This window comes from Pseudoalteromonas sp. SR45-6 (assembly GCF_014163545.1).
GTDB classification, from domain to species: Bacteria; Pseudomonadota; Gammaproteobacteria; order Enterobacterales; family Alteromonadaceae; genus Pseudoalteromonas; species Pseudoalteromonas rhizosphaerae.
The window spans coordinates 1-52900 of sequence record NZ_JACJDM010000033.1; the positions used below are offsets into that span (position 1 = coordinate 1).

Below are 52900 nucleotides of genomic sequence, written 5' to 3' on the forward strand. Positions count from 1 at the left end.
CAGTTTTTTTTAAAAGGTGGCCATTCGGCTACTTTCTTAACGCTATAGTAGGTCACTCATTTAATGCAATGGATATAACACTAAAAACCGTCGCTTTTGATTTGTGGTTAAATGCTCATCAAGTAGCTGGGTAATTTTTTGCTCTGCTTGTTGTGGCTCATAGTGTTGCTTTAACTGTTTAATTTGTTGTGTGAGTTGCTCACTCAATGTTTGCCATTGCCGGCGCTGTTGCTCTAGAGCGATTAACCTTGTTGCCGCAGCATCGCCAAATTCCGCTGCTAGTTGATTGTAGTCTTGTTGTTGCAGGGCATCTTTTAGCTCAGTGTTTAAAGCTTTTAGATCGTTACTAGGTTTAAGTGCCTGGGTAATACGCTCAGGTTGCTCGCCCTCTAAATTAGATAACAATTGTTGCTTTAATTCATCACTAATATGGTTGTTCTGATTAATTTCAAGCTTGGCAATTGTATAGTGCTGCCACTCATTATCATCGTTAAATAAAAGAGTAATTTCAGCTGCATTGAAGTAGCGTTGTTGAAAAGCGATCATTGCAATTAATTGTTCGCTTAGCGGCAAATGAGCGAGTTGTTGCTGCAGCTCTGCCAGCGCTATTTTAAAGCTGAGGTAGCGATTAAATAACTCACTATTGATTTCGCATGCAGCTAACTTTTCGCACTGTTCTAGAGCCTGCGAAGCACTAAACTCACCGGACTCTTGGCTAGCTAAAATAACGTGTTCAAAAATGCTATCGATTGCCATCGGTTGATCGATATGTGGTGGCGTTGCACTTGTAAGCTTATCGTCGCTGAGTAAAAAAATCATAGCTGTGCTAGTGATAGATATCACTAGCACTAAAATGAGCAACCGCTTCATTGTTTATAAGCCTAATTTTTTTAAGCGATTAGCATGTTGACGGTAGACTGTCAGTGGATCGGTTGTAAATAAATGATGAAAGCCAATCAGTTGATTCACTTCATCAAGGTGATTCATGCGGTAATTATCTTTTAATACATAACCTAAATGGCTACTACAACGAGAGACTAAGCCATCGTCATCGCCTGGGATCAGTATTGCAGTGATCGCCAGTGCTGCATCTGATGGGTCAAATATATTTGTTAAAGTTCGAGTGCCACTCCAAGAAAAGTAATATACGCCATTACTGGCATACATAGGTCCTTGCTGGCATTGCTCAGCAGGTAGGCCTTCTGGATATTTTTGATTAAAGGCCAGCGCGCCCTCAGTGGTTAAGCTCTCCAGTGCACCAAGCGCATCTTGTGGTAACTGACTATTGTCAGAGAGTAATGCGATTAACCCGCCAAATGCATCAAAAGCTGTTTTAGCTATACCTTCTAGCTTAGATCCAGGAGTCAGTCCTTGGCGCACCACATCAGCAACAGGGCTACCAAAATTAACACCGCCAACACTGGTCGCAGAGGCAACTAAGTCGGGGCGTAGTGAGGCAACATAGCGAATACTTTGCGCGCCTTGACTATGACCAATGAGATTTACTTTTGTTGTACCAGTTAGCGCAATAATCTGTTCAACTTGCTGTAGTAACTGCTCGCCTCGTTGTTCAGAGCTATTCAGCGAGGATACGGCCGTGACGAAAACCTGTGCGCCATCACGACTGAGGCTTGCTGGTACCCGATAAAAATAATCGACACCTAATACATCGTCAAAACCCATCAAACCATGTGCTAATACAATTGGGTATTTAGTTTGGGTATAGCCTGCATTAGCGCTATTACTGAAGATAAACAGCAGGCAGCATAAGTATAGAGTGGTTATTTTTTTCATGATCAGTGCTCTTTTATTGTGTGTGTTTGATCACGCTTTGAACTGCTGTTTACAGACAAAGTGTGTGGATTTTTTATTCTAATTAGTTAATAGAGCAAATTTTGAGCTGAAATTCAATGTTAATATTAAGTTAAATTAACATGCAATTTGTAGTATTAGTTATATGTTTATCAATTCGACTAGTTAGTACCTGTATTTAGTTTATTTATCATGGTTAGTTTGGTAAAGTCCGCGTCGTCCTCATCCTGTAGGACATCCTGTTGATGATGCACTCGAAAGGGTGCTCGTATTGATAGCTTCTCCCCAGTTTGCTATACCGGCCCAGCATTAATTTGTTGGGTCGTTTTTTTGTCTCTGTTATTTATTATGCTATTGATTGCACTTCATAGAACAAGTGATACCATTGAATCTCATTTTCATTTTGAAAGGAATGCGTGATGGTTAAATCAATTGCGATATTAGGTCTTTCGTTATCAAGCCTATTAGTCTCTGGTGTTGCCTGTGCTGACTGGCAGGTTAACAATGATCAAAGCAAAGTAAGTTTTGTGTCTATTAAGTCAAATAGTATTGCTGAAGTGCATCACTTCAAAAATGTGTCAGGTAGTTTAGCTGAAAATGGCTCTTTATCAGTCGATATTGATCTGAGCTCAGTTGAAACGATGATCCCTATTCGTAATGAACGCATGACCAAGTTGTTATTTGAAACAGCGAAGTTTCCAACCGCAACCATAACAGCTAATTTAAGCAAGCAATTAAAAGCGCTTAAGCCTGGCCAACATGTATTTAAAGGTATTAGTGCTGAACTTGATTTTCATGGTGCTAAGAAAGAGATTACACTGGATGTTATCGCCAACTTGTCATCGCAAGGGGATATCAGCGTTTCATCAATGAGCCCAATTATCATTAATGGCGCAGACTTTGCTGTCATTGATGGCATTATGCAATTGCAAAAGTTAGCAGGTTTACCATCGATAGCAACGGCAGTACCGGTTAGTTTTTCATTAACGATGAACAAGCTTAAATAATGCACTCTTTGAATGAGCTTGCCACTGCACTTGAGCAGCCAAGCAAGCCATTTTCTCAATGGCAGCCGCAGCATTGTGGCGAGCTGCCAATTATCATCAATCAGCAAGGTGAGTGGTTATACGGTGGCAGTAAAATTACTCGTATCGCTATGGTTAAGCTGTTTGCCTCAGTTCTTTGCAAAGAGCAGGATACTTTTTACTTAAAAACACCAATCGAAAAAATAGCTATTACTGTCCATGATGCTCCCTTTATAATCGTTAATTGGCGCTTTGAAATGACAGAGCAAGGGCAAGTGTTATGTTGTGTGGATAATTTACAGCGAACTTGGCTAGTAACCTGCGAACAACCTTTAGTAGTACAAGATTATCAGGGCAATGATGTGCCGTATTTACAGTTACCGTATGGCTGTAGTGCTCGAGTATCAAGAAGTGTGTTTTATCAGTGGGCAGAAATAGCACAAGCTGATAAGCAAGGCTATTTCATTCAATCTGCGGGTCAGCGTTTTTACTTAAACGTGTGATTAAGCATCTGATTCAGGCGTTTGTTCAATATCAGTAGGTGGTATTGCAACAATTGGCCCTAGGAACCATTCATCTAATTTCTTAGCAACTTCAGGTAATCCTGTGCCTTTTAAAGATGAAAACGCATGAACGGTAATATCACCTTCTAAGCTGCTTAACTCACGACGAACTTGCAGCACCTGTGCTTTACGTGCACCTTGCTTTAGTTTGTCGGCTTTAGTTAACAGTGCCAATACTGGAATTTCACTACCAATTGCCCAATTAATTAAATCGCGGTCTAAATCTTTAAGAGGATGACGAATATCCATTAAGATCACGATACCTTTTAAACTTTGACGTTTTTGCAGGTACTCACCTAATGACTTTTGCCATTTCTTTTTCATTTCGATCGGTACCTTAGCAAAACCATAGCCAGGTAAATCGATTAGGCGCATATCATCAACATCGGCTAATTCAAATGTGTTGATCAGTTGCGTACGACCAGGGGTTTTACTAGTACGTGCCAGCTTTTGGTCAGTTAATGCATTAAGAGCACTAGACTTACCGGCGTTGGAGCGGCCAGCAAAGGCAACTTCAATTCCCGTATCAGCAGGCAATTTAGTGATATCTGGAGCGCTGGTAACGAACGACGCAGTGTTATATTTGATACGAGATTTGAGCACAGGCTCTCCTAGAAACTTAATTAAGTATTACAGCGAGTAAACTTTACTTAATTAAAGTTCACTTAAGGTGCGCATTTTATACTATTACTACACTATTAAAAAGCGGATTTAGACTAAGATAGCAGCCTAAAATCAACTAAAATGATACGGCCAAAGCTTAATCTAGGTCAAAACCCTATAATTTATAAGTTTAATATGAGTAGAAAACGTGCCAGAGAATTTATTATCGTGTAGAATATGTAAATCACAACATCCATATTGTAGATGATACAGGGTCGGAAACAGAGAATTCACCATGAAAAAAATAGCACTATCTTTAACTATATTGCTTGGTGCGTTGTCAGCAAGCAACGCAACAGCATTTGATGGCGATGTAAACGCAGGTAAAGAAAAATCAGCAACGTGTGCGGCTTGTCACGGCCCAGACGGTAACGCGCCGGTTAATATCTACCCAAAACTTGCAGGCCAACACGCGGATTATATTTATAAGCAACTTACTGAATTGAAGTTAGGTATGACTTCAGGTGGTAAAGAGGGTCGTATGGATCCAGTCATGAGCGCGATGGCAATGCCATTGAACGATCAAGACATGAAAGATTTGGCTGCTTATTTTTCGTCACTTAACATGTCAGAGGGTGCAACACCTAAAGATATCGTTGACGTTGGCGCCATGCTTTATAAAGCAGGTGACGCAGAACGTGGTATTCCAGCATGCGCAGCATGTCATGGCCCACGTGGTAATGGCTCATCATTAGCTAAGTTTCCAAAAATTTCTTTTCAACATCCAGAATACATCAAGTCACAACTTGAGAAATTCCGTGATGGTGTGCGTCATAATGATTTAAATGGCATGATGCAAGATATTGCCACCAAGCTAACAGACAAAGATATCGAAGTGCTTTCTAAGTACTTAGGTGGACTACACTAAAGTAGTATAGATTAGTTTTATTATTAATCCTAAAATCTATAGTGGTTACAAAAAGCAGCGTAAGCTGCTTTTTTTGTATTTGTGTTTTGTCGATATTACCTCTTTCCTTGTAAGACATTGACCATGCCTTGCTGTAAGCTAAATCCTATTTTTATTTTTGTTTTTATCATAACTTATTGTAATTTAATGTTTTGGTTATGTTGCAATTTGTATTGCGTAAGAAAAATTATATAAATTAGTTGTAACAAAATTATTAATGCGTAAATTAACCCTTGTCGCTGAAACAATAAGAACAAAATGGACTAAACTACACGGAAAGTAGTGTGACGTGATTATCGGGGATAAGACATCGGTTGATGTCACCGAAGGAATATTAAAAAAGAGTCAATGAAGACCGAGAATAATAAAATCTCACGGAAGTTTAAAATAAAAACAAAATGGAATGCTACACGGAAGGTAAAAATAATAACAACATGGAACAACAAAAATAATAACAATAATAAAGACTAAAAAGTCGAAGGGAGAAGTGTCCAGTTAAATGGCGCTCAGATTAGCAGGCGGTAGAGATGTTTTCTCTACCGCCTTTTTATTTGTCCTGTTACAATAGCCATCGTTTATACTTAAATGTATAGAAAGTGCGCAAGTAGTCGAGTTACCCAACCTCAATCCGCACAAACCGAATTCTTCTGGCAAGGCCAGCATCGCAACGCCAAAATGCGCGTTGCTCAAAACCTCTTAAGTGAGATGATCAAGATATGAGTAGAACTAAAAAGTCACGTAAAATCCCGTCTAACGGTCCTGTTCGTTTAAGCAAAGATAAGCTTAAAGAAATGCGTGCATTGAAAGAACAACGCGTTAAAAAGACCAAAGGTGCAAAGCCAGGTTCACGTAATTCGATAGACGCTTTACAGCCTGAGAGTAATAGTAATCAGCAACATAAAGACAAACGTGTTGGTAGTAAAAAACCAATCCCTTTAATTGCCGTTGCAGCTGAACCAGTTATTGAGCTTAAACGTAACTTGAAGCCACAAGTTGAACTGAAAAAAGTAGTTCAGCCTGAGCTTTCACCAGAGCAAGAATTAGAAGCGCTAGAAAATGACGAGCGCTTATTGAAGCTGGTTGAGTTACATGAAAGTGGCCAGTTATTAACAGGTAAAGATGCAAAATACTTCAACAGCCGTATTGCACGTCATCAAGTGTTATGTGAATTGCTTGGTATTGAAGACGAAGCTGATGATTTTGATGATGAAGAGTTTAGCGAAGAAGCTAATAGTGACTTTGATCATTACTTGTCGAATGATTTAGCCAATGAATGGTTAGATGACGAGGACGATAAATAATGAACATAATGATCTTGGCTCTGTGTGTTGGCGCTGTGATCATTGCGGGGCTGGCATTTTATGCTGGCCAATTACTGTATAAACTCAGTGCGCAAAAAAAACTGATCGCGAAAGAGCAGGTAAAGCAGCAAGCTAAGTTAGCTAAGTCGCGCTTAGAGCGTAATGCCAAGCTCGCAGACAGCATTCATTTAATCGCCCGTGCTATGCACCAAGAGCAATGTGAGTTCTCAGAAGGGTGTTTGCGTATTTGGGTGCTAATGTCGCAATACAGCTTTGAGGATGACGAAGACCTTCCAGGGCGTTATCCAGGCATATTTGCGATGTATGAAGTGGTAAAAGAAATGCCAACTCATGACGCTCGTAAAAAATATTCGAAAAAAGAAATATTTAAACAAGACAGCGCTCGCTGGCGTGCTGAAGAAACTCATGCAGAGCAAATTAAAGCTGACTGTGAGAAAATCATTGAAGAGTTTAAAGCAGCCCCTGGTAGCGAAAACGTGGTGTTTAACTAATTTTACAGTATCAATAAAAAAGCAGACCTCGGTCTGCTTTTTTTATGCTTGTGCACTCAGATTAAATTACCCGAGAGAACCGAGTCGCGTTAATCTGTTTTTGTAAATGAGCATCAAAACACATACAAATGATACGAATAAACAAATTGCCGCGTGCTGTGACGGTTATTAAGTCTGCATCGATAGTCACCATGCCATCTGCTATTAGTGGCTCAAGAGCTTGCAGTGAGCTGGCAAAGTAATCTTTAAAGTCGAGTTGATAGGTATTAGCAATACTTTGCATATTCAGTTCAAAGTGGCAAATAAGCTGTTTGATCACATCAGCGCGAATAACGTCATCATTATCAAGTTTCATACCTTTGCTGATTGCACTGCCAAGCTGATTATCAATCGCGTGATAGTAATGCTTTAACTCTTTTTGATTTTGCAAAATAGCAGTGCCAATTTGTGAAATTGATGACACCCCTAAACCCAGTAAATCACAGTCACCATGAGTGGTGTAGCCTTGAAAATTACGATGTAATTGCTGACTATTTTGTGCAATAGCTAACTCATTACTGGTTTTTGCAAAGTGATCCATACCAATAAACTGATAACCTGCGTTACTCATTTGTTCTAAGGTATTCTTAAACATGGTGAGCTTATCGTGAGCGCTAGGTAAATCTGCATCCTTAATTTTTCGCTGAGCGGCAAAGCGATCCGGTAAGTGCGCGTAATTAAATACCGATACACGATCAGGACTAAGGGCAATTAATTGCTCAATAGTCTCTTTAAAGCTCTCAGGGGTTTGCAGTGGTAAGCCATAAATCATATCTGCATTAATTGATTTGAAGCCGAGTTCACGGGCTTCACCAATCAAACTTTTTACTGCATCAGCACTTTGTGGACGGTTAACGGCAAGCTGTACATCATCATTAAAGTCTTGAATGCCAAATGATACACGGTTAAAGCCAAGGCTACGCAAGTGGCTGAGCATGTCAGTTGCCAGTGAGCGAGGGTCTATTTCAATACCACGCTCTGCATCGGGAGCAAACTTAAAGTGCAGCTCAAGTAGCGCGATTAAACGGCTCATTTGGCTGGTTGTTAAAAAAGTGGGCGTGCCACCGCCTAAATGCAGTTGCTGTACTTGATAGCTATCAAATAGCAGCGCTTGAGCGATGATTTCTTTTTCAAGATAATCTAGGTATAAGTCAGCTTTTGATTGATGGCGGGTTATTACTTTGTTACAGCCACAGTAATAGCAAAGCTGACTGCAAAACGGAATGTGGATATATAAAGATAAGCTGCGACTGTTTGATGAGTTAATTGCACTGATCAAGTCTTGTTGTTGATAGCCATCATTAAACGACAATGCTGTGGGGTAGGAGGTGTATCTTGGTCCAGACACATTGTACTTATTTATTAAGCTTTGATCCCATTTGGGTAAATTAATCATCACGCGCACCTTTTATATCATTTTCGTTAGTATAAAAAGGATGCGTCGAGGGAATATTGATCTACAACAAAAAAGAGTGCCGGAGCACTCTTTTGCTTATCAATATTGGCTTACTTAAGCTTAAACTGATTAACTGTTTTATTTAGTAAGCTGGCAAGCTCGTTAAGGTCCCTGGCTTCATCAGCAAGCTCAAGGGCATGATCTGCAGTGCTGTTCACTAAGTGATTAATTGCCGCTAAACTATTATTTATATCTTCGGCAACCACCGTTTGTTGCTCGGTTGAGGTGGCAATGTGATGACTTTGATCTTGTACTTTAGTCACTGAGTCAGCAATGTTTTGCAATGCATCTAGTACTTCTTGAGTTTGCGTAACCGAGCTTTGCGCGCGCTCTTGTCCTTGTTGCATCATAGTTGAAGCTTGCTGTGCAATTTGCTGTAAGCGTGAGATCATGTTGCGAATATCATCAGTTGACTCTTGTGTGCGACTGGCCAACGAGCGAACTTCATCGGCTACGACCGCAAAGCCACGGCCTTGCTCACCAGCACGGGCGGCTTCAATTGCAGCGTTCAGCGCCAGCAAATTGGTTTGCTCTGCAATGGAATTGATCACATCAACTACGGCGCCGATGTTACCACTTTCTTGCTCTAGGCCTGCGACCACTTTAGCAGCTTCGCCAATATGCTCAGCTAAGGCGGTCATCACGCTTTGTGCATTTTGCGAGCGAGTGGCGCCATCTGCGGTGATCTGTTGGACTTCCTCAGCTGCATTGTTGGTGTGTTGTGCATTACGCGAGATCTCCATAACCGTGGTCGCCATTTCGGTTACTGCAGCGCTAACACTATCAACCTGCTGTTTTTCTTGTTGAATTTCGTCATTAGTTTGTTGCGAAACCGATTTTAATTGTGCCGCCGCATCGGTAAGTTGTTCAGCCTGTGCTGCGGTATTAAGCATCATAACGTGCAACTTATCAATAAAGGTATTCATATGATGAGCTAACTGGCCAACTTCATCTTTGCTATCAATAGTAATTTTTTGGGTTAAATCGCCATCCCCAGAAGCAATATCGCGCATAATATGGGTTAAGGTGATGATCGGTTGTGAGATCATCTGTGTGGCCCACAAAATCATTGCGATGATGATTAATAAAATAATAACGACCGAGCTGGTGGTGGTCATGACCGCGTCATTTACTGGCTCATCAATCATAGTGTGTGGCACTAAAATACCCACGTACCAGTTTAGATAAGGATGCTCTAATTGTAAGCGGTTATAAACCACAAAGTACTCTTGCCCTTGCAAGGTTACTTTGGCATCACCAGCGACGTTATTTTTCATTTGCTGGTTGAGCGCACTGAAGCCTTGCGTGTCGCTAAATTGTTTTTCAAGTACTTCTAAGCCTTCTTTACCGTTAGGGCCTTCATCGGTGATTGAAAGTTTATGGTTGGTACGTTTTGAGAAATGCACCACTTTTTGGTCGCCATCGAGTAAAAAGCCAAAACCTTGACCGTTAAAACGAATATCTTCGACCATTTTATTGATTTTATTCAGTTGTAAATCTACGCCACCAAAACCAATTAGTTCGCGTTGCTTATTATAAACAGGCTGTTGCACAACCGCAGAGGCATTACCTGTGGTTAAATCAACTGAAATGGGCCCGACATATAAACGGTTAATTTTTAATGCATCTTGCCACCAACCACGTTTATAAGCGTAATACGGCTGGCCATTATAGTGGGTAGTACGTTCATGCTCTTTAAAATATTCACCGGTTTTGGCGGAGGCAAAAAATGCCGAGAGAATATTTTCATCATTGCCACTAATGCGTATAAAGTCTTGATTTACTTCGTCGTAGCCTAGCGCACCTTGGAGTGTTTGGTCGCGTTTATCCCATGCGTCAAACCAGTTAACGAGATGAGGATTATTCACAAAAGTTTCTACAACTTTGCCATATTGAGCAAAATAGCTCTGCATTGACAGCTGTTCACTTTGTAAGTAGCTGTATGCTTCGCGTTCAATACTTTGACGAGACAAGGCGGCTATATGGTTCACAAAGTAAGCCGAGGCAATAAGTAACAGCACACTGATAGTGCCACCAATTAATAACAGGATTTTTTTTCGTAATGATAGATTTCGTAACATAAGTGCACACATTCTTATTATTTAGTAGAGTAAGCACTCTTATCTAATCATATCTTTATCTTAATCGCTATTGTGTGCGATGAGAGAAGTGAACAAATTTCTATTTAATTGTAAGAGGAATGTTGCGTGGCGGGTACAAATAAAGACCAATTAATAGTATTGGGCGCAGGTTGGTTGGGTCGGCCATTGTGCTTACAACAGCTTGCAAAAGGCTGGGATGTTCAAGGCACTCATCGTAGCGCTGAGCATCAACATGCTTTTCAGCGCCAGTTAGTATTTGCAGATCAGCAATTAGTTCATCAACTAGATTTATATAATGCGTGGTGGGTGTGTGCTATACCACCACGTAGTCGCCACGCTGATAGCCATTATTTAGCCACGTTAAAATTAGCCATTGAACTGGCAGGCACCATGAATGCAAAAGGTTTTTTGTTGTGTTCATCAACGGCTGTTTATGATCAAGATAATCTAACCTATACAGAGCAAAGTGAGATTAAAGTAAGTACTGCACGCCAACAGCCATTAATTGATGCTGAGCAACTGGTATTAAATGCGGGTGGAAAAGTACTTAGACTCGGTGGTTTAATTGGGCCAGAGCGAGAGCCTGGGCGTTTTGTGGCAGGCAAAGAACTACAAAGTTCGAGCAACCAAACCGTTAATATGGTGCAGCAACAAGATGTTATTAATGCGATTGTTAGTGTGTTGGAGAATTGGCAAGTTGCAGCGCCAATTTACAATGTCGTCAATCCAGCTCATCCAAGCAAAGCAGATTACTATCAGCAAAAATGCCAGCAATACGGAACAACCCCCCCTACATTTACGAGTGACGAAAGCGCCGAACGCATCATTGATGGTTCGGCTATTGAATCACTTGGTTTTAACTATCAGTTTGCTATTTAAAACGACGGTAATACGCCTTTAGGTAATAAATTACACAACTCACCTTGCTGTAATAATAAATTAGCTGCTTCGATATCTGGGCCAAAATAACGGTCTTTATCGTAGTAGCTCACTTTTGTGCGCAGTGTTGCTTTAGCTTGTTCAACTTTGGCTGATGCCTGCAATGGCTTTCTAAATTCTAACCCTTGCGCAGATGCCAACCATTCAATTGCCAGTACGCCTTGCGTGTTATCAGCCATTTCTTGCAGACGACGTGCTGCAAAAGTTGCCATAGAAACATGGTCTTCTTGGTTCGCTGAAGTTGGTAAGCTATCCACAGAAGCAGGGTGCGCCAATGATTTATTTTCAGACGCTAATGCTGCTGCGGTTACTTGTGCAATCATAAAGCCTGAATTAACGCCGCCGTTTTCAACTAAGAAAGGTGGCAACTTTGATAAGTTTGAATCAATCAGTAACGCAATACGACGCTCAGCTAGTGCACCAATTTCGGCAATCGCTAATGCTAAATTGTCGGCTGCCATAGCCACAGGCTCGGCGTGGAAGTTACCTCCCGAAATAATATCGCCTACATCAGCAAATACTAATGGGTTGTCGGTTACACCATTAGATTCACACAACAACACTTCGGCTGCTTGGCGAATTTGCGTTAAACACGCACCAAGTACTTGTGGCTGACAGCGAAGGCAATACGGGTCTTGTACTTTTTCACAATCCACATGAGCTTCGCTGATCTGTGAATGTTCACCGAGCATATCGCGAAACATTGCCGCGGTATCGATTTGACCAAGTTGGCCACGAATTTCATGAATACGTGCATCAAATGGCGAACGACTTCCCATTGCAGCTTCAATACTAATTGAGCCAATCGCGCAGCTTTGTGCATATAAATCTTCGGCCCGAAATAGCCCTTGAAGCGCAAATGCGGTAGAGGCTTGAGTGCCATTTAACAAAGCCAAGCCTTCTTTAGCGGCCAGTGTTAATGGCTCAAGACCGGCTATTTTAAGACCTTCATTGGCGCTAATGAGTTTACCTTGATAGCGCATTTCGCCTTCGCCGAGCAGTGGTAAACACATATGTGAAAGTGGCGCTAAATCGCCAGATGCACCTACCGAGCCTTTTTTTGGCACGCATGGATAGACTTGTGCAGCAAGTAACTGCATAAAGAATTCGATCACTTTTAGGCGAATGCCAGAAAAGCCACGTGATAATGAATTAATTTTCAATACCATCATCAATCGTACTGTGCTGTCATCCATATAAGCACCGATGCCCGCAGCATGGGAAAGTACAATGGATCGCTGGAGTAACTCTAATTCATGTTCAGCAATTTTAGTATTGGCGAGTAAGCCAAAACCGGTATTAATGCCATATACCGTTCTGTGTTGGTCAATCACGTCTTGCACGGTTTGTGCACTGGCTGCAATTTTTATCTCGCTATCTTTGGCGAGCGTTAACGTCACTGGTGATAAATTAATTTGGCGCAGTGTTGCTAAATCGAGCTTTCCAGGTGTTAGGGTGAGTTTAAACATGATTATTCCTTATTTAACATTGGCAGGTCGAGGCCTTGCTCGGTCGCACAATTAATTGCAATATCGTAACCTGCATCCGCGTGGCGCATAACGCCCGTTGCAGGATCATTCCATAATACGCGGCCAACCCGCGCAGCTGCTTCGTCGGTGCCATCAGCAACAATGACTACGCCAGAATGTTGGCTAAAGCCCATACCTACACCACCACCATGATGAAGTGACACCCATGTTGCACCTCCTGCGGTATTCAGTAATGCATTAAGTAATGGCCAATCTGATACTGCATCTGAGCCGTCTTTCATTGCTTCGGTTTCACGGTTTGGACTCGCAACTGAGCCTGAGTCTAAATGGTCACGGCCGATCACAATCGGTGCTTTAAGCTCACCATTTTTGACCATCTCATTAAACGCCAGCGCTAAACGAGCGCGGTCTTTTAAGCCAACCCAGCAAATACGAGCAGGTAAGCCCTGGAATTGAATACGTTCACGAGCCATATCAAGCCAGTTATGTAAGTGTTTGTCGTCAGGAATAAGCTCTTTCACTTTTGCGTCGGTTTTATAAATATCTTCAGGATCGCCTGATAATGCCACCCAACGGAATGGACCAATTCCTTCGCAAAATAATGGACGAATATAAGCTGGCACAAAACCTGGGAAATCAAAGGCATTTGTTACGCCTTCGTCAAATGCCATTTGACGAATGTTATTGCCGTAGTCAGTTGTTGCAGCACCAGCTTGTTGTAGTGCTAACATTGCGTTGACTTGCACAGCCATAGATTGCTTAGCTGCTTTGACAACCGCTTGTGGATCTTGTTCACGCATTTTAGCCGCGTGTTGCATGCTCCAACCTTGCGGTAAATAGCCATTCAACGGGTCGTGAGCAGAGGTTTGATCGGTCACTACATCGGGAGTAATAGCTCGGTTAACAAGCTCACTAAATACATCAGCGGCATTACCAAGTAAGCCGACTGACAGCGCTTCGCCTTTGCCACACGCCTCGTTGATAAGCTCCAGTGCATGATCTAAATCGGTTGCTTTAACATCCACATAGCGGGTTTTGATCCGAAAATCGATACGCGTTTCATCGCATTCAACTACGAGTGCGCTAAATCCCGCCATGGTTGCCGCAAGTGGCTGCGCGCCGCCCATACCGCCTAAGCCACCGGTTAGCACCCACTTTCCAGCAGCGTCACCATTAAAATGTTGTTTTGCCATTGCTACAAAGGTTTCGTAGGTACCTTGTACTATGCCTTGTGATCCAATGTAGATCCATGATCCCGCAGTCATTTGCCCATACATCATCAAACCAAGTTTATCGAGCTCGTTAAAATGCTCCCAATTAGCCCAGTGAGGTACTAAGTTTGAGTTGGCAATTAATACTCGCGGTGCATTACTGTGAGTTTTAAATACCCCAACAGGTTTGCCTGATTGTACGAGTAGCGTTTCGTCGTCTTCGAGTCTGTCGAGAGTTTCGATGATTTTATCAAAGCAAGGCCAATCACGCGCTGCACGACCAATCCCACCGTACACAACTAAAGCATGTGGATGTTCGGCTACTTCAGGATCTAAATTATTCATTAACATGCGCTTAGCTGCTTCGGTGAGCCAGCTCTTAGCGCTGATTTTATCGCCGTGTGGGGCGCGAATAACGCGAGATTCATCAAGTCTGTTGTTCATAGATTACTCCTGTTGTATATACAAGCTTATTGGTTTCAAAAAATACGCTGTGAAGCGCATCATTTTGATTTTTATATTCTTTCTAATGTTATTTTTTACATATTACTTTTTAAAAGTTAAATGTCCGCCTAAGCGATACTTACTACCCGGTGATACTAAACGGGCAAAACTAACAATCCCAGATGATGACCAAGTACGCCTAATCACCTGTAAGCATGGCTCTTCATGGTATAAATTAAGCCATTGGCACATTTCGCTGTTAGGCATTATTGCTTCTACCGTATGGCGCGCTTCAGTTAATGGTGCGACGCTCGATAAATATTCGTGCGGAGTTAACGCAGTAAAATCTTGTTGAAGGTAGCTTGTTGCTAGGGCCGGGTTAACAAAGCGCTCCTCAACTTGCAGTGGCTGTTCGTTTTCGTTATGCACTAATACACTGCGATACACCACGCTATCTACTTCAACACCCAGTGCAATCGCAATTGGCGCAATGGCGCTGATAGATTCAAGCACTAATACTGTACAGCTGTAATTGCCGTTACGGGCTTTGACTTCATCTGCTATATTTTTAATTTCAAGCAATGATGATTGTGATTTAAAACTGGCAACAAACGTGCCTAAACCTTGGCTACGAGTAAGAATACCTGCTTCGGTTAATTCGCTTAACGCTCGGCGCGCAGTCATTCGACTAACACTAAATTGTTCGGCCAATTCATTTTCAGAAGCCACACGTTGGTTTTCAAGCCATGCGCCGCTGCGGATATTATCAACAATAAATTGCTTTATTTGTGCGAACTTAGGTGTCGTCATTAAATTATTATGGTCTTTTAAATTTACTATTAACTATAAGATGGCATATTTACCTTGTATATACAAGATGACTTGTTAGACTGAGAAAAAATAATTTTCGGAGTTAATATGACAACAATCACTGCAAATGATCCGGCTAATGACTGGGATTTATTGATCACCGATGCCAATATCGCAACTATGGATTGCAGTATTGCAGCACCTTATGGCGCCATCGAAAATGCAGCGCTGGCAATCCGTAAAGGTGTCATTGTGTGGTTGGGTAAACAGGCCGATTTACCTAAATTCGACGTATTAGCAACGCCGATGCTTTCAGCAAAAGGGCAGTGGCTAACACCTGGTTTAATTGATTGTCATACCCACTTAGTGTTTGCCGGCTCAAGAGCTGAAGAGTTTGAACAGCGTTTACAAGGTGTTAGTTACGAGCAAATAGCAGCGCAAGGTGGGGGGATCGCTAGTACGGTAGCAGCCACACGAGCTGCGGATCATGAGGCTTTATTTGTGCTCGCGAAGGATCGTCTCAATGCCCTCTATGCCGAGGGAGTGAGTACCGTTGAGATCAAATCTGGTTACGGACTTGATTGCGAAAATGAAGTTAAAATCCTCGAAGTGGCACGTTTGTTAGGTGAAAATCACCCAATTGATGTAAAAACGACATTTTTGGGGGCGCATGCCCTACCTTTGGAATATAAAGGTCGCAGTGATGAGTATATCGATCTGGTTTGTAATGAGATGCTTGAGCAAGTGGTCACTGCAAATTTAGCCGATGCTGTCGATGTGTTTTGCGAAAATGTTGGTTTTAGTAATGAGCAAACTCGACGAGTTTTTAATGCCGCAAAAAAACATAATTTGCCAGTGAAATGTCATGCTGAACAGCTTTCAAATCAGCAAGGAGCACAATTAGTCGCTGAATTTAATGGGTTATCTGCTGATCATATTGAACATTTAGATGAAGCTGGAGTAAAGGCCATGGCTGCAGCAGGCGCTGTGGCGGTATTATTACCCGGGGCATTTTATTTTTTACGCGAAACCAAACAGCCGCCAATTGAGCTATTAAAACAGTATCAAGTACCAATAGCGATTTCGACAGACTTTAATCCAGGTACATCACCCTTGTGTTCTTTGCAATTAATGATGAATATGGGGTGTACTTTATTTCGCTTAACTCCTGAAGAAACTCTCGCCGGAGTTACGCGTAATGCCGCCAAAGCATTGGGTTTAACTGATCGCGGAGTGTTAAAAGTCGGCATGCGTGCCGATATAGCTCATTGGCAAATATCCCACCCAGCACAATTAAGTTATCAATTTGGCGTGAATAAACTGTTAAATCTGTGGATTTTGGGTAGACTAAATTAGTCTGTTGTAATGTTGTACTCAAAAAATGATTTTAATCGCGCTATTAACAAATACGGGACTTGAATATTCTGCAGGGAGCGCTTTTTTAAACAATATATTGACGCCTACTTTTTTAGCCGGCGCTATTTTTATGGCGATGATCTGTGCCTTGTGCGTGGTTAAAAAGCCATTACTGCGCTTTAGCTATCTCAGCAATGGGGTACTTGGGCTGGCAGTATTAAGCGGCGGCTTTAACTTTTTGGAGTTACTATTTGCACTGAGTATTGGTTTGCATTTATGGCTGGCATTTTCGCAAAATAAATGGACTATGCTCACTTTGAGCTGTTGCTCAGCACTTGTATTTACGGTGTGCTTAGCGGCTCATTTACTACTTGAGTTACCTCTTTATTTAATTGTACTGGCGAGCATTGTACTGGCTATGTCTGGCTATTTTGATGATGAAGAGCTTGTTGCTGAGGCTGATGACGCAGCGCATATAAATCACTTTATGGAGCCTGCGCCGTTATTAAATCTTCCCGATATTAAGCAGTTACGACAAGGTTATTACGACTGGCGTAAAAACAATCAACAACGAGCTGCGTTGGTGGTTATCCGGTTGGAGGGGTTTGCTCAGGTTAATCAGCATATTGGCCGAGACTTTGGGGATTTACTATTAGCGCAGTCTGCAAACCGTATTAAGCAACTACTGCTTATTGAAGAAGTGATTAATTTAGCTGGGGAACAAAAATTAGCTCACCTTGGTGGCCTTAATTTTGCATTTATATGTAATTTAGCGCAGCAAAAACATCTACATGAGCAATTAATCAATCAAATACTAGGGGCCACCTTGAAGCCGTTTAATGTGGCTAATTGCACTATTAAAGTCAATGCACGGGCCAGTTTCGTTGATTGCGATGAACAAGAAAATAGCTTTGATAATTTAATTTCGTTTGCTTACCTCGCTTTAGATAGCCACCCAAAACAACAAGTGGTGGTGTACCATCAACAAATGAGAATAGAGCAACTAGAACAGCAAGCGCGTTTGCAAGAATTAGCAAATATCGATTTTTCTAGCGAACTTGAACTGTACTTCCAACCCATCATTTGCAATCACGATGAAAAAATTGAATTTTTAGAGTTGTTACTGCGTTGGCAACATCCCAGACAAGGGATTTTATCGGCTAATCGATTTATTGATGATATACGTGTTGCAGGGCTTGCTTATCCATTAGCCACATTTGTTATTGAACGCGCCGCAGAGCTTGCAATGGCACTGCGCATGGAAGGCATAACGATGCCTTTGAGTATCAATTTATTTGGCTCTGAAATGCTAAATGAAGAATTTATCGAATTCCTTGATCACATTTTTATCGAACATCAACTACAAACTGGCGATTTAATTGTCGAGTGTCCACTTAATCTGTTTATGAGTTTAGATGAGCAAGGTAAAGCAATGGTCGCACGCATCAATAGCATTGGTATTAAAGTCTGTGTGGATGGCCTTGGTGATAGCCCTATTTGGCTTGCTAAGTTACCAAATTTAGCCGTTGCATATGTGAAAATAGCGCCTTCATTAACAGCTGATTTCAGTCATCAAAGCCATGTTCGTAGTTTGATAAGTGGTATGGTTGATATGCATAACCAACAAAATGCGAAGGTAATTTGCGAAGGGGTAGAAACACTGGAGCAGCTTAATTTTGTAAAAAGTTTAAACGCCTATGCTGCGCAGGGTTATTACTACAGTCATCCACTGAGCAGTGTTGGCATGATCTCTTGGTTAAAACAATGGCAAATAGAGCATCCGTAATCGTTTTTTAGTTTGCTTTGGCTTGTAAATAAGCATTCACGAGAGCTGTGATTATTTGCCCTGCATCGCTCATTCCGGCCTGTATACCACTAGGATGTTGGTTGGGGGCTGCTTCACATAAATGCAAGTATTGGCTGTTTACTTGACTGGCAGCTAAATGCACAAAGTGCTCGGCATCGCTAACACTAAAACCACAATTGGTATACGCACTGACGGGCATTAATGAAATGCTATCAAGATCCACTTCAACCCCAAGTGGTGCATCAATTAGATTATATAGTGCCTGCTGGCATGCTTCAGTTAAGGTTTTTTCGCGCCTCACTTGCAGCGCTTGGTAGCTATCATAACTAAATTGGGCAGCAGCTAAAGCATCAATAATTGCTTGATTGTTTTTCAGCTCGTGCATGCCAATAACATGATAATTATTTAAGTGTTGCTCGTTATATGCATAGCGAAAACCATTACCACTATGGCGGCCTTCACAGTCACGGAAATCGGCATGAGGGTCAAAGTTGATCGCGTTTATTGGGCGCTGTTTATGCTTGCTTAATGCGCGAATAATACCAAGGCAGTTATTATGGCCACCGCCAATAACGATTGGCTCTAACCCCGCAGCAAAAATTAAGCTCAGCACTTGCTCAACACGTTGATCAAGCTGGGCGCATAACTGGCGTAATTGTGTTAGTTGCTGAGGATTTTGGTTTGATAAATCGCGCGCCGCAAGAGTCAAATCGCTGATCGCGACTTCGCCTAATAACAAAACTTTTTCGTTCGCTAAAAATTGGTTATCAGGTTGATTTAAAAAGCGCTTAAGAAATGCTTGCCAGCCATCTTCGGCACCACCATTGCCTAAGTTGGCGCGTGGCCCGATATCTTCGCAAATACCTAGTAATACATACTTAATACCAAATTGCGCGGCATCGCGCATGGCTTGTAAAGGATCAACACCAGTGTCAAGTAGGGCTATTGACTGCCATGCTTTTCTTTCATTAGCGCGACTGCTACACCAAGCTTTTACAGTCGCTTCATCATAGATATGTAGGTGGTTTGACACTCGTTATTCTTCTACGATTTCCAGTTCAAGTTCTTCACCAGATAATACAATACCGGTGCTATCTGCATAGATAAAGTCGTCATCAAAAAATGATACACCAGCGAAGTTAACGCCAATGCCGTCTTCACCAGCACCGGTGCTGTCTGCTGCAACAGGGATTGAAGCAATTGCTTGAATACCTAAATCAAGCTCTTCAAGTTCATCAACATGACGTACTGCACCGTATACCACAATGCCTTGCCAGTTATTTTCTACAGCTAGTTCAGCAAGCTCGATATCGATTAATGCGCGACGAGTTGAACCACCCCCATCAATTAATAATACACATTCTTCGCCGTCTTGAGAGAGTATGTCGCGGATCAGTTCATTATTTTCAAAACATTTGACGGTTTTAATACGGCCACTAAAATTGTGGCGACCACCAAAGTTAATAAACATAGGTTCGAGCACATCGACCACATCGGCAAAGTGATCGCATAAATCTGAAGTGCTGTAATCCATTTTTCTATCCTTTCTAAAGATACGTGAGCTGATGTTCAGTATACCTTTCTTAAATGCAATAACAACGACTTAATAACAGTAAATTGCGCTCTTTTTAAACAATTATTGCGCTAAAACAGGAAAAGCAATATTAGTGTCTTAAAAGCGTCACTCAATTGTTATTTTCACCGCCTAAGCTGAAATTGTGTACAGAGTTTGCACAATTAAAGGAGCAAGTAATGAGTGAGAACAACATGCTAAAAAAAGTTGTCCAACTGGACCAAAGTTTGTTTTTGATGCTATTTAATGGCAATGCCCCAAAATGGTTAAAAAATTCAGCTTTAGGTTTCTCAAAAACAGGCAATGGAGGGCTTTATGTATTAATCGCTGTTGGTTTTGGCTGGCTTAGCAGTGAAGCTGAATTACGGCTTATGGCGATGACTCTATTGCTGGGCTTTTTAATTGAGCGACCCATTTATTACGTGGCTAAAAATAGTTTTGCCAGAATTCGGCCATGTGATTGTTTAGTAAAAGGCGCTTACATTACGCCCAGCGATAAATTTAGTTTACCGTCAGGGCACAGTGCTGGCGCATTTTTAGTTGCCGTTATCTTAGCGCAGTATTTCCCGCAATTCGCAGAGTTATGTTTTTTGTGGGCAACGGGGGTCGCAGCATCGCGGGTGTTACTTGGGGTACATTTTCCTGTTGATGTAGTGCTTGGTGCATTGATGGGGGGAAGCTGTGGTTTATTGGCAATCTTGATAGTGGCTACCTTATGAAAATACTTTATGGCATTCAAGGGACCGGTAATGGTCATATAACCCGAGCAAGGGTGATGGCGAATGCGTTTAAGCAAATGGGGATTGCTGTAGATTATGTGTTTTCAGGGCGAGCCCAGCAGAATTACTTTGATATGGACGAGTTTACTAATTATCGCAGCTTTCGGGGGTTATCTTTTACTACTCAAAATGGTCAAGTCAATAGTTACCAAACAGTGAAAAATAGCCGTATATGTAGATTACTAAAAGACATAAAGCAGTTAGATGTATCGGGTTATGATTTTGTGTTTAATGACTTTGAACCGATCACTGCATGGGCAGCAAAACGCCAAGCAGTGCCAGTAATAGGCATGAGTCATCAAGCTGCATTTTTATCACCCAAAGTACCAATGTTTGGCCATAGTTTACTGCGCCGCTCATTAATAAAATATTATGCTCCTGCTGATACCTATTTAGGCGTGCATTGGCAGCCATTCGCACAAAATATCATCCCTCCTTTTATTGCTCATCATCGACATGATAATCCGGTCAATGTTGACAATAAAGTATTGGTATATTTACCTTTTGAAGAACTGCGAAGTGTGATTGATTACTTACAAGATTTTCCTGAAAAAGAATTTTATTGTTACCACCCGCAAGCTCAGGATAGTTCATCCGCTAATATTCATCTACGAGCCCCTTCACGTGGTGGCTTTTTAAATGATTTAGCCAATGCCAGTGGCGTGATCGCAAATGCGGGTTTTGAGCTCTCTAGCGAAGCACTAAAATTAGGTAAAAAACTGTTATTGAAACCATTGTCAGGGCAGTTTGAACAAGACGCCAATGCACAAACATTATTAGCAATGAAAGCCGCGCACGTAATGAATTACTTAAACCCCAATGCGTTGGATGACTGGCTCAATAGTACATCACAAAAACAGATTAATTTTCCAAGTGATCCACAGCCATTAGTTGAGTGGTTAGCAGCTAAACAGTGGCATAACACACAGGAATTACATCAAAATTTGTGGGCTTCGGTAGGTTAAATTCAAAATCAACGGATTTTTTAAAGCACTGTAGTAAAAAAGAATAATAATGTAAGCCAATTGTTAGTTATTTAACTATACTATCTTGCAGTGATTTATTTTATAGGCTGTTGTTAATGAGTTTACTCCAAAATTTGACTATTAAACGTCGTTTACAAGTCAATGCATTAGTTGTTGGTCTCGCTATGGTCGTTATGTTGTGCGTCATTATCTATGAGGCACGCATTATGCTGAAACTAAATGAAACGATTCAGTATGCTGAAGAGCTTGATATACACGAACTGTCAATGCGTAAGTACGAAAAAGACTTTTTGTTTTATAAGCAAGAAGGCAGCTTAGAGTTATTCGATCAAGAATATGAGCAGCTACAGGTTAAAATAAAAATGTTGGCTCAGTTATCAGCCGAGCTTGATATTGCCACTGCGCAAGTCGAGCAATTTGTAGCACTTGCTAAGCAGTATAATGACGACTTTCAAAAAGTTGTAAAATTACAAAAGAAAATTGGTTTGCACCCTAAAGATGCGCTTTATGGCGAACTACGAGATGCTGTACATCAAATGGAAACGCTGTTAAATAAGCAAGATAACTATCATTTACTCACTTTGATGTTGCAGCTTAGACGCTCTGAAAAAGATTTTATGCTGCGTTTTGACCTAAAATATTTAACTCGTTTTGAAGACGGCGTATCGCAGCTAGAACGTCAAATTCGCAACGAAAACTTGGCTTCAAGTGACCAGTCTGAGCTGTTACGTTTACTTGCAATTTATAAAAGTAAGTTTAAGTCGTTAGTTGATGCGCAAGTTGCATTAGGTCTGGATTTAGGTTCAGGTGCACTTGGTAAAATGAGAGACAGCGTTAAACAAAGTGATGATTTAGTCACTTTAATTACGACTGCAACGAAACAACAAGTTGAGTCTACTGCTGCACAAGCACAAATGATTGCTATCGCAATTTTTATTGTTGCCAGCTTACTGGTGATGATTTTGGTGTACTTTACAAGTCGCTCGATTATCGTGCCGATTGAACGGGTGTATCACACCATCAATGAAATTCGTCGCAACAATGATTTACGACTTACAATAGATCATAGTGGTAAAGACGAAGTTACTACCATGACGATCGATTTTAATAGTCTCATAAATGATTTTAAAGAACTGATCTACGAAGTGAATACAGCTTTAACAACTTTAAATATCGCTACCGATCATTTATCGGAGACTACTGCTGCAACCAGCTCGGGCATGCAAGAGCAGTTGCATGAAGCTGATATGGTTGCAACCGCCGCAACTGAAATGCAAGCTACCATTCAAGACATTTCTCATAATACCGAGGCTGCAGCCAAAAAAGCAGAATCAACCAATCAAAGTGCTCAACAGGGACGCAAGGAAGTTGAAGCAACGGTTAAGCAGATCAATCAATTATCTGATTCACTGGGTAATGCCACTACCGTAGTATCACAGCTTGAAAAAGACGGTGAAACCATTGGCTCAGTATTGGATGTTATTCGTGGTATTGCCGAACAAACTAATTTACTTGCACTCAATGCCGCAATCGAAGCTGCGCGCGCCGGAGAGCAAGGCCGAGGCTTTGCTGTTGTTGCTGATGAAGTGCGTTCACTTGCACAGCGTACTCAAGAGTCAACCAAAGAGATTGAGAGCATTATCTCGATTTTACAAGGGCGTACTCAAGAAGTCGTAAGCATAATGCAACGATGCCGAACACAAGGCGGCGAAAGCGCAGCACAAGCAACAAAAGCGGGTGAACTACTGAACTCTATTACCGAAGATGTGCAAACTATTATGGAAATGAGCACGCATATTGCCACCGCAATTGACGAGCAAAGCCAAGTTGCTTCTGAGGTGAATAAAAACGTCGTGCGTATTCGTGATATCGCCGAAGATGCCTCAGCTCATTCATCAAAAAATGCACAAACTAGCGAAGAGGTATCAGAGCAAGCAAGAGTGCTTTACGCCGCGATAGATAAGTTTAAGGTTTAAAAACAGAAGCTAGGTTCTAGGGTTTAGGCTCTAGGAGTTAGCTGAGCTTTAAGCGCTAAGCCATAAGTTTTAAGCAGCCCTGAGTTGTTTGAAAGTTATGGCTTTTATTTTTCTACATTGCATTACTTAAATCTAGAAAGTTTTGTATGCTTGTGTTTATGCAAATTTAACTTTTCCTGATTTTACTAATCGCAAGCAGTAACAGGATTTGTTATTGGTGTCTTAAAGCTTAAAAAATAAACTTCTTTCATTAAAGGTGAAAAAAGTGTATTTGATGGAATAGCTATATTTAGTTGCTGTCTAAAATAACATCAGGATGTTTATGCAAATTGAGAATTTTTCGAATAACTGTGAAATCGTGATTGGTCTAGTTGCTCCAGTTGGAGTTAACCTTGAAGATGTTCAAAATAGATTTACCTCTTATTTTAACCAGTTTAGGTATAAAGTTAATTTTATCCACCTATCTCAAGTTGCTAAGTCTTTTGATGGGGCTATCATCGGTCCGTATAAAGAGGATAGCCGATTAGATGCGGCAATGAATATTGGTAATAAACTCCGTGAGACTAACTCGAGAGGGGATTTGTTTGCATTACTTGCTATAAATGAAGTAAATAGAAAAAGAGAGGGTGAGTCTCCTGGGCCTTTAGAAAGATATGCTCATATAATTAGATCATTGAAACATCCAGATGAAGTTGAAACTCTTAGGCAAGTGTACGGTTCAGGGTTTATTCTGATTGGTATATCATCAAGTATCGAAAGTAGAAGAAAGTTTCTAGGTGATGAAAAAGGTGTGCCTGAAAACGAAATTGAGAGGCTAATTGAGCGTGATGATAAAGAGTCAAGCCCGAATGGTTTAGGGCAAAGTACTAGAGATGTTTTCCAAATGGCCGATGCCTTTATCACATCAGATGATTCAGAATCTTTATCAAAACAGATAGGGAGAACATTAGATTTACTTTTTTCAAAGCCAGTTGTGCCTCCAACTTCTGACGAGTATGCGATGTTTATGGCTTATGCAGCATCATTACGTTCCGCAGACTTATCAAGACAAGTGGGGGCTGTTCTAACCAATGAGCAGTCTGATATTTTAGCAACTGGGGCAAATGATGTTCCAAAATTTGGTGGTGGATTATATTGGCCTACGGGTGAGGATGATAAACGTGATTATGCTTTAGGTAAAGATTCGAATGAAGAGCAAAAAAATAAGATAATTCTAAATATAATGAGGAAATTTAATCAAACCGGAGCTGATGATACCCTTTTACTGAAAGAAGGAAAAAAACTACTTAAAGGTACAGGGCTATTAGATATCACCGAATATGGTAGGGCTGTGCATGCGGAGATGGAAGCATTAATGTCATCTGCTAGAAACGGCATATCGACAAGAGGTGCAACTTTATATACTACTACTTATCCGTGCCATAACTGTGCTAAACATATAGTTGCAGCAGGTGTGAATAGAGTTTTATATATAGAACCTTATCCTAAAAGTTTTGCTACAATTTTACATGAAGATTCAATTAATTCAGATGCCATAGCCGGTCAGATTGGCAAGGTGTCGTTTGAGCCATTTGTTGGGATAGGCCCACGACGGTTTGTCGATTTATTTTCTATGAATTTAAGCAGTGGTAGGCAATTGAAACGTAAGGAAAACGGAAAAGTTAAAAGTTGGGAACGAAACAGCGCCGAACTAAGAGTTCCAATGACCCCCTTGTCATATTTAGATGCAGAGGTTATGTTAGTAAAGCAGCTAGATGAGATTAAATCAGCGAAGGATGATACAAAAAATGACTAGTACAGAGAAAAACATTTTAAGAGCTAAGCAAATAGTTGATAGTTGGCCGGAATGGAAGAAGAATATACAACTTACTAAGTATAAGTCACCTAAAAATGAAGAGTCGAGAGAAGTACCACGCCGACAGACCGAGCTAGAATGTGGGTAATTTAACTTTATAATTGTACATATATGTTTGGTGGTTACCTTGAGCTCCAGTAAAAAATAGAATTGAATGATTAATTTAAAGTTTAGGGAAATAAGAGCTCTTCTTGCTGCTGTTTTCCTATAAACTTAGCTTATCTTCACTACACTCAACCACAACAACATAATCAACTTTAACGCCGAGCAACTTAAAACTGATCGCTGACCGCTTAAAACTTATCGCTTACCGCTTAAAGCTAACCTAAGGTACAAACTTGATCGGTACACTGTCTTTATTGGCTTGATGTTCTGCGAGGCGTTGTTGGTAGGTTTGCCATAAATCGTCATGTTGGGCTTGTAGGTGGCTGAAGTATGCCCAGCTAAATAAACCGCTGTTGTGGCCATCGTCAAAGTCTAAACGCAGTGCGTAGTGGCCGACTGGCTCGATGTTTTTGATGCTAACCTGCGATTTACCGAGTGCCAATTTCATTGGTTCGTTACCATGGCCTTGTACTTCGGCAGACGGTGAATGAACACGTAAAAACTCACTACTAAAAGTACAGTGGGTGTCATCGTCAAAATAGACATCAAGGGTTTTGCTAACGGTATGATGATGTACCTTGATAACTTGTTTCATTGTTATGCCTGTGTATTGAGCCTAGAACCTAGAGCCTGGGCTCTAAGTTCTAGTTTTAAAATTAAAGAATAAAGCGACTTAGGTCTTCATCTTCCACCAGTGCACCTAAATGCTTCTCAACATAGGCGGCATCAATGACTAAACTGGTGCCAGCTTGCTCTGATGCATCATAGGAAATTTCTTCCATCAGTTTTTCCATTACCGTATGTAGGCGACGTGCACCAATGTTTTCGGTTTTTTCATTAACTTGCCATGCCGCTTTGGCAATGCGCTCGATGGCGTCATCGCTAAACTCTACACTTACTTGCTCTGTTTTAAGTAGTGCATGTTGTTGCTCGGTCAGTGAGGCATGTGGTTCGGTTAAAATACGTTTAAAGTCGTCAGCGGTTAATGCTTCAAGCTCTACACGAATAGGTAAGCGACCTTGTAGTTCTGGGATCATGTCAGATGGTTTTGCCATTTGGAATGCGCCAGAGGCAATAAACAACATATGGTCAGTTTTCACCATGCCATGCTTAGTGCTCACGGTTGAGCCCTCAATCAGTGGCAGTAAGTCACGCTGTACGCCTTCACGGCTTACATCTGGACCTGATGATTCACCGCGTTTACAGATTTTGTCTATCTCGTCGATAAACACAATACCGTTTTGTTCGGCTGCGAAGATTGCTTGCTCTTTTAGCTCTTCAGGGTTTACTAATTTAGAGGCTTCTTCTTCAACCAATAATTTAAACGCTTCTTTAATTTTAAGTTTGCGTTTAGTGCGCTTGTCACCCGCCATATTTTGGAACATGCCTTGCAGCTGGTTGGTCATTTCTTCCATACCAGGTGGTGCCATGATCTCAACATTTGGTTGTGCTTGGGCTAAATCAATATCAATTTCTTTATCGTCTAATTGACCTTCGCGTAATTTTTTACGGAAGATCTGACGCGTTGAAGATCCTTCATCGCGTTGGCTTTCACCAGACGAATCTTTAGCAGGAGTCAGTAGTGCATCTAAAATACGTTCTTCGGCAGCTTCTTCTGCGCGATGTTTGAATTTTTTAGTTTGTTGTTCACGGGTCATTTTGATTGATACATCAACCAAGTCGCGAATGATGGTTTCAACCTCTTTACCAACATAGCCCACTTCAGTGAACTTAGTCGCTTCGACTTTAATGAAAGGCGCGTTGGCAAGTTTTGCTAAACGACGGGCAATTTCAGTTTTACCAACACCGGTTGGACCGATCATCAGGATATTCTTCGGCGTTACTTCAGCGCGAAGATCTTCATCTAATTGCATGCGGCGCCAGCGATTACGAAGGGCAATAGCCACTGCTTTTTTTGCTTTTGCTTGACCAATTATATGCAGGTCAAGTTCATGAACGATTTCTCTGGGAGTCATATCAGACATAGCAGTTCCTATTACAATTCTTCGATGGTTTGAAAGTTATTTGTGAATACACAAATGTTGCCGGCAATTGTCAGGCTTTTTTCAACAATTTCGCGGGCGCTTAAATCGGTGTTTTCAAGTAGGGCAGTTGCAGCTGATTGGGCAAAGTTACCACCACTACCAATGGCAATTAAATCATTTTCAGGCTGCACAACATCACCGTTACCAGTAATTATCAGTGAGGCTGTGGAGTCGGCAACAGCAAGCAATGCTTCGAGTTTGCGCAAGGCGCGATCGCTACGCCAATCTTTAGCCATTTCAACTGCGGCTTTGGTTAGATTGCCTTGGTGCATTTCAAGCTTGCTTTCAAAACGTTCGAACAGGGTGAAGGCATCAGCAGTGCCGCCAGCAAAACCGGCGATCACTTTGCCATTATAAAGGCGTCGAACTTTGCGGGCGTTGCCCTTCATTACGGTGTTACCAAGTGAAACTTGGCCATCGCCACCAATGACGACTTTATCGCCGCGACGTACACTTACAATAGTGGTCATGTTATTCCTCATCATCGAGTCACAGGGGCGACTCGTTAAAAGCGATTGATGATGAGTTAATATGGGTTAATGGGCTAAAATCAAGTCCAATTCCAAATTCCGCAACCAGTTATTTTGTTACGCTTTAGTTTGTTTTTATCACTTTCGGCTAAACGTTTGGTTTTATAAGGACCTAAACGCACTTTATACCAGACACCGTTAGTGCCGGTTGTTTCACGAATTTCGGCGATTAATCCGGCAAATGCGATTTTAGCTTTTAAGGTTTCTGCTTGGCCATGGGTTCTGAACGAACCGCATTGCATTACATAAGGGCCTTTTTGTTCAAGCTCTCTTACTTCAACTTGAATTTCATGCTCTTTGATTTCTTTTATGAATTCAGGAGGGCGTGGTTTAGGCAACTCTTGTTGCACTTTTGCAGGTGTTGGGTTTGCTTGTTGTTCAACCAGCTTTGGATCTGCATTGGTTTTGACATACCATAAACCAAAACTAAAACCGCCAACAAGTAGTACGGTAACCAGTACTAATAATACGGGGAATGGTTTTTTCGGTGGCGCTGTTTTTTTGCTATTACGGTTGCCCGGTTTTTTATTAATAAAATCGTGTTGTGCCATGGTGGTATTGGGCTTCTAACCTTAAATCATATCTATTGGATCTACATCTAAGCTCCATCGCACCTTTTGCGCTAATTTACTGGTACTTAAGTAGTCTACCATTTGCGCGAGATATTGGTGTAATAGAGGGCGTTCGAGCGCTTGAATATGCAATTGAAAGCGATATTTCCCCGCAATTCGCTCGAGCGGTGCAGGGATCGGACCTAGCAATTGTATACCAGTTAGACCTTGGACTGGAACTAAATCTGTTAAAAAATCGACCACTTGCTTTATGTTGTGACCTTCAGCGCGGACAATCGCCATATTAGTTATTGGTGGTAGCTGTGCGTCATCGCGCTCTTGCAGTGCAAAACGGGCGAAATCTTGATAACCATTATTGACTAAATCTTGTAATAAAGGATGTTCGGGAAAGTGAGTTTGCAATAATACATGACCTGGTTCGCCACTGCGCCCAGCACGGCCAGCCACCTGAGTAACCAATTGTGCTAAATGCTCTGTGGCGCGAAAGTCGCACGAGTACAAGCCGCCGTCGACATCAAGGATCAATACTAAGCTCACATCAGCAAAGTGATGACCTTTGGCAAGCATTTGGGTGCCAACTAAAATCCTTGCACCGCCTTGGTTTATATCGTCTAGGGCTTTTTCTAAACTGCCTTTACGACGCGTTGAGTCGCGATCAATCCGGCTAATCGGGGTATCAGGAAACTCGGTTGTTAAAAACTCTTCTATTTGTTCGGTGCCTTTGCCGTTAGGAAATATTTGTGTACTACCACAGTCTGGACACTGATGCGGCACGCGTTCTTGCTCACCGCAGTGATGGCAAATCATCTGGCCGATGGCTTTGTGAAAAGTCGCACTAGTGCTGCAACGTGTGCACTCACTTAACCAACCACATTCATGGCAAATCAGGGTAGGCGAAAAACCGCGACGGTTTAGAAATACCATCACTTGTTTGCCTCGTTTTAAATGCTGACGCATAGTGGCAAGACTGGCATGGGCTATACCAGCTTGATCCGGCTGGCCTTTCATATCAATCAGCTGAAATTTATTGTCGGTACTGGTTTGCGCACGTTGCGTTAGGCTCAGCAGTTGGTATTTATTATGAATTGCCTTATGCAAGGTTTCGAGCGCCGGGGTTGCTGAGCCTAAAATCAGCGGTATTTTATGTTGAAAAGCGCGGTATGCGGCTAAATCACGGGCATGGTAACGTAAGGTATCTTGTTGTTTAAATGAACCGTCATGTTCTTCATCAACAATGATCATACCAAGCTTTAAAAATGGTAAAAAGATACTCGAACGTGTACCAATCACAATTGCGCAACTGGCTTTTTCACAAAAGCGCCAAGTTTGTAAGCGTTCGTTATCGGTCAGTGCTGAATGCCACAGCATAATCGGCGTATCAGGAAAGCGACGACGAAATCGATTAACCGTTTGTGGCGTAAGGCCAATTTCAGGCACTAGTACGAGTGCTTGTTCACCGCGTTTTAAAACCTCTTCAAGGCATTGTAAGTAAACCTCGGTTTTACCACTGCCAGTAACACCTTCTAGTAAAAAGCTATTGAAACCGACCGCTTGATTAATGGTGGTACAGGCTACTGCTTGCTCTTTATTTAGAGTCGGCTTAGTGCCTACGGTGGGAAGTTGTTGTTGCCATTGGTTGTCGTGTTCAATCGTTTGGCTGATCAGCTCTTTGTTAAGTAAGCTGTCGATAGTTTTTTTACTAAACCCCAGCGCTTTTAATTCTGTAAGTGATGATTTACCCGAATCTGCCAGTTGTTTGAGTAAGCTTAGTTGGCTCTTTGCTTTTAAAGACGGTAATTTAGCGCCTTTTTCAGTAAGTGCCACCATACTAATACTGCTTTTATCTGGGCACAGTCCTTGACGCAGCGCGCCAGGCAGGGCGATATGAATTGTTTCACCTAGTGGGTAGCAATAATAGCGCGCAGTAAAACGCAATAATTCGATATGTCGCTCTGATAAAACGGCTTCATCATCAATCACTTCAAGCACTGCTTTAAGTTTATTAACCGGCACATCGGTGTTGGTTTTTAGCGCCAGTACGACCGCAACTTTGCGCTGATTACCAAATGGCACCCATACCCGCGCACCGACTTTAGGCATCACCGATAAACCATCGAGTTGCTCTGGAATGCGATAATCAAAGGTGCGATGCAACGGTACTTTTATAGCAACTTCAACAAAACTCATAACAACCCAAACAAGAACGAATAAGGGAGTTAATGTACTAAAATTATGGCTGAAAACCTACCTGCAAATACCTTCTTTAAAACTTTTGTTCATTTTATTAGCAAAAACGACATTTAAAGCTTGTAGCAAGTGGGGTTGTTGCTTAGAATACGCGTCCTAAATAATTTGTTTTAACGACGTATGGTGCCAGACTCCGGGTTTGGAGAGCGATGCGGCCTTAACTAGAGGTTTCTATGAAAGAAGGTATTCACCCTAAGTACGAAGTAATTTCAGCATCATGTTCATGTGGAAATAAATTCGAAACTCGTTCTACTCTGTGTAAAGACATTCACTTAGACGTATGTTCTGCGTGTCACCCGTTTTACACTGGTAAGCAAAAAGTTTTAGACACAGGTGGCCGTGTTGATCGCTTTAACAAGCGTTTCGGTTCACTTAGCAGCAAGTAATTCTTGTTGTTTTGTCGGAAAAAGCACCTTAGGGTGCTTTTTTTTATGCCTGCTATTTATTAAAAACACCGCCTTTTAGTCTTTATTTCTTGCTCTAGTGCTCCAGCTTTACGCATTCATTATGTTGTGACTATTTCCCACTTTTATATCCAGTATAGCGAGTAAATAACAGACAAATAGTGATTTGTTGACTATATTGTCATTCTCGTTAAAGCGATAAATTAAACGTTTTTGTCGGTAAAGTTAGGTCTTTTGCGGTTAAATGTTGTTAACGTCTTACTTTGATGGTTTTTAGTCATAGGTCATTATTTTTGCTTTAAAGCGTTGCATAATGAGCATTTTAAGATGGGTTTTTTGATGCTTTGTGGCGTTTTTATAGCCGAAAATTGAAGCTTTTTTGCAAAAAATGCTGACAAAACGCATAAAATTAACGGATATAGCATATAACAGGATAGACCTGATATTGCTTGAATTTAATTATAATATAGGTATCGTTCCCTATAAGATATAAGAACTGCTTACTCTCACTTTCAACTTAACTTACTTGCAGGATAAAATCGCGTTATGTCAGACTTTCGTGAACAAGCTTTACATTACCATTCGCACCCCGTTCCAGGAAAAATTAGCGTTGAGCTTACAAAGCCAGCTGAAACCGTACAGGATCTTGCACTCGCATACAGCCCCGGTGTTGCAGAACCGGTACGTGAAATAGCTGCTGATCCCGCTAATGCCTACAAATACACGGGTAAAGGCAATATGGTTGCGGTTATTACTAACGGCACCGCTATTTTAGGTTTAGGTAACTTAGGTCCATTGGCTTCAAAACCGGTTATGGAAGGTAAAGCGTTATTATTTAAACGCTTTGCGGGTCTAGATTCGATAGATATTGAGGTGAAACACAATACCACCGAAGATTTCATCAATACAGTTGCTAACATCGCTGATACGTTTGGCGGTATTAACTTAGAAGACATTAAAGCGCCAGAGTGTTTTGAAATAGAAAAAGCATTGATCGAGCGTTGTAGCATTCCAGTGTTCCACGACGATCAACACGGTACCGCGATTGTAACGGCTGCTGGTATGATCAACGCACTTGAAGTACAAGGCAAAGAAATCGAAGATGCGATTATCGTTTGTTTAGGAGCCGGTGCCGCAGCGGTTGCGTGTATGGAGCTACTGATCAAGTGTGGTGCATTGCGTGAACATATTTACATGTTAGATCGTAAAGGCGTTATTCATACTCGTCGTGATGATTTAAACGAGTACAAACAGTTATTCGCTAACAATACAGATAAGCGCACACTGCAAGATGTTATTGCTGATGCCGATGTATTTGTTGGTGTATCTGGCCCGAATTTACTTTCTCCTGACGATCTTAAGTTAATGGCTGATCGACCTGTAGTGTTTGCCTGTTCAAACCCAGATCCAGAAATCTCACCAGTGCTTGCTCATGGTGCTCGCGATGATTTAATCATGGCAACGGGTCGTTCAGATTATCCAAACCAAGTTAACAACGTGCTGTGTTTCCCATTTATTTTCCGTGGTGCGCTAGATGTGCGTGCAAGCAAAATTAATGATGAAATGAAAATTGCTGCGGTTGACGCTATTCGTAGCATTGCTAAAGAACCAGTACCAGCGGAAGTATTAAAAGCGGCGGGTGTTGAGACACTTGAATTTGGTGCGCAGTATATTATTCCAAAACCGATGGATCCGCGTCTATTACCGCGCATTGCCAAAGCAGTAGCGCAAGCGGCAATTGATTCTGGTGTTGCACAAATTGATATGCCGGAAAACTACATGGAGTAGCTGCTTCGCTGCAATTGGTAATGGCACAATAATAAAAACCTCAGCAACTTACGTTACTGAGGTTTTTTTGTAGCCAATTCCTGAAGCAGGAATATATACAAATGATAACTTAATCTTCGTTGAGTACAGGTACTTCGAGACCCATCTCAAGCATGATTTTTTTCACTTCTTCAGGCACTTTCTCTGGATTATCTTTACGTAAATCTTCATCGTTTGGCAGTGGTTGGCCAGTAAATGCGTGTAAAAATGCTTCACAAAGTAATTCGCTATTTGTTGCATGGCGAAGATTATTAATTTGACGACGAGTGCGCTCATCAGTCAAAACTTTTAATACATTTAGCGGGATCGAAACGGTGATCTTTTTAACTTGTTCTGATTTTTTCCCGTGTTCTGCGTATGGGTGAATATATTCACCATTCCATTTAGCCATAGGATGTATCGTTGCCTCAGGTTGTTAATTGTTTGCGCGACCTTTTGCAGCGCAAAGATGGCGAAATTCTATCGTGTTAAAAAAGATAGTCAAATACTTGTTTTTTAGCCATCTAGAGGCTTAAATGTTTTTACTTCTAATCTTGCGGCTAAAACCGCATAAATGCTTTGACTTATTAAATTTGATCCTCTAACCTTTTAGACGTCTAAACATCCATTTAATTGTAGGTGACGGTATGAGTCAAAAGAATAAAGCAACCATTGCAGTACGCAATGGTATTGATGCAGATAAACATCACGGCGCGGTTGTGCCTCCCATTCATTTATCGACCACCTACTCATTTGCTGATTTTGATAAAAAGCGCCAATATGATTATGGCCGTAGCGGCAACCCAAACCGTGATTTACTCGCTGAAACGCTCGCTAAGCTTGAAGGTGGCGCTAAGGGGATTATCACTGCAACGGGCATGGCTGCGGTGCATTTAGCTACTCAGCTGCTAAACAGTGACGATACCTTAGTGATCCCACATGATTGCTATGGCGGTAGTTACCGCTTATTCACCTCACTTGAAAAGCGTGGCTTATTAAAGTTAGTGGTTTTAGATTTAACTAAATCTGAAAATCATCAAAAAATTCTTGAGATAAAACCAAAGCTAATTTGGATTGAAACACCGAGTAATCCTATCTTACGGTTAACCGATATTAAAGCGATCACCACGATTGCTAAGCAGTGCGGTGCGTTGGTTGGTGCCGATAACACATTTTTATCACCTGCTTTGCAAAACCCAATTGAGTTTGGTGTTGATATTGTGGTGCATTCGACCACTAAATATATTAACGGTCACTCAGATGTTGTTGGTGGTGCGGTGATCGCCGCTACCCAAGAGTTGGGTGATGAGCTTGCTTGGTGGGCTAATAACATTGGCATTACCGGTGCCCCGTTTGATAGCTACTTAACGTTACGTGGTTTACGTACTTTGAATGTTCGTTTACGTCAGCATCAAGAAAATGCCTTTATTATTGCCCAATATCTAGAAAACTCCCCTTATGTAAGCCAAGTATATTACCCTGGATTAGTATCTCATCCACAGCATGAACTCGCTAAACAGCAGCAACGTGGTTTTGGTGGCATGGTAAGCTTTGATATCAAAGGTGATATTAATAATGCTGCAGAATTTTTGACCAGCTTAGAAGAATTTAGCTTAGCTGAGTCATTAGGTGGGGTTGAGAGTTTGATTTGTCACCCTGCAACTATGACCCACGCAGGTATGGAGGCAACTGCTCGTCTTGCTGCGGGAGTAGGTGATACCCTGATCCGTATTTCGGTGGGCATTGAAGATGTAAAAGATTTAATCGCTGACTTAGATCGTGTATTCAATAAAGTGAAACCAGGTCAAGCTCAGCACGGCGTAAAAGTAATTGCTTCCTCTGTTCAACAACAAGATGATGAGCAATCAAACTCATTTAAACTGACTCCTGCACATACGGCTTTGTGGTAATAAAAAATGGTAAATATAGTTCATAAATTTGGTGGTTCTAGCCTTAGTTCTGCAGAGCGTTATCAGGCCGTAGCAAATATTATTCTAGCCCATACGGAAGCCGGTGATTGTGTGGTGGTATCCGCAGCCGGTAAAACTACCAATACGTTAGTTACGCTATGGCAGAGTTACCAGCAAGGTGATCAACAGGCAGTGAGTGATATATTATTGCAGCTTGATAATCATCAACGTACTTTGATCGAGCAGTTATTGAGTCCAGCAGCGCGACATACGGCATTAAACGTATTAGAACAGGAGCTAGCCTTAATTGCACAGCAAACTCAACAGCAAAGCTTACAGGAAGCCGCATTGCTTGCTCACGGTGAAGTTTGGTCGGCACGATTATTGGCTAGCTATTTAAAACAGTTAAATGTTACAGCTCAAGATGTTGATGCTCGTCAATTGTTTACCCTTAATGATGGGCAATTATTACATCAAAAAAATCAACAAGCCTGTGCCGAGTTAATTTCAGCCAATTGCATTAATATTGTTACTGGTTTTATAGCCGCTGATTGCCAAGCAAATACCGTTACTTTGGGGCGCAATGGCAGTGATTACAGCGCGACTTTGTTAAGCAGTTATTGTCATGCTAGTCAGGTATCAATTTGGACTGATACCCAAGGGGTGTTTAGTACCGACCCTCGTAAAGTAAAAAAAGCGATTAAGTATTCTAAAGTATGTCGTGGCCAAGCAAACTTACTGGCGCGTTTGGGCAACCCAGTGTTACATGCTAAAACTCTCTCGCCATTAAAAAATACTGATATCAAGTTAGTCGTTCGCAGTAGTTACGACAGCGAAGCTAGCGCGACAGAAATTGTCAAAGAAGGTTACAGCAAAGCTAAGCGTTTTATCACTACCTTAGAAAATATTGATTTACTGCGCATTGATCAGCTGCGTGGCGGTGAAATTGGCGAATTAAGTCAGCTTATTCAACACAGCTTGCATCATTTTATTAAAAACGGCGATACCTACTTACTAGTGCCGGCAGCAGCGACTCATCAGGTGGTGAGTCATTTGCAAGGGCGCGCTAATATTATTGAGTCGAACTTACATGGTTGCGCTGTTGTGGCGCCACGAAATGATGTAGCGCAATTATTTGAACAAGCAACGCAAGTGCTTAGTGAGCAAAGTTTAGTGCCGCGCTTTAGCCATCAAGATGCAGACTACATATTACTACTAACGGATCAATCTATTGATAGTGATGTGTTGACCTTATTGCATGATAAGCTGATTAACAAAGGCCAAGAGCTTGCCATTATTGTTGCTGGCCTTGGTAATGTTGGTGAAGTATTTATTGAGCAACTTAGTCAGCAACTTAATCGTTTGCAACAGCATTTTAGCGTAAAGCTGGTTGGTTTATTACGCTCGCGCTCTATGTTGTTCAGCCCAAGTGGTATCGTGCTTGAGCAATGGCAGTCGCAGTGGCAAAACGAAGCAATAGATTACCAAGAAGCTGATTTACTGACACGTATCAGCGAACTCGATTACGAACACAAAGTGCTGATTGATATTACTGCTAGTGAAGCGTTTAGTAAGCTTTACCCGGCGTTTGTAAATTTAGATTGTCACCTGATCAGTGCTAATAAATATGCGGGCACTGCAAATAATGACTGGTATCAAAATTTACGCCGTAATTTAGCTGAGCGTAACTTATTATGGCGTTATAACACCAGTGTTGGTGCGGGTTTACCAATTAATTTTGCGTTAGCTGATTTACAAAACAGTGGCGACAGTATTACCCATATTGAAGGCGTGTTCTCAGGCACTTTATCGTGGTTGTGTAGCAGTTATGATGGCAGTGTGGCGTTTTCCGATTTAGTGTTGCAAGCGCAGCAAATGGGTTACACCGAGCCTGATCCACGGGAAGATTTATCAGGGCGTGATATGCAGCGTAAGCTATTAATTTTAGCTCGTGAATTAGGGCTCACCTTAGAGCTTGATGAGATTGGCTTAACACCGTTGATGCCAGAGCAACTAGCGCAAGGTGATTGGCAGTCTTTTTTAGCTAATAAGCAGTTGCTTGATGACTTTATTGCTGAAAAAGCACAGTTAGCTGGCAAAGAAAACAAAGTACTGCGTTATACCGGTGCGTTAACAATTGCTGATGGCAAAGTAACCGCTAAAGTCGGTTTGGCTTATGCAACACAGGGTGATGCCTTAGCTAACTTAACTCCAGGTGATAATATCTTTGTTATCAACAGTCAGTGGTATAGCGATAATGCGTTGGTGATCCAAGGTCCTGGTGCAGGCAAAGAAGTTACCGCAGCAGGCGTGCATTCTGATTTATATTGGTTAATACAAAACTTAAAATGAGCTCTGAGTTTGTAAAATAAAAAAAGCGCCGATTGGCGCTTTTTTTATGTAGCAGCGATTTTATATCGCGATAGAGTAATATTAAAACAGCTCTTCTTCTGTTTTAGTCTCTTCTTCAAACACGTTTTCTACATGCTGCATCACATACTTAGTGGGCGAGGTGCCTTTTTCAAAGTATTCAAAGCGACTAGTGTAATCGTTCTTTTGACTCAAGAGTCCCGTTGCTAGATCGATTCGTACCGACACTAATCCTTCAGGTGGCTCGATTGGTGCTTCTGGCTTATCTTTGAGTGCTACTCGCATAAAGTCAATCCATGCTGGTTGAGCTGTTTTAGCACCAGATTCTGCACCAGAGATCTGGGTATTATCCATGTTGTTATTATACGTCGAGCGACCAAGCGGGTTACCTGGATTATCAAATCCAACCCAGACCGAGGTCATAACATTACGGTTAAAGCCGCTAAACCAAGTATCGACAGAGTCATTAGTAGTACCCGTTTTACCGGAAAGATCGCGACGTTCTAATACCTGAGCACGCCAACCTGTGCCACTCCAACCCGTTTTATGAGCCCAACTACCGCCTCCCCAAATTGCGCTATTCATCGCATCAGCTATCAAAAACGCGTTTTGTTTAGATATGATGCGCGGCGCACAATGATTTGCTGCTTGGCTGGTATTTAACCCAGAAGTAGACTCAAATTGAGTCGTTGTTAGCGGAGGAGTAACGGGATCACACGCTAATAGTGGTTCTGTTTTAAATAACACATTACCTGCAGAGTCTTGAATCTCATTAATGAAATAAGGGGTGATCAAATGACCGCCATTGGCAAATGTGCTCATGCCACGGGCAAGCTCTAAAGGAGTAATTGACGCACTACCTAAAGCTAGCGATTCACTGCGATTGATATCATTATTTTGAAAGCCAAATTTTAATAGGTGATCAGCTGTGCGCTGCAAGCCTACCCCGCGTAGTAAGCGCACCGAAATAACGTTTTTCGATTGTGCTAAAGCACGACGAATACGGATTGGGCCGTTATATATCGCAGGGCTGTTTTTTGGTCGCCATGCGACCCCTAGGCTCTTGTCCCATTGATTGATTGGTGCATCATTTAAAATAGACGCTAAGGTATAACCATTATTCAGCGCCGCTGAATAAATAAACGGCTTAATGTTAGAACCTACCTGACGTTTTGCTTGCACGGCTCGGTTATATTGGCTTTGTTCAAAGCTATAGCCACCAACAATCGCTTTAATGCGACCATCATTCGGATCCAGCGATACTAATGCACTTGACGCTTCAGGCAATTGGCTGAGTAGATAACTACCATCGTCATTTTTACGTAGCCAAATTTGCTCCCCTGGATTGAGTATGTCGGTAGCGGTTTTTGGAGGAAAACCTTGACGGTAACGGGTAATGTATTTGCGTGCCCATTTGAGATTATCCCAGTCTAGAGTGGCTTGCTCACCACTTTTTAATAACACTGTTGCCGTTTGATCTGCTACAGACAAAACTGCTGCTGTTAATAACGGGGCAATTTCTTTTACCGGTTTTAGCTTTGCTAAAATTTCACTAGAACTTAGGGCTGGTTGCGTTTCAAAATCCCACAGTTGCTGCTCTGGGCCACGATAGCCATGGCGCATATCGTATGCATGGAGATTATTAACGAGTGCTTTTTGCGCTGCGGCTTGTACGTCAGATTCAACACTGGTGTAAACTTTAAAGCCGGTATTATAGGCTTTTTCGTAGCCATAACGAGCGACCATTTCTGCACGCACCATTTCAGATATATAAGGCGCATATAAGTCTATTTCGGCACCATGAAATTTTGCCGTAATTGGTTCTTGAGAGCTTTGGTTGTAGTCTGCTTGAGAGATATAACCTTCATCGAGCATACGTCTGAGTACCACATTACGGCGTGCCTTGGCGCGAACTGGGTTTCTGATCGGATTTAAAGCTGACGGCGCTTTTGGTAAGCCTGCAATCATTGCCATTTGCGCTAAAGTTAACTCGTTTAGTTGCTTTCCATAATAGACTTGTGCAGCGGCTCCGATACCAAAAGCACGATTACCTAACTCTATTTTATTTAGGTATAAAGCGAGTATTTCATCCTTGGTAAGTAAGTTCTCAATGTGTAACGCAATGAAGATCTCTTTTACTTTACGGATATAGGCCTTTTCACGTGTTAAGAAGAAGTTACGAGCTAACTGCATTGTTATAGTACTTGCGCCTTGTTTTTTCTCACCAGTTGAAATTAATACGAGCGCTGAACGTAAAATACCTATAGGATCTATACCTATATGGTCATAAAAGCGGTTATCTTCAGTAGCTAAAATAGCATTTATGAGTGGTTGTGGGATCTCTTCTATAGTCACTGGAATGCGACGTTTTTCACCGAACTGGTTGATTAACAAACCATCTTTCGAAAAGACTTGCATAGGAGTTTGTAATTGCACGTCTTTTAAAACTTGCACACTGGGGATATCAGATTTAACGTAATAATAAAGGCTTACTAAGGTAATGAGCCCTAAAAACGCGCAGATGATAAAAAATTGTAAAGTTCGTTTCAATAAAATCACTTATATTTTCCCTAAATGGACTCCCAATTAGAATCGGAGACTGCTAGTATATATTGATTAAAAAATGAATAGTATTTTTTCATATAAAAATTATAACTTGTTTATTCTTAAAACAAAGGCCAAGTTGCGAACATGCTAAGTCAACTATTGAGTAAGTCTTCATCGATGATGGTAGGGATAGATATCGGTTCACATGCTATAAAAGCGGTGTTGCTGAATGAAACGGACAGTGGCTACAGGCTCGAAGCGCTAGCAATTGAGCCAATGCCAAAAGGTACAATGGCTGAGCGCAATATTCAAGATATTGAGGCAATTGGTAATATCATTACTAAGCTAAAGCGTAAGTTACCTAAGTCAATTCGTTCGGCAGCAGTGGCTGTATCGGGACAAACCGTCATTACTAAAGTAATTTTTATGGATGTTACGCTTAGCGATGCAGAGCTTGAGTCGCAAATAGAAATCGAGGCGGACAGCCTTATTCCCTATCCTTTAGATGAAGTTAGCCTAGATTTTGAAAAGCTCAGTACCAACGAAGCCGATCCTTCCAAAATGAATGTGTTGCTTTCAGCTGCGCGTACCGAAAGTGTTGAAGCTCGTGTTGGTGCATTAGAATCAGCTGGTTTAATAGCAAAAGTAGTTGATGTAGAAAGCTATGCGCTGAGTCGCGCAATGGATGTGTATTATCAGCAATTACCAAGCGATGCATTTAATAAGTGTGTAGCAGTGGTCGATATTGGCGCGGTACTTATGTTGGTAAGTGTGGTACTTGGCGGTGAAACGATTTACACCCGAGACCAAGTATTTGGTGGCGATCAATACACCAACAGCATAGTGGCTTATTACAATAAAAGTTTTGATGAAGCTGAAATAGGCAAAACTACTGGCGATCTTCCGCCTAACTATACGTTTGAAGTATTGGCACCATTTCAAACCTCATTATTACAGCAAGTGCGCCGCGCAGTGCAGATGTTTTTAACTACCAGTGGCAAAGATCAAATCGATTACATTGTGCTTACTGGTGGCACAGCGATGATTGATGGCCTTGATCGATTGCTAATTGAAGAACTAGGTATTCATACCATAGTGGCTGAGCCTTTTGAAAATATGGATATTTCCCACCATGTCGATCGCAATGTGTTACAGCGTCATCGTACTCAATTTGCAATAGCGACAGGTTTGGCATTAAGGAGTTTTTCATCATGCCACATATAAATCTACTGCCGTGGCGCGAACAGCAGCGAAAACAATCGCAGAATAAATTTGTCACTATTTTATTTTTCGTGGTGCTTGGCAGTTTTATCAGTATGTATTTATTGAGTAGCTATTACGGTGGTTTACGAGACGGTCAAAATATTAAAAATAATTACCTTTCAACTGAAATAGGGCAATTAGATCGGCGTATTAGTGAAATTCGTGAGTTAGATAAAAAGAAAGAAAACTTACAGCAACGTATGCGCTTAATTGAAGAGCTGCAAAGTAGTCGTAATTTAGGCACACAAATTATGGATGAAGTTGCCAAAATTGTACCAACGGGTGTTTATCTAACTAAGTTAGAACGCCGTGGTAGTGCAATTCATGTGGTTGGCCGTAGCGAATCTAATAATTATTTGTCAAACATGTTGCGCCAAGTACAAAACTCCTATCTGCTCGAAAAGCCGACAATGCAAGGCATTATTGCAGGGGAGAAATCGTCTCGTTTATTGAGTGATTTTAATATGGAATTTTATGTAAAACCCTTTGATAAGATTGGAGAGGTTAAATAATGAACCTTGATATCAAAGCGTTAACAGAGATTGAATGGAACGAAATTGAGCTTGAAAATATCGGCGATTGGCCAATAGTTGTCAAGGTTATTTGCTGTACTTTTGTAGCTGCCTTGGTGCTGTTTTTTAGTTACAGCTTATTGGTTTCAGATGAAATAGATAGCTACCACAATGCAGTTAGTAAAGAAGTTGAGTTACGCAGTACCTATCGAGTGAAATATGCTGTGGCCAGTAATCTAGAAATTTACCGTCAACAAATGGTTGAAATGGAAGAAAAGTTTTCTTTACTACTAAAGCGCTTACCGACTTCAAACGAAACACCAGGCTTACTTGATGATTTATCTTATGTGGGCACGACCAGTGGCTTAACCTTTCTTAAAATTGGCTGGTTACCAGAAGTGGAAAAAGAATTTTATACTGAGTTACCGATTAAAATTGAAGTAATAGGTAGCTACCATGAGTTTGGTGATTTTGTTGGTAAAGTGGCGCAACTTCCTCGTATAGTAAGTTTGCATGACTTTTCAATTAATAGTTCAGACTCAGGCAAACTGACATTTAGCGTGGTTGCCAAAACTTACCGCTATGAAGGCGGCGTGAAGAAAGTAGGGGCTAAAAAATGAAAAAACTAGCCTTTGTTTTACTCAGCGGTATTTTGGTGAGCGCATGTAACGATGATACTTCTGAGCAAAAAGAATTTATTGATCAGGTAAAAGCCAGCACTACACCTAAGGTAGAGGCCATTCCAAAACTGACCCAATTTGAGCACTTTGAATACAATGCACAGCAACTACGTAGTCCTTTTGTTGCGCCGCAACCGGAAATTATTCAAAATAACATGATCCAAGTTAAAAACTGCTTACACCCTGATCCTGATCGTACGCGTGAAGTATTAGAGAAATATCCGTTGGATAACCTAGCAATGAAAGGCACGCTGGGTTCTGGTGGCCAAACATGGGCATTAATTAAAGCTGCAGATGATACTTTACACCGAGTTACTATCGGTAATCATATTGGTTTGTATCATGGTGTTGTACAAGATGTTAAAAGTGATTATATAGAATTGTTAGAATTAATACCCGACGGGTCTGGTTGTTGGAAAGAGCGCCTGACGAAGCTGGAAATGTTAGAGGCGGGATCCAATGGCACTAGTTAAAAATAAAAAAGGTAAAATTAAAATGCATAAGGGAGTATCTTGGAGTAATCGCATTCAGCAGGCTTTGTTTGTTGTTATTGCCCTTTTTATCACGCAATCAGCAATGGCTACGCCGCTATTGTATGATGTTCGTTATAGCCCGCTAATAGCTGGAGAAACACAGTTACAGCTGGTATTTGATGAAGAGCTGACTGAAGAGCCAAAAGTTCAGGTATTTAATAACCCGGCTCGTATTGAAATGCGCTTTAATGCAGCTAGTGTTGAACAAGGTTTAAGTGAAGTACAAATCAACCAAGCAGGTATTGAAAAAGTTAATAGTGTAGCTGTTGATGGTAACTTGATTGTCACTGTTCATTTAGAGCGTTTAAAAATTTACCAAACAACGGTGAACAATAACCTTGTTTCATTACACGTCTCAGATAATCCGATCACGTCACAACAAGATGCTAATACCGCTAAAGAAGTGACTGGCAATTACATCAACTCAATCCAGTCTATTGATTTTCGTCGCGGTGAAAAAGGTGAAGCGCGAGTCTTAGTCTTTTTACAAGATACTCAAGCTGCGATTGATGTGCATGAAAGTGGCGGTAAAATTATTGCTGAGTTTCATCATACCGATATTTTAGATGACTTATTATATGAGCTAGATGTGCTAGATTTTGGCACTGTAGTGAGCTCAATTGAGACATTTAAAGAAAATAATATGAGTAGGGTAGTGATAACCCCTAATGCCGCGTTTAAATTCACTTATCAACAAATTGAAAATATTCTTACACTTACAGTTGAAAAAGATGAATCGCAACGTTCATATTTAGAAGGTGGTAAAGAATACCAAGGTCGCCCAATGACCCTAAACTTTCAAGACATCTCTGTGCGTGCCGTATTGCAAATTATTGCCGGCTATAATGATTTCAACCTAGTAACCAGTGACTCAGTCAGTGGCAACATAACTCTGCGTTTAGATGGTGTGCCTTGGGATCAAGCTCTTGACGTGGTATTACGCGTTAAAGGTTTAGATAAGCGTATGGATGGCTCTATATTAATGGTGGCACCATCTGAAGAGCTTGCCGCCCGCGAAGCGAAAGATCTAAAAGCCAAACAACAAGTTGAAGACTTAGAGCCGCTTTATAGTGAATATATTCGTTTGAATTATGCTAAAGCGGAAGAGTTTGCTGATTTACTGAAAACCGACACTAACAGCATTATTAGTGCTCGCGGCAGTGTATCCGTTGATAAACGTACCAATACCTTGTTAATTAAAGACACCGTTAAAAGCATTGCAAGTGTTCGCCGTATGGTCGAAACTTTGGATATAGCGGTTAGACAAGTTATTATTGAGGCACGTATGGTTACTGTACGTGATAACGTAAAAGAAGACTTAGGAGTACGTTGGGGGTTTAGTGATCAACAAGGCACTGATGGTATTTCAGGTACCTTAGAAGGTGCTAATACGATTTCTAACGGCACCATTCCAAGTATTTCTGATCGCCTTAATGTAAACTTGCCTATCACAGGTGCCGCTGGCAGTATTGGTATGCACGTTGCTAAATTAGCAAATGGCACGTTACTTGATTTAGAGCTAACCGCGCTTGAAGAAGAAAACCGTGGTGAAATTATCGCAAGTCCGCGCATTACGACTGCCAACCAGAAAAAAGCACGTATTGAACAAGGTACCGAAATACCGTATGTTGAATCTGCTTCAAGTGGTGCTACAACTGTTAGCTTTAAAAAGGCAGTATTGAGTCTTGAGGTAACACCACACATCACCCCAGATAATAAAGTTATCTTGGATTTAATCATTACCCAAGATACCCGAGGTGATACGGTACAAACTGGAACTGGTCCTGCAGTTGCAATTGATACCCAAGAAATTCAAACCCAAGTACTGGTTGAGAATGGTCAAACCGTGGTACTTGGTGGTATATTCCAGCAGCAAATCATTAACTCAGTTAAAAAAGTACCATTATTAGGTGATATTCCTTACCTAGGAGTGCTGTTTAGAAGCACTAGTGAGTTTAATGAAAAGAAAGAATTGCTGATTTTCGTTACTCCGAAAATCCAAATAGAGTAATTTACACTGATTTATTCTTACACAATGGGCAATTATTGACTTTAATTGCTCGTTAATTGGCTTTTTGTTCTAATTGACTTGAAATACCCAATCAATTACTGAGATAATCCCCTCCTTAATTTTGGGGCCAGGTCGTTAGGCGGGGTTTTATTTCAAATTTTAGAGTTCGTTTGTACTAAAAGATATGGCTGAAAAACGTAATATATTTCTAGTTGGCCCTATGGGGGCTGGCAAAAGCACAATTGGTCGTCACATTGCAGATCAATTGCACCTTGAATTTGTCGATTCTGATCAAGAAATCGAACGCCGTACCGGTGCAGATATTGCCTGGGTGTTCGATCTTGAAGGTGAAGAAGGCTTTCGACTTCGTGAAGAATCTGTCATTGGCGATCTAACAGAAATGCAAGGTATTGTACTTGCAACTGGTGGTGGTTCTGTGATGAGTAAAGAAGTACGAAACAAGCTTTCGGCTCGTGGTATTGTTGTATACCTAGAGACACCTATCGAAAAGCAAGTTGCACGCACGCAGCGCGACAAGCGTCGCCCATTACTGCAAACAGAAGAAGCACCTCGTGATGTATTAGAGCGCTTAGCTGAAGAACGCGAACCGTTGTATAAAGAAGTAGCTGATTTTGTTGTACGCACTGATGAGCAAAGCGCTAAAGTTGTCGCTAATCAAATCATCGAGAAATTAGATTTTTAAATACCAATAAGAAAGGATACTAGCGATGCTTGAATTAACAGTTAATTTAGACGAGCGAAGTTATCCTATTTATATTGGTCAATCTGCTCTTCAACAGACTGACAGGCTGCATCATCATATTGGTGATTGTCGACCTATCATTATCACTAATGACACCATTGCACCTTTGTACTTAAGCGATGCAATGGAGTTATTAGCTGATTTAAATCCGCTAAGTTTTATTATTCCTGATGGTGAGCAATATAAATCACTGGAATGGTTTGAGAAAATCTCGGCATTTTTGCTTGAAAACAATTGCGGCAGAGATACTTGCTTAATCGCCCTTGGTGGTGGTGTGGTCGGTGATCTGACTGGTTTTGTTGCGGCCTGCTATCAACGCGGGGTACCGTTTATTCAAGTACCCACTACCTTATTATCGCAAGTTGATTCATCAGTTGGCGGTAAAACGGCGGTTAACCATCCTTTGGGTAAAAACATGATTGGGGCTTTTTATCAGCCGCAAGCCGTGTTTATTGATACTCAATCATTGCATACACTTCCTGCTCGTGAATTTGCAGCCGGTATGGCTGAAGTTATTAAATATGGCTTAATTTACGATACAGAATTATTTACTTTTCTAGAAAACAACACCGCGCAATTACAGGCTTTGGATGAAGAAACCATTCAGCATGTGATTTTTCGTTGTTGTGAAATTAAAGCACTGATTGTCGCTCAGGATGAAAAAGAAGCAGGACTACGAGCGTTACTTAATTTAGGCCATACCTTTGCGCATGCTATCGAAGCGCAAATGGGATACGGCCAATGGCTACATGGTGAAGCTGTTGCCACTGGCATGGTATTAGCTGCACAGCTAGCTCATACTCGTGGTGATTTAAGTGCACAAGAAGTTGCAAGGATCGTTACCTTAATAGCACAATATAATTTGCCTAGTGAGATCCCTGATGTGATGACTGCTGAACATTTCCTTCATCATATGCGTAAAGATAAAAAGAATAAAAAAGGCACGATCCGTTTTATTCTTCCTACTGCGTTTGGTCAATGCGCGTTGGTTGATGATGTATCAGATCAACAGGTCCGAAATTTAATAGGGCGCTAATGCAATCGCAAATCTTACCTAGCCGTGCGGCTTTGGTTGATCGGATTGCCCTACAGTTTGAATATGGGCAAAATTTAATTGTCTTACTGGGTTCTTCTGGACTTGGTAAAAGTTATCTTCTCGAAACCTTCATTACTGATAAATACAGTGATTTTAATAAGTCATTTGTGCAGCTTAGTGCGCGTATGAGTGATATGCAATTGATGAGTGAGTTACTGGAACAAAGCTTCCGCTCGCCGTTAATTGATCAAAACCTAAGCCTGTCAGAAAATTTTTACCAACTAGCTAAACAGCAAAACTGTGGTCCATGTTTATGGGTGTTAGATGGTGGACGGCATTTATCTGAAGAAATGGTCGAAGAGTTAACAACGCTTGCCAAGCATAGTCCTACTACTTTATATGTCTTACTGGCATCGCAATCAGTGGGGCAATTTAAAAGCGCTGTTGAAATTCATCTCGAAGCACTTTCAATAGCAGAAAGTAAACAGTTGATGAAGTGCTATTTTAATGATTTACCTTATGATGAAGACCCGGTATTTCAAACCTTTTTGCGCGAAGCACACGGTAATCCGAGTTTATTGTTAGCGTGGCAACCAACACAGCACACAGCTAAGGTTGTAGTCACTGATAAAGTATCTTGGCGAGTACATTTAATAACGCTGCTAGTGATTATTATGTTACTCATCATTGGTTTTTTATATAAATCTGATATGACCCGTTGGTGGCAGGATTTTTATCAGCCACAACCAGAAACTCCAGTGGCGACGGCAATCGCAGTCGATACTTTAAAGCAAGCTGTAACAGAACCTGCGGTGACAATAGATTCCTCACAAGTAGAAGCTGCAGATGCTCAATCAGCTGCTCAACAAGCCCAACCAGAGCAAGACAAGCCGCTTATTGATAATCCTACTCAGGAAAATAATGTTGCGGCAATACTAGATAGTTTAGCGCCAGTTGCAGAGCCTGTTGATATCACGACTAGCTTGGCTGAAGAACCCACTGTGGTAGAGCTTGTTCCTCAAGCGCAGCAAATTATGCCAGCAGATAATGCTTGGTATCTACAACAGCCGGATAGTAAGGTCGTGATCCAGTTACTAGCGGTAACTCAGCAAACAATCGCCGAGCAGTTTGTTGCTAAACAGTCGCTGCAAGTACTTGGTAAAGTCTATCAAACACGCCGCAACGATAAAATGTGGTGGGTGGTAACCTATGGCAGCTTTGATAACTTAAATGCGGCTCGCGAAGCGCTAGCAAGCCTACCTGAAGCGGTGCGTAAAAATCAGCCGTTTTATAAAAAAATCAGTAAAATAAAACAAGAAATCGCGTTACTAGATCAGTAAATTTACACTGTTTAGTGTAAAATCGCGGCACACCAGTTTGAAGTAAAGAGCCGATGCAGAAAAAGACCAGAGCCTTCCTTAAATGGGCTGGCGGAAAATACAGCTTAGTTGAAGATATTAGCGCGCGCTTAAATGAAGCGAGCAAACACGCTGATACCTTAGTTGAACCGTTTGTAGGTGCTGGCTCGGTATTTTTAAACACAGATTTTAAAGATTATATTCTTAATGATATTAATGCTGATCTCATTAACTTGTATAACGAATTAAAAAATTCTCCAGATGAATTCATCAGCGATGCTAAAAAGCTGTTTGTTGATTTAAACAACCAGCCTGACGCATATTATGATTATCGCGTACAGTTTAATCAAAGTAATGACATTTACGAGCGAGCGATTTTATTTTTATATATGAATCGCCACGGCTACAACGGTTTATGCCGCTATAACCTGAAAGGAATTTTTAATGTTCCGTTCGGTAAGTATAAACGTCCGTATTTTCCTGAAAAAGAAATGTACTTTTTTGCCGAAAAAGCGCAACAAGCCACGTTTACTTGTTTAGGTTATGACGATGTATTTAAATTAGTACCCGATAACGCCGTGATCTATTGCGATCCACCTTATGTGCCTTTGAGTAAAACGGCGTCGTTTACCTCTTATGCTAAGGGTGGCTTTAATTTAGATGATCAGGCGAATCTAGCTAATTTAGCTGAGCAAGCGGCATTTGAAAACAAAACACCGGTATTGATCTCGAATCATGACACTGTATGGACACGTAAAATATATAGCCAAGCAACGTTAGCTGAAATTCAAGTTAAGCGGACGATTAGCCCAAAAGGTGGTTCGCGCAATAAAGTTAATGAGTTGATGGCTATGTACTTAGCACCCAAGTCACCACGCCATAGATAGCGGTTACAAAAGATATAAATAAAATAATAGCGATGATAATAATACTGGTAGGCGAGTGTTGTTTAAAGTCAGCGTGACGCTTGTGTTCAGATTGCACGCCAAAAAATGCCGCAACAACACTTTGTATAGCGCTGATCAGTTGCCGCATTTTACTAGAACCTAGGACTAAGTGAACGTGCTTTTTGTGGTTCGTCTGAGCTGGTTAATAATTCAAGTAAATCTAAATAATGAAATTGTGCACTGCGACTATCACCAGTGATCCATGACATCCAACTTGATTCTTGTTCGACCTTCATACATTGCACTGCATTATTAATTTTTAAATGGCCTGAGCTACATTCGCAATCGTTAGCTGCGATAAGTGTATTATCACTTTTTGAAAAATAGCTTAGTGTACCGATAGTTATAGCAGCCGCAGTTAAGATCCCGATTTTAAAAGCACGCATTTTACTAAGTCCATAATAGTGTTACTCACTAGAGCATACATAAAAAATGCTCAAATAACAAACTTAATTTATCCTTAACAAATATAAAAAATTAATAAAATTAGAAGGTTAAGGTAAAAATAATGTTTATATTTTGCTGTTTAAAATATAACCGTTGCAAAACTTCAAATAGAGTTAAAGCTTTAATTAACTGGGATTCTTGGGGAATAGCTTGATTTAGGTTACATTATGGCAATTAATGGCCCTGCTATTTTGCGCATTTTTAATATCACTAAGGATTGTTTATGTTAGAAACACTACAAAAGTACCTTATCGCCCCGTCTATTTTATCTGCTGATTTTGCCCGTTTGGGCGAAGATGTTGAGCGTGTTTTAGCTTCTGGTGCAGATGTAGTTCATTTTGATGTGATGGATAATCACTATGTGCCAAACTTAACAATTGGGCCTATGGTGTGCAAAGCGCTACGTGATTATGGTATTACTGCGCCTATTGATGTGCATTTAATGATTAAACCGGTCGATAGTTTAATACCGCAATTTGCTGATGCTGGTGCTTCAATCATTACTTTTCATCCTGAAGCGAGTGAACATATTGATCGCACTTTGCAGCTGATCAAAGATCATGGTTGCCAAGCTGGTTTAGTCTTTAACCCTGCGACGAGTTTAAGCTATTTAGAACATGTGATTGATAAGCTTGATGTGATTTTATTAATGTCGGTTAATCCAGGTTTTGGCGGTCAAAGTTTTATTCCTCATACTTTGGAAAAACTACGCCAAGCACGGAAAATAATTGATGATTCAGGTCGTGCTATTCGTTTAGAAGTAGATGGTGGTATTAAAGTCGATAATATTGCGGCGGCGGCTCAAGCCGGTGCTGACATGTTTGTTGCCGGCTCTGCTATTTTTAATCAGCCAGATTACCAACAAGTAATTGAGCAAATGCGTGCCCAGTTAGAGGGTGTAAAATAATGAAGTATGAAGCCGCTTTATTTGATCTTGATGGTACTTTAGTTGATAGTGTTTATGATTTATATATAGCCATGAATCTGACTTTATCTGGTTTAGCTTTTCCAATTGTAAGTCAGGGGTTGGTACAAAGCTGGGTTGGTAACGGCATTGAAATGCTGGTTAGGCGAGGCCTCAGTGGCGACATGAAAGTCAGTGAACACCTAGATCCAGCATTAGCAGATAAAGCAATTGCGCTTTTTTATGATCATTATGAGCAACAAGTAGGTGAATACAGTGTGCTTTATCAACACGTAGAAACAGGCCTTGCGGCGTTACGTGGTATACCAAAAGCGTTGATCACTAACAAAGCCCGCTGCTTTACTGAAAAGCTACTTGATAAGCTCGCTTTAAGAAGTCATTTTGAGGTGATAGTGTGTGGTGATGACATGGCCAAAAAGCCTTCACCAGAGCCTCTTTTATTTGCTTGTCAGCAATTAAATGTACCAGTGAGTCAAGCAATTATGATTGGTGACTCAAAAAGTGATATCTTAGCGGCGCAAGCGGCACATATAGACGTACTTGCCGTTAATTATGGTTATAACCAAGGTGAAAATCTTGCTGATTTGAATCCACAGTACCTCTGTGAGAATTTCTTAGATATAATACCTGTTCTTACCCAGCGTTAAGCGATTTTTTAATTTTAGCATTTTTTATTTTTGTAATATAAAGGAACATCATGAGTAAACCAGTAGTGTTAAGTGGCATGCAGCCAACCGGTGGAATGACAATAGGCAACTATGTTGGCGCTATTAACCAGTGGGTAAAGCTACAGGAAGAGTATGATAGTCACTTTATGTTAGCTGATTTGCACGCGATTACGTTACGCCAAGATCCAGAGCTTTTAAAAACCCGTGTATTAGATGGTATAGCTTTGTATGTTGCATGTGGTATTGATCCAGATAAAGCTGCTTTATTTGTGCAGTCGCAAGTGCCTGAACATGCACAGCTAGGTTGGGTACTAAACTGTTATGCGCAAATGGGGGAGCTTAACCGCATGACCCAGTTTAAAGATAAGTCAGCAAAGAACACCAGCAACGTAAACGTTGGTTTGTTTGCTTATCCGGTATTACAAGCAGCTGATATTTTACTTTATCAAGCGGCGCAAGTACCAGTAGGTGATGATCAAAAGCAGCACCTTGAACTAACACGCGATATCGCAACGCGCTTTAATAACTTATATGGTGAAGTTTTCACGATCCCAGAACCTTACATTCCAGAGTTTGGTGCGCGCGTAATGAGCCTGCAAGATCCACTGAAAAAAATGTCTAAATCAGATGAAAACCCAAATGGTTTTATCATGATGTTAGACGAACCAAAAAAGATCGAGAAAAAGCTTAAAAAAGCAGTAACCGATTCAGACGAGCAAGCGCGTATTTATTTTGATCGCACTGAAAAACCAGGCGTATCAAACTTACTAACACTTATGTCTGTTGCAACTAAGCGCTCAATTGAAGAGTTAGTGCCTGAATACGAAGATAAAATGTATGGCCATCTGAAAAAAGACACCGCTGACGCAGTAGTGAGCATGATCGAGCCAATCCAAGCGCGCTTTAAAGAGATACGTGAAGATCAAGCATTGCTCAACAACATCATGAAAACCGGTGCTGAAAAAGCCAGCGCACGTGCAGAGATAACCTTAAAGTCTGTTTACAACGCGTTAGGATTTATTCCACGTCCGTAACGCTTGCTAATAACTAATCATATAAAGCCAGATGGTTCCAACTACAACGGAATATCTGGCTTTTTTGTTGCTGTTATATACAAATTTAGGCTCGAAGCAGCAGCTTTAATCTTATTTAAATTCAAGTGTTAAGTGCAATCGTTATGAGATTAAGTTCATGGAATACTTCAAAATTACGTTAAAGTTCGAAAATGGACGTATATCTTCTTCTGATTTAAAGACGCTCAAGTCTTATTTAGGACAAGGTCTACATGAAATAAAGCAGCGCATTGCGCTGCAAGATGATCTCTTGGTGTGTATTTTACGCAGTAGCGAGTTTTTTAAAGGTGTTGCTGAGGCAAGAGAATTGTTGGCAGGTTTGGAGTCGGATTACCGACTATTTAGTAACGGCGAAATAGTGGATTTGTCCTTTCTCGATGAATTGATAACTCGTATTGCAGGGATTGAACTTAAAAGCATCAGATAACAAGCTATTTAGCTCGCGGGATATAAACATGCTTATTATATAAAGCTCAGCTTCCACCTATTAACTCAAAGTAATTGCCAAATTAAAAAACAGGTTTGACTTTAATTCACTGACT

Annotated in this window: 48 protein-coding genes; 29 read left to right on the forward strand and 19 right to left on the reverse strand. The window is 41.1% G+C overall.

All coding sequences use genetic code 11. The features are described from left to right. Nucleotides 1–60: 60 nt before the first annotated feature. Nucleotides 61–870 (reverse strand): lipase chaperone, encoded by an 810-nt coding sequence (locus H5158_RS14180; RefSeq protein WP_220491316.1) that lies wholly within the window; start codon nucleotides 868–870, stop codon nucleotides 61–63. 3 nt (nucleotides 871–873) lie between these two features. Then, entirely contained in the window at nucleotides 874–1794 is a 921-nt protein-coding gene (locus H5158_RS14185) for a triacylglycerol lipase (RefSeq protein ID WP_182740281.1), read from the reverse strand. Nucleotides 1795–2231: 437 nt separating this feature from the next. Between H5158_RS14185 and H5158_RS14190 the strand changes: the two genes are divergently transcribed. Further along, on the forward strand, nucleotides 2232–2819 hold the full coding sequence (locus H5158_RS14190; RefSeq protein ID WP_182740282.1) for a YceI family protein: 588 nt from the start codon (nucleotides 2232–2234) through the stop codon (nucleotides 2817–2819). Next, nucleotides 2819–3340 (forward strand): DUF1285 domain-containing protein, encoded by a 522-nt coding sequence (locus H5158_RS14195; RefSeq protein ID WP_145238431.1) that lies wholly within the window; start codon nucleotides 2819–2821, stop codon nucleotides 3338–3340. Before H5158_RS14190 ends, H5158_RS14195 begins: the two co-directional genes overlap by 1 nt. Here H5158_RS14195 and yihA read toward each other — a convergent pair whose 3' ends face one another. Beyond that, nucleotides 3341–4003, reverse strand: coding sequence for a ribosome biogenesis GTP-binding protein YihA/YsxC (gene yihA / locus H5158_RS14200; RefSeq protein WP_182740283.1), 663 nt, complete (start codon nucleotides 4001–4003; stop codon nucleotides 3341–3343). It abuts the gene before it with no gap. A 295-nt stretch (nucleotides 4004–4298) separates the two neighbouring features. On the opposite strand from yihA, the gene H5158_RS14205 reads away from it, so the two are divergent. The 3 genes from H5158_RS14205 (at nucleotide 4299) to H5158_RS14215 (ending at nucleotide 6783) form a co-directional block, all read left to right on the forward strand. Further along, on the forward strand, nucleotides 4299–4931 hold the full coding sequence (locus H5158_RS14205; RefSeq protein ID WP_149982610.1) for a cytochrome c: 633 nt from the start codon (nucleotides 4299–4301) through the stop codon (nucleotides 4929–4931). Between the two features lie 755 nt (nucleotides 4932–5686). After that, complete coding sequence (yihI, locus tag H5158_RS14210) at nucleotides 5687–6271, forward strand: Der GTPase-activating protein YihI (RefSeq protein WP_145238440.1); 585 nt, start codon at nucleotides 5687–5689, stop codon at nucleotides 6269–6271. Beyond that, nucleotides 6271–6783, forward strand: coding sequence for a DUF2489 domain-containing protein (locus H5158_RS14215; RefSeq protein ID WP_220491317.1), 513 nt, complete (start codon nucleotides 6271–6273; stop codon nucleotides 6781–6783). The genes yihI and H5158_RS14215 overlap by 1 nt, the downstream gene beginning before the upstream one ends. Nucleotides 6784–6844: 61 nt before the next feature. Here the strand turns inward: H5158_RS14215 and hemN are convergent, their stop codons facing one another. Both hemN and H5158_RS14225 read right to left on the reverse strand, forming a co-directional pair. After that, complete coding sequence (gene hemN / locus H5158_RS14220; protein ID WP_182717683.1) at nucleotides 6845–8218, reverse strand: oxygen-independent coproporphyrinogen III oxidase; 1374 nt, start codon at nucleotides 8216–8218, stop codon at nucleotides 6845–6847. 110 nt (nucleotides 8219–8328) lie between these two features. Continuing rightward, nucleotides 8329–10359: a methyl-accepting chemotaxis protein gene (locus tag H5158_RS14225; protein WP_182740284.1), complete on the reverse strand. Its 2031-nt coding sequence runs from the start codon at nucleotides 10357–10359 to the stop codon at nucleotides 8329–8331. Nucleotides 10360–10485: 126 nt separating this feature from the next. On the opposite strand from H5158_RS14225, the gene H5158_RS14230 reads away from it, so the two are divergent. Further along, nucleotides 10486–11259 carry an NADP-binding protein gene (locus H5158_RS14230; RefSeq protein WP_182740285.1) on the forward strand — a complete coding sequence of 258 codons (774 nt, stop codon included), beginning with the start codon at nucleotides 10486–10488 and terminating at the stop codon, nucleotides 11257–11259. On the opposite strand, the gene hutH is transcribed toward H5158_RS14230, so the two are convergent. From hutH to hutC, 3 genes are all read right to left on the reverse strand, one after another. Continuing rightward, nucleotides 11256–12788 (reverse strand): histidine ammonia-lyase, encoded by a 1533-nt coding sequence (gene hutH / locus H5158_RS14235; protein WP_182740286.1) that lies wholly within the window; start codon nucleotides 12786–12788, stop codon nucleotides 11256–11258. The two genes, H5158_RS14230 and hutH, sit on opposite strands and share 4 nt — an antisense overlap. A gap of 2 nt (nucleotides 12789–12790) precedes the next feature. Further along, nucleotides 12791–14464 carry a urocanate hydratase gene (gene hutU, locus H5158_RS14240; protein WP_145238458.1) on the reverse strand — a complete coding sequence of 558 codons (1674 nt, stop codon included), beginning with the start codon at nucleotides 14462–14464 and terminating at the stop codon, nucleotides 12791–12793. Between the two features lie 102 nt (nucleotides 14465–14566). Further along, nucleotides 14567–15274 carry a histidine utilization repressor gene (hutC, locus tag H5158_RS14245; protein ID WP_149982615.1) on the reverse strand — a complete coding sequence of 236 codons (708 nt, stop codon included), beginning with the start codon at nucleotides 15272–15274 and terminating at the stop codon, nucleotides 14567–14569. A 108-nt stretch (nucleotides 15275–15382) separates the two neighbouring features. Here hutC and hutI point away from each other — a divergent pair, with 108 nt between their 5' ends. Next, nucleotides 15383–16630 carry an imidazolonepropionase gene (hutI, locus tag H5158_RS14250; protein WP_182717687.1) on the forward strand — a complete coding sequence of 416 codons (1248 nt, stop codon included), beginning with the start codon at nucleotides 15383–15385 and terminating at the stop codon, nucleotides 16628–16630. Between the two features lie 130 nt (nucleotides 16631–16760). Beyond that, complete coding sequence (locus H5158_RS14255; RefSeq protein WP_179959215.1) at nucleotides 16761–18416, forward strand: GGDEF domain-containing phosphodiesterase; 1656 nt, start codon at nucleotides 16761–16763, stop codon at nucleotides 18414–18416. A 7-nt stretch (nucleotides 18417–18423) separates the two neighbouring features. Here the strand turns inward: H5158_RS14255 and H5158_RS14260 are convergent, their stop codons facing one another. Both H5158_RS14260 and rraA read right to left on the reverse strand, forming a co-directional pair. Continuing rightward, on the reverse strand, nucleotides 18424–19470 hold the full coding sequence (locus H5158_RS14260; RefSeq protein ID WP_182740287.1) for a formimidoylglutamase: 1047 nt from the start codon (nucleotides 19468–19470) through the stop codon (nucleotides 18424–18426). Nucleotides 19471–19473: 3 nt separating this feature from the next. After that, a complete protein-coding gene (gene rraA / locus H5158_RS14265) occupies nucleotides 19474–19971 on the reverse strand; it encodes a ribonuclease E activity regulator RraA (protein ID WP_145238473.1) in 498 nt (165 codons plus the stop codon). Nucleotides 19972–20189: 218 nt separating this feature from the next. Between rraA and H5158_RS14270 the strand changes: the two genes are divergently transcribed. The 4 genes from H5158_RS14270 to H5158_RS14285 all read left to right on the forward strand — a co-directional run bounded on the left by H5158_RS14270 (nucleotide 20190) and on the right by H5158_RS14285 (nucleotide 25546). Continuing rightward, nucleotides 20190–20729: a phosphatase PAP2 family protein gene (locus tag H5158_RS14270; RefSeq protein WP_145238476.1), complete on the forward strand. Its 540-nt coding sequence runs from the start codon at nucleotides 20190–20192 to the stop codon at nucleotides 20727–20729. Then, nucleotides 20726–21754, forward strand: coding sequence for an MJ1255/VC2487 family glycosyltransferase (locus H5158_RS14275; RefSeq protein WP_149982619.1), 1029 nt, complete (start codon nucleotides 20726–20728; stop codon nucleotides 21752–21754). The genes H5158_RS14270 and H5158_RS14275 overlap by 4 nt, the downstream gene beginning before the upstream one ends. Nucleotides 21755–21870: 116 nt before the next feature. Beyond that, entirely contained in the window at nucleotides 21871–23751 is a 1881-nt protein-coding gene (locus tag H5158_RS14280) for a methyl-accepting chemotaxis protein (RefSeq protein ID WP_182740288.1), read from the forward strand. A 322-nt stretch (nucleotides 23752–24073) separates the two neighbouring features. After that, nucleotides 24074–25546 carry an anti-phage dCTP deaminase gene (locus tag H5158_RS14285; RefSeq protein WP_182740289.1) on the forward strand — a complete coding sequence of 491 codons (1473 nt, stop codon included), beginning with the start codon at nucleotides 24074–24076 and terminating at the stop codon, nucleotides 25544–25546. A 385-nt stretch (nucleotides 25547–25931) separates the two neighbouring features. Here the strand turns inward: H5158_RS14285 and H5158_RS14290 are convergent, their stop codons facing one another. From H5158_RS14290 to priA, 5 genes are all read right to left on the reverse strand, one after another. Further along, nucleotides 25932–26306 (reverse strand): gamma-butyrobetaine hydroxylase-like domain-containing protein, encoded by a 375-nt coding sequence (locus H5158_RS14290; RefSeq protein ID WP_182740290.1) that lies wholly within the window; start codon nucleotides 26304–26306, stop codon nucleotides 25932–25934. A gap of 61 nt (nucleotides 26307–26367) precedes the next feature. Continuing rightward, nucleotides 26368–27696, reverse strand: a complete 1329-nt coding sequence (gene hslU, locus H5158_RS14295; protein ID WP_182717691.1) for an HslU--HslV peptidase ATPase subunit — start codon at nucleotides 27694–27696, stop codon at nucleotides 26368–26370. Between the two features lie 11 nt (nucleotides 27697–27707). Further along, a complete protein-coding gene (hslV, locus tag H5158_RS14300) occupies nucleotides 27708–28226 on the reverse strand; it encodes an ATP-dependent protease subunit HslV (protein WP_145238496.1) in 519 nt (172 codons plus the stop codon). Nucleotides 28227–28306: 80 nt separating this feature from the next. Beyond that, on the reverse strand, nucleotides 28307–28837 hold the full coding sequence (locus tag H5158_RS14305; RefSeq protein ID WP_182717692.1) for an SPOR domain-containing protein: 531 nt from the start codon (nucleotides 28835–28837) through the stop codon (nucleotides 28307–28309). A 21-nt stretch (nucleotides 28838–28858) separates the two neighbouring features. Beyond that, nucleotides 28859–31045, reverse strand: coding sequence for a primosomal protein N' (gene priA / locus H5158_RS14310; protein ID WP_149982625.1), 2187 nt, complete (start codon nucleotides 31043–31045; stop codon nucleotides 28859–28861). A gap of 233 nt (nucleotides 31046–31278) precedes the next feature. Between priA and rpmE the strand changes: the two genes are divergently transcribed. Further along, nucleotides 31279–31491 carry a 50S ribosomal protein L31 gene (rpmE, locus tag H5158_RS14315; RefSeq protein WP_145238505.1) on the forward strand — a complete coding sequence of 71 codons (213 nt, stop codon included), beginning with the start codon at nucleotides 31279–31281 and terminating at the stop codon, nucleotides 31489–31491. Nucleotides 31492–32055: 564 nt separating this feature from the next. Then, on the forward strand, nucleotides 32056–33297 hold the full coding sequence (locus tag H5158_RS14320) for a malic enzyme-like NAD(P)-binding protein (RefSeq protein WP_145238508.1): 1242 nt from the start codon (nucleotides 32056–32058) through the stop codon (nucleotides 33295–33297). A gap of 109 nt (nucleotides 33298–33406) precedes the next feature. Here H5158_RS14320 and metJ read toward each other — a convergent pair whose 3' ends face one another. Beyond that, nucleotides 33407–33727, reverse strand: a complete 321-nt coding sequence (gene metJ / locus H5158_RS14325; RefSeq protein ID WP_016709540.1) for a met regulon transcriptional regulator MetJ — start codon at nucleotides 33725–33727, stop codon at nucleotides 33407–33409. 235 nt (nucleotides 33728–33962) lie between these two features. On the opposite strand from metJ, the gene metB reads away from it, so the two are divergent. Together metB and metL are read left to right on the forward strand one after the other, a co-directional pair. Then, nucleotides 33963–35225, forward strand: coding sequence for a cystathionine gamma-synthase (gene metB / locus H5158_RS14330; RefSeq protein WP_182740291.1), 1263 nt, complete (start codon nucleotides 33963–33965; stop codon nucleotides 35223–35225). A gap of 6 nt (nucleotides 35226–35231) precedes the next feature. Next, on the forward strand, nucleotides 35232–37577 hold the full coding sequence (gene metL / locus H5158_RS14335; RefSeq protein WP_182740292.1) for a bifunctional aspartate kinase/homoserine dehydrogenase II: 2346 nt from the start codon (nucleotides 35232–35234) through the stop codon (nucleotides 37575–37577). An 81-nt stretch (nucleotides 37578–37658) separates the two neighbouring features. Here metL and H5158_RS14340 read toward each other — a convergent pair whose 3' ends face one another. Further along, complete coding sequence (locus H5158_RS14340; protein ID WP_182740293.1) at nucleotides 37659–40154, reverse strand: penicillin-binding protein 1A; 2496 nt, start codon at nucleotides 40152–40154, stop codon at nucleotides 37659–37661. Nucleotides 40155–40286: 132 nt separating this feature from the next. On the opposite strand from H5158_RS14340, the gene H5158_RS14345 reads away from it, so the two are divergent. From H5158_RS14345 to H5158_RS14385, 9 genes are all read left to right on the forward strand, one after another. Beyond that, complete coding sequence (locus H5158_RS14345) at nucleotides 40287–41366, forward strand: pilus assembly protein PilM (RefSeq protein WP_145238520.1); 1080 nt, start codon at nucleotides 40287–40289, stop codon at nucleotides 41364–41366. Next, nucleotides 41354–41917 (forward strand): PilN domain-containing protein, encoded by a 564-nt coding sequence (locus H5158_RS14350; RefSeq protein WP_149982630.1) that lies wholly within the window; start codon nucleotides 41354–41356, stop codon nucleotides 41915–41917. The genes H5158_RS14345 and H5158_RS14350 overlap by 13 nt, the downstream gene beginning before the upstream one ends. Further along, nucleotides 41917–42537 (forward strand): type 4a pilus biogenesis protein PilO, encoded by a 621-nt coding sequence (locus H5158_RS14355; RefSeq protein ID WP_149982631.1) that lies wholly within the window; start codon nucleotides 41917–41919, stop codon nucleotides 42535–42537. The genes H5158_RS14350 and H5158_RS14355 overlap by 1 nt, the downstream gene beginning before the upstream one ends. Further along, a complete protein-coding gene (locus H5158_RS14360; protein WP_182717697.1) occupies nucleotides 42534–43070 on the forward strand; it encodes a pilus assembly protein PilP in 537 nt (178 codons plus the stop codon). Before H5158_RS14355 ends, H5158_RS14360 begins: the two co-directional genes overlap by 4 nt. Beyond that, the gene (locus H5158_RS14365; RefSeq protein WP_149982633.1) at nucleotides 43057–45141 is read left to right on the forward strand and encodes a type IV pilus secretin PilQ; all 2085 of its coding nucleotides are present in this window, start codon (nucleotides 43057–43059) and stop codon (nucleotides 45139–45141) included. The genes H5158_RS14360 and H5158_RS14365 overlap by 14 nt, the downstream gene beginning before the upstream one ends. A gap of 184 nt (nucleotides 45142–45325) precedes the next feature. Further along, entirely contained in the window at nucleotides 45326–45844 is a 519-nt protein-coding gene (gene aroK / locus H5158_RS14370) for a shikimate kinase AroK (protein WP_008466255.1), read from the forward strand. A gap of 25 nt (nucleotides 45845–45869) precedes the next feature. Continuing rightward, on the forward strand, nucleotides 45870–46940 hold the full coding sequence (gene aroB / locus H5158_RS14375; protein ID WP_182740294.1) for a 3-dehydroquinate synthase: 1071 nt from the start codon (nucleotides 45870–45872) through the stop codon (nucleotides 46938–46940). Beyond that, complete coding sequence (locus H5158_RS14380) at nucleotides 46940–48280, forward strand: AAA family ATPase (RefSeq protein ID WP_182740295.1); 1341 nt, start codon at nucleotides 46940–46942, stop codon at nucleotides 48278–48280. Before aroB ends, H5158_RS14380 begins: the two co-directional genes overlap by 1 nt. Before the next feature lie 53 nt (nucleotides 48281–48333). Continuing rightward, nucleotides 48334–49185, forward strand: coding sequence for a Dam family site-specific DNA-(adenine-N6)-methyltransferase (locus H5158_RS14385; RefSeq protein WP_149982636.1), 852 nt, complete (start codon nucleotides 48334–48336; stop codon nucleotides 49183–49185). Here the strand turns inward: H5158_RS14385 and H5158_RS14390 are convergent. Further along, nucleotides 49148–49333, reverse strand: a complete 186-nt coding sequence (locus tag H5158_RS14390; RefSeq protein ID WP_182717699.1) for a DUF2970 domain-containing protein — start codon at nucleotides 49331–49333, stop codon at nucleotides 49148–49150. The genes H5158_RS14385 and H5158_RS14390 overlap by 38 nt on opposite strands. A gap of 4 nt (nucleotides 49334–49337) precedes the next feature. Further along, nucleotides 49338–49631 carry a hypothetical protein gene (locus tag H5158_RS14395; RefSeq protein WP_145238548.1) on the reverse strand — a complete coding sequence of 98 codons (294 nt, stop codon included), beginning with the start codon at nucleotides 49629–49631 and terminating at the stop codon, nucleotides 49338–49340. Between the two features lie 284 nt (nucleotides 49632–49915). Here H5158_RS14395 and rpe point away from each other — a divergent pair, with 284 nt between their 5' ends. The 4 genes from rpe (at nucleotide 49916) to H5158_RS14415 (ending at nucleotide 52785) form a co-directional block, all read left to right on the forward strand. Continuing rightward, nucleotides 49916–50599: a ribulose-phosphate 3-epimerase gene (rpe, locus tag H5158_RS14400; RefSeq protein ID WP_182740296.1), complete on the forward strand. Its 684-nt coding sequence runs from the start codon at nucleotides 49916–49918 to the stop codon at nucleotides 50597–50599. Then, nucleotides 50599–51264, forward strand: a complete 666-nt coding sequence (locus H5158_RS14405; protein WP_182740297.1) for an HAD-IA family hydrolase — start codon at nucleotides 50599–50601, stop codon at nucleotides 51262–51264. The genes rpe and H5158_RS14405 overlap by 1 nt, the downstream gene beginning before the upstream one ends. A gap of 50 nt (nucleotides 51265–51314) precedes the next feature. Next, a complete protein-coding gene (gene trpS, locus H5158_RS14410) occupies nucleotides 51315–52319 on the forward strand; it encodes a tryptophan--tRNA ligase (RefSeq protein ID WP_145238557.1) in 1005 nt (334 codons plus the stop codon). A 157-nt stretch (nucleotides 52320–52476) separates the two neighbouring features. After that, the gene (locus H5158_RS14415; protein ID WP_145238560.1) at nucleotides 52477–52785 is read left to right on the forward strand and encodes a hypothetical protein; all 309 of its coding nucleotides are present in this window, start codon (nucleotides 52477–52479) and stop codon (nucleotides 52783–52785) included. The last annotated feature ends 115 nt before the right edge of the window (nucleotides 52786–52900 follow it).

Excerpts from the sequence above, each read along its gene's own strand:
- rraA (WP_145238473.1), bottom strand. The coding sequence starts at position 19,971 with ATGGATTACAGCACTTCAGATTTATGCGATCACTTTGCCGATGTGGTC.
- rpe (WP_182740296.1), top strand. The coding sequence starts at position 49,916 with ATGTTAGAAACACTACAAAAGTACCTTATCGCCCCGTCTATTTTATCT.
- H5158_RS14320 (WP_145238508.1), top strand. The coding sequence starts at position 32,056 with ATGTCAGACTTTCGTGAACAAGCTTTACATTACCATTCGCACCCCGTT.
- hutI (WP_182717687.1), top strand. The coding sequence starts at position 15,383 with ATGACAACAATCACTGCAAATGATCCGGCTAATGACTGGGATTTATTG.
- metB (WP_182740291.1), top strand. The coding sequence starts at position 33,963 with ATGAGTCAAAAGAATAAAGCAACCATTGCAGTACGCAATGGTATTGAT.
- H5158_RS14345 (WP_145238520.1), top strand. The coding sequence starts at position 40,287 with ATGCTAAGTCAACTATTGAGTAAGTCTTCATCGATGATGGTAGGGATA.
- H5158_RS14380 (WP_182740295.1), top strand. The coding sequence starts at position 46,940 with ATGCAATCGCAAATCTTACCTAGCCGTGCGGCTTTGGTTGATCGGATT.
- aroB (WP_182740294.1), top strand. The coding sequence starts at position 45,870 with ATGCTTGAATTAACAGTTAATTTAGACGAGCGAAGTTATCCTATTTAT.
- H5158_RS14255 (WP_179959215.1), top strand. The coding sequence starts at position 16,761 with ATGGCGATGATCTGTGCCTTGTGCGTGGTTAAAAAGCCATTACTGCGC.
- hutC (WP_149982615.1), bottom strand. The coding sequence starts at position 15,274 with ATGACGACACCTAAGTTCGCACAAATAAAGCAATTTATTGTTGATAAT.
- rpmE (WP_145238505.1), top strand. The coding sequence starts at position 31,279 with ATGAAAGAAGGTATTCACCCTAAGTACGAAGTAATTTCAGCATCATGT.
- hslU (WP_182717691.1), bottom strand. The coding sequence starts at position 27,696 with ATGTCTGATATGACTCCCAGAGAAATCGTTCATGAACTTGACCTGCAT.
- H5158_RS14185 (WP_182740281.1), bottom strand. The coding sequence starts at position 1,794 with ATGAAAAAAATAACCACTCTATACTTATGCTGCCTGCTGTTTATCTTC.
- metJ (WP_016709540.1), bottom strand. The coding sequence starts at position 33,727 with ATGGCTAAATGGAATGGTGAATATATTCACCCATACGCAGAACACGGG.
- H5158_RS14190 (WP_182740282.1), top strand. The coding sequence starts at position 2,232 with ATGGTTAAATCAATTGCGATATTAGGTCTTTCGTTATCAAGCCTATTA.
- H5158_RS14365 (WP_149982633.1), top strand. The coding sequence starts at position 43,057 with ATGGCACTAGTTAAAAATAAAAAAGGTAAAATTAAAATGCATAAGGGA.
- H5158_RS14280 (WP_182740288.1), top strand. The coding sequence starts at position 21,871 with ATGAGTTTACTCCAAAATTTGACTATTAAACGTCGTTTACAAGTCAAT.
- hslV (WP_145238496.1), bottom strand. The coding sequence starts at position 28,226 with ATGACCACTATTGTAAGTGTACGTCGCGGCGATAAAGTCGTCATTGGT.
- H5158_RS14355 (WP_149982631.1), top strand. The coding sequence starts at position 41,917 with ATGAACCTTGATATCAAAGCGTTAACAGAGATTGAATGGAACGAAATT.
- H5158_RS14180 (WP_220491316.1), bottom strand. The coding sequence starts at position 870 with ATGAAGCGGTTGCTCATTTTAGTGCTAGTGATATCTATCACTAGCACA.
- hemN (WP_182717683.1), bottom strand. The coding sequence starts at position 8,218 with ATGATTAATTTACCCAAATGGGATCAAAGCTTAATAAATAAGTACAAT.
- H5158_RS14390 (WP_182717699.1), bottom strand. The coding sequence starts at position 49,333 with ATGCGGCAACTGATCAGCGCTATACAAAGTGTTGTTGCGGCATTTTTT.
- trpS (WP_145238557.1), top strand. The coding sequence starts at position 51,315 with ATGAGTAAACCAGTAGTGTTAAGTGGCATGCAGCCAACCGGTGGAATG.
- H5158_RS14285 (WP_182740289.1), top strand. The coding sequence starts at position 24,074 with ATGCAAATTGAGAATTTTTCGAATAACTGTGAAATCGTGATTGGTCTA.
- H5158_RS14405 (WP_182740297.1), top strand. The coding sequence starts at position 50,599 with ATGAAGTATGAAGCCGCTTTATTTGATCTTGATGGTACTTTAGTTGAT.
- priA (WP_149982625.1), bottom strand. The coding sequence starts at position 31,045 with ATGAGTTTTGTTGAAGTTGCTATAAAAGTACCGTTGCATCGCACCTTT.
- hutH (WP_182740286.1), bottom strand. The coding sequence starts at position 12,788 with ATGTTTAAACTCACCCTAACACCTGGAAAGCTCGATTTAGCAACACTG.
- H5158_RS14385 (WP_149982636.1), top strand. The coding sequence starts at position 48,334 with ATGCAGAAAAAGACCAGAGCCTTCCTTAAATGGGCTGGCGGAAAATAC.
- hutU (WP_145238458.1), bottom strand. The coding sequence starts at position 14,464 with ATGAACAACAGACTTGATGAATCTCGCGTTATTCGCGCCCCACACGGC.
- H5158_RS14415 (WP_145238560.1), top strand. The coding sequence starts at position 52,477 with ATGGAATACTTCAAAATTACGTTAAAGTTCGAAAATGGACGTATATCT.
- metL (WP_182740292.1), top strand. The coding sequence starts at position 35,232 with ATGGTAAATATAGTTCATAAATTTGGTGGTTCTAGCCTTAGTTCTGCA.
- H5158_RS14195 (WP_145238431.1), top strand. The coding sequence starts at position 2,819 with ATGCACTCTTTGAATGAGCTTGCCACTGCACTTGAGCAGCCAAGCAAG.
- H5158_RS14215 (WP_220491317.1), top strand. The coding sequence starts at position 6,271 with ATGAACATAATGATCTTGGCTCTGTGTGTTGGCGCTGTGATCATTGCG.
- aroK (WP_008466255.1), top strand. The coding sequence starts at position 45,326 with ATGGCTGAAAAACGTAATATATTTCTAGTTGGCCCTATGGGGGCTGGC.
- yihI (WP_145238440.1), top strand. The coding sequence starts at position 5,687 with ATGAGTAGAACTAAAAAGTCACGTAAAATCCCGTCTAACGGTCCTGTT.
- H5158_RS14395 (WP_145238548.1), bottom strand. The coding sequence starts at position 49,631 with ATGCGTGCTTTTAAAATCGGGATCTTAACTGCGGCTGCTATAACTATC.
- H5158_RS14275 (WP_149982619.1), top strand. The coding sequence starts at position 20,726 with ATGAAAATACTTTATGGCATTCAAGGGACCGGTAATGGTCATATAACC.
- H5158_RS14350 (WP_149982630.1), top strand. The coding sequence starts at position 41,354 with ATGCCACATATAAATCTACTGCCGTGGCGCGAACAGCAGCGAAAACAA.
- H5158_RS14270 (WP_145238476.1), top strand. The coding sequence starts at position 20,190 with ATGAGTGAGAACAACATGCTAAAAAAAGTTGTCCAACTGGACCAAAGT.
- H5158_RS14290 (WP_182740290.1), bottom strand. The coding sequence starts at position 26,306 with ATGAAACAAGTTATCAAGGTACATCATCATACCGTTAGCAAAACCCTT.
- H5158_RS14305 (WP_182717692.1), bottom strand. The coding sequence starts at position 28,837 with ATGGCACAACACGATTTTATTAATAAAAAACCGGGCAACCGTAATAGC.
- H5158_RS14360 (WP_182717697.1), top strand. The coding sequence starts at position 42,534 with ATGAAAAAACTAGCCTTTGTTTTACTCAGCGGTATTTTGGTGAGCGCA.
- H5158_RS14205 (WP_149982610.1), top strand. The coding sequence starts at position 4,299 with ATGAAAAAAATAGCACTATCTTTAACTATATTGCTTGGTGCGTTGTCA.
- H5158_RS14225 (WP_182740284.1), bottom strand. The coding sequence starts at position 10,359 with ATGTTACGAAATCTATCATTACGAAAAAAAATCCTGTTATTAATTGGT.